We start from the raw sequence: 44,575 nt of genomic DNA on the forward strand, positions 1-44,575 counted from the left end.
CACGGTTTTGCGTCGCGCGTTCGGATTTGCTGACCGAATCGCTGCTGAACGGACTGGTAGTCACGCAACCGCTCCAGTTTTGTTTTCCGGTTTCACCAGCCGGATACGGCCAGTCAACAGGTTCTGCATCATGCCTTGCTTGATTTGCTGGTATTTGGCGAGTTTAGCTTCGAGCGCGGCGATTTCGGTGTCCATGTCGGAGAGGAGGATGGCGATGCGAGTTTGTTCTTTAGATTTCTCGGGGACCGCTATATCAATATTAGCAAGCGCAGTCGCACTAATGTGTACCACTGCGTCTCCCTGCCCCATACTCGCCTTTTGTTTGTTTATTGTATTTGTATTTAAGTAATATCCAAGAAATAGAGAATCTATTGAGATTGGACTTAGTATCACAATATCACCGCCAGCAAATGCAACGCTTTCATTTAGGAAAGCAACACATTTACCAATTTCCTCTTTTGTTTCCCCAGAGCCTGCAAATAGCAAGTCACCTTTCTTTAACTGTTTTGCTGTTTTAGCAATATCGTTACTAATAAATGAGTGGAATTTTTTTATATAGTCATTATGCCTTGTATATATTTCCCCATATCTAATGCACGGCAATGATCCGCTTTGTGCTTCATCTTTCCTTACACCAGAACCCTTGGTAAATACTCCAATGTCCCCCAACTTCTTCACCACCCACCCTGCTTTCAACTGCCCATTTTCATAAGGATTAAGCAAAGTTTGCATGGCACCTTGTTTGATCTGGCGTTTTTTGGCGATGAGGCGGGTGAGGGATTGAATCAGGGCATCGGCATCGCTGAGGACGTTGGCGATGGTGGTTTGTTCGGTTCTGGTTGGTGGTAGAGGTATTCTAGCCAATTTGAAGGAAGTATTGGTTATGTGAACTTGCGTACTTCCCACCATGATAGAGTTCATTAACTTCCGATAAGAAGAAGTATTCGAAAGCTGAATCAGATATCCGGCAACCACTTGCTTATTTACTTTAAAACCATAAACACCCTGAGCCAGAACATAAATTTCTGATGTTGGTATCTTTACCATCAAACCTATACTTGGGCCACTTGGAACAAGGTCTCGAAGTACAACAATTGTATAAGCAGAATCTATCTGATTATTCAAATGAGTGCCGGCAAAACTTGGGGAACAGAACTGTTTATCATTTTCTTTAATATCTAAAATACCTCCGCGAATAACTCCCCCTTTTGGCAACACACTTACACCTGAATCGGTAAAGTCAGAAGGCTTAAATGGAGCCCCTCCACGAAACCCTTCTACTAAATCTCCAATTGGGCAGATTACCCAATCCTCCGGAATCACCCCCACCTCAGTCTGCTGGTAACCCGGCTTCAGTTCCATGCAAACCCCATCTTGTGCAGGTGCGCATTGACGGCCTGTTCCAGCGCCGCCACCTGCTGGTTTTGCTGCGGCAGCGGCGTTTCATAACGCTCGGCAAGCTCCTTGATGCGTTGCGCCAAGCACTGGCTGATGCGATCCATCTCGGAATGAATGTCCTTGTCGATGGTGGCCATCCATTTATCGTCAACCACCAGTTGCTTGATCTGCTCTTCGGTGAGTGTCGGGTAGAACGCCAGTAATTCGGCATCCAGTTCGGCTTCAGCGGCATGGATGGTTTTTTTGGTCGCAGCTTCCTGTTCCAGCAGTTGCAGGTATTGCTTGAGGAGCTTTGCTTCCTCGCCGAATGCCGGATCGTTTTTGATTTCTTTCAACCGTGCATGGATGTTGCCTTTGTTGATCTTATCCAGCTCGGCAAATACTCCCTCTTCACCACCCTGTTCCTCTTCCATCTCGGTCTTCTGGTTTTGCAGCGTTTCCAGTTCGGCATTGAGCTGATCAATCGCCTGTTGCTGTTCGGCAAAGTAGCGGTGAATGACCAGCGCTTTGGGAATCAGGTCGCAAGCCCAGCCTTTATAGATGGTTTTGGTAACTTGACCGTCCTTGTTTTTCTTCTCTTCCACGATGCGGTAAGTGGTGGCTTGCCAGCCCCCGCCTGTTTCAACCGGGGCGGCAATCAGGTAACAATCATCCTGCATCACCTCGAACCAGTAATTCATCAGGTGCTGGTAAACATCGTATCGGTCGATCAGCGCACGGCCTTGGTAGGTGGCGAGCAAGGCTTCGCTGATTGGGTGGATGATTTCTTTGGGATGAAAACCGGCTTGCAGTGCCTTCAAGGTGGCGGTGGTGTTCTTTTCCCACTGACTGAATATCTGGTTCATGTCGCCTATGTAGCTGACAAACTCGGGGTGCTCGAAAATGGTTTGCTTGATAGCGTCTTTGCTCACTTTCAAGCTCAGATAATTCGGGCTGCGTTTGGCCTCGGTGAATAATGCCGCTTTCAGGTTGGGGCATACGTTCCAGTATTCATGCAGCGCGTCGATATCGGCTTGCGGAATATCGCCCAGCAAATGGGCTTCGATGTCTTGCAGGTCTTCGGGCTCAGAGCTGTCGATATAGCGCGGGATGTTGAGGTTGAATTCGTTTTTTTCGATTTCGCTGAAGGACACGATACGACTGTAGCCTTCGGTTTCGGTCTGTTTGTTGAAGACATCGACAATTTTGTGGATATCCATTTCCCGCAGGCGGTTTTTGTTGCCGTCTTTCATGAAACCCTTGCCTGCATCGATCATGAATATCCCTTTGCGGTTTTGCGCGTTTTCCTTGTCGATCACGATGATGCACGCGGGGATGCCGGTGCCGTAAAACAGGTTGGCAGGCAGACCGATAATGCCTTTGACCAAGCCGTTGCGGATGATATTCTCGCGAATAGCCGCCTCGACATTGCCACGGAACAGCACGCCATGCGGCAAAATGCACGCGCCTTTGCCGCGGCTTTTCAGCGAACGGATGATGTGCAGCAGATAGGCGTAATCGCCGTTTTTATCCGGTGGGATGCCAAATCCTGCAAAGCGTTGATGGGGATCGTTTTCGGTATCGACCCCGTTGCCCCAGCGCTTGTCGCTGAACGGCGGATTGGCGACCACGTAATCGAACGTCTTTAAACTGCCCTGCTCGCTGAGAAACAACGGATTGGCGAGCGTGTTGCCCTGCTTGATTTCCGCGCCGGGGTTGTTATGCAGAATCATGTTCATGCGCGCCAAACCGCTAGTGGCGGCATCTTTTTCCTGGCCGTACAGCGTTACTTTAGTTTTGGCGGCATCAGCCACTTTTAGCAGCAGTGAACCGGAGCCGCAGGTCGGATCGTAAACCGTGGTTGATGCCGTGGTTTCGGCTTGATCGATGCCTATGATGCGCGCCATGATGCGGCTTACTTCCGCTGGCGTGTAGAACTGCCCCTTGCTTTTGCCGCTCTCGGTGGCGAAATGGCGCATCAGGTATTCGTAGGCATCCCCGAGAATGTCATCGCCTTCCGCACGGTTCTTACTGAAATCGAGCGCCTTGTTCTCAAAAATGGCGATGAGGTTACTGAGCCTATCCACCATATCCTTGCCACTGCCGAGTTTTTCTGGATCGTTGAAATCTGGCATGCTGGATAATTTGTTGGCATTGGCAAGCGGCGCGATGATTTTCTTGTTGATGTCATCGCCAATAGTCGGCTTGCCTTTCAGCGCCACCATATCTTTGAAACTCGCCCCTGGCGGAATCTTTATCTGTGCAAACGGCTGACCGGCGTATTTATCGCTGACGTATTTGATGAACAGCATGACCAGCACGTAGTCTTTGTACTGACTGGCATCCATACCACCGCGCAGTTCATCACAACTCGACCAAAGGGAAGAATAAAGCTCAGATTTCTTGATTGCCATGTGTTTTTATTGCTTTAAGGTACAAAAAATTACAGCAATGTACTGCAATGTCCGAAATTATCCAAATGATAGGAAGTCTACAACGTAAGCTATCCTGCCATCCTCAGTCCTGAACAGCGTACTCCCTATTTGATCGGATCAGTCTCAAGGCTGGCCAGGCGATCTATCAGCCTGTTTTGCAGGCTCTCATCATAGTGACGAAAGAACGTAGCGATCTGAGCATGCATGTCGCGCTGGCAAGCTTGTTGCCGGGCTTGGCAAATCCTGCCTCCACGACGGCTTGTGCGATAATGACACCAATGGCGATAGCAGCAATATCCAGCGAGTTCGTGCACTCGATATCCGGTGCCAACTCACTATCTCTACTGAAGATGTTGATGGCAGCAGCATGACTCCCAGCTGCAGTTGACCCTCATCAACTAATGAGCTAATGGGTAGTCTCGCTATGAGCGTCTTTCGCCCACCCATGAGAACGGTATGAGTTTAAGGATCGGTTACCAGCAGTTATTCGTGGCCCTGTATGTAAGACTCACTCTCCTTTTTGCTTAGCATAGAGAAGGACCAACACTACCCTTACAAGCTATTGAGAAACTCTTTGATAGCCGCATTAACCGCTTCTGGTTCCTCGATAGTCGAAGAGTGTCCTGCTCTGGGAATCCTGATTAGGCGTGATCCGACTATTTGGGATTGGATGTGCTCGGCTTTAGCCGGCACAGTAGCCACATCTTCCTCACCGACGATGATCAGGGCGGGAATAGTGATTCCACCGATCTCGTCATAAACGCCCTGGCGATCCACCACACCCCTGACTGCGCGGGTAATACCGATACGATGATTGGCGATCAAACGCTTTTCCCACTCTTCTCTCTGCGCGGTGCGGTTGAGATCGGTAAGAAACGTCTGACCGAACATGATCCGCATGACCGGGGAGATGACCAACCTCAGACCCAACCAGCGGGCGACGAAGTTAAGTCGATTGTAGCGCGGTACGTTTTCCTCCGGTTCTGGGTCAGCCGATGTATCCAGCAGGATCAATGATCGGAGAAGCTCTGGTCGGCTAACTGCCAACCGCATCCCAATAAAGCCCCCCATCGAAAGCCCAGCAAAATGACAGGGAACGCAGCCCAATGCCTCAATCAATGCAGCGGTATCCCGATAGAGAGTGTCCATGTCATAGCCGTCGCGGGTAACTTCACTCTGTCCCTGACCACGAAAATCAAACGTGATGCAGCGGTAGCGATCCTTGAAAGCATTGATCTGTGCCTCAAACATTTGGCCACTCCACAGCAGGCCATGGGCAAACATGAGGGTCTCGGGCCCAGTCCCCTCATCTGTGTAATGCAATTTTGCTCCGTTAACTTGAATCTCAGGCATGAGGTATAGAAAAAATAAACGTTATTTATAATAGTAAAATATACGTAAAGTCGAATACTTAATCAAAATTGCAGTTGAGTGATCAAAAGCCAGCTGTCATTGCCTAAAGCAACATCAAAAATCCAAGAGTTATAGCCTTTTGTCTGAGAGTATCCAAAGGTAGATGTTTGCCACTATCGGACTGAGTAGATTACCTCGCGGTATTCCTTGGTTGCGTTTCTCTCACTACCTGTTTCGGTCTATCGACGCTCTCAGGTGCGGCCAATATGTAGTAGAAGAGAAACCTTTTTTGACTGCTTATCAATGTGTTTGATAGCATGCTGAATCTTTTAGTACATTTTTCTTGAAAAAAGAAAGCTATTTTTTCCTATACCTATGTTTCTTATTGATTTTATTCTCCACATTGACAAGCATCTTCAAGAACTCTCCTCAGAATACGGATTATGGATTTATGGAATTCTCTTCCTGATTATATTTTGCGAAACTGGGCTTGTCGTGCTTCCCCTCTTGCCCGGCGACTCTCTATTATTCGCTGCAGGTTCCCTCGCGTCGTTGCAAAACTCGCAACTCAATCCACATATCTTACTTGTTGGATTATGCATTGCAGGTATTTTGGGAGATACTGTGAATTACTGGATAGGTAAAAAAATCGGACCCAAAGTTTTTACCTCACAAGAATCCCGCTTCTTCAAGAGAGAGTATCTAGACAAGACCCACGCCTTTTACCTCAAATACGGAGGTAAAACAATTATCATTGCACGCTTTCTTCCCATCATTCGCACATTCGCTCCATTCGTTGCAGGTGTTGGAACTATGCCTTATCGTACCTTCATTGTTTATAACATAATCGGTGCCGTGCTGTGGGTCGGATTATTTATTTATGCCGGATTTTATTTTGGACAACTCCCATTTGTACAAAAAAACTTTAAGCTCGTCATTCTGGCAATTATCGTTCTATCGGTAACGCCACCTGTAATTGAATATCTCAAACATCGCTATAAAAGAAATAATCAAGTAGATTGAAGTTGATTGATTTACTCAGTTATTTGGATCAAAAAAACTGACAACATCAAGCCCAATCAAGCCTATTTGTGGATCTGACTGTAGAAAACCTTAACGCATTCAGTGATCTCTTTTTTTGTCTGATCACAACACATGAATCCGCAGCCAGAAACGGACGAGCAAACGTGATTCATGACTTTGCATGTTGAGCAGGAATTCGCAGCAATGCTGGCAGTATGACGAGAGTACAAATCAGGGTGAAAGTTAGTCCAACGGTAAGTAATGCACCCATGCTAGCGGTACCTTTGTGTGATGAGAACATAAGACTTGCAAAATCGACTAAGGCGGTTAAAGCGCTATAAAAAATAGCGCGTGCAGTACTGGTGTGAATCAGAATTTCACTTACCTGCTTTTTATCCAAGCTTCGGTACACCATATGCAGACTGCTATCAATACCAAGACCAAGCAATAGTGGCAAAGCAATAATATTGGCAAAATTGAACGGTATATTCAACAAGACGGTGAAGACACCAGTAAATACGCTGGACAGCAAAAGTGGAATCAGCACCAGTACAGTGTATTTTATGCTGCGCAATAGTATCAGAAGTGCTACTGTAACTCCTGCCAGCGCCAGTGAAAAAGCGTGAACAAATGCTTCCACCACCGCCTCTCCTGCTTCCAGGCTTACCACTGGCATACCGGTAGCTTGAGGTGCTATTTGTTGTACTGATCTTACGAACTGAGTCAATGCTTCATTATCACCGATATCTTCTGATGGATAAACTGCGATTCGGTATTCACCTGCCTGGCTACGCCAGCGGCCACTGAGTGATTCAGGTAGCTCTTGCTCGCTAAAGGGTACAGCTTCAATTGAAGTGCGTAAACGCTGAATCGCAGCAGGTAATGTGGAGAGCAGATCCTCATCTATTGAATACAGTAATTTCTCCTTATCGCTGAAATTTGCTCCTTCCAGACGGACAAACAACGCTTCAAGAGATGTCTTGAGAGTAAGCGCAGATTCTGATAAAGAGGATTCAGGATACTCCTTAATATAACGGTCTAGTGCTGCATTCAAAGCATCCAATGCTTCGAGTTGCTGTACCACCATTTGCTTATCTGTTGACGGCTCCGGCATCGATAGTATCACTGGTCCGATTATAAGCGCCATTTCCTCGATAGCTGAAAGCTTCACTTCCTGCTCCGTTGGTACAAAATCGAGCATTGTGACTATTTTGCTTACTCCAGGAAGCTCGGCTAAGCGTTCCGCTAGTTGCCGTGTTTCTTCTTGATCCTTGGTTAACACGATTGCATGCCAAGGCGAATGTTCGGGGGATGCCAGTAACTCTCGGAAAGTCTGCACCGCTTTTCCCTTTGGATCTTGCATATTAAGCAGATTGTAGTCAAACCTTACCTGAGGCAATAGTGCTATAGCAATAAGTAATAGCACAAAGATAGAGACATACGTCAATTTGCGCCACTTCAACGATAACTCAAGCATTTTACCCAGGGACCCCTTCACACCAGAATCAGGGATGGATCGCTCTGACAAATATCGTAGCAGAGCAGGACCCAGTATAAAGGTTACCAACAGACTGATCAGCATACCTGTACCGGAGATTATCCCCAACTCTGCTACTCCACTATAGCTGGTGGGTATAAATGCGTAAAAACCAATCGCGTTAGCAATAGTACATGCAGCCAGCGCACTTCCGGCTTCGCCACCAGCTTTATACATGGCATCTGTTGTTAGTAGACCGCTCTCGAGTACTTCGCGATACCGCAGCAGAAAGTGGATAGCAAAATCCGCACCAAGACCTATGTATAGCACTGCAAAAGCAATTGAGATAACATTCAGTTGACCAATAGCAGCAGTAGCAAAAGCAGCGGTGAGAAGCAGACCTAGCGTTAAACAAAGCAATACGGCCAGGGCTAACCTGATAGTGCGCATAGCAAAATAAAGCACTATTCCCACCAGTACAAAGGTAATTATTCCCGCAAATTCCATACCGCTGAGCGAACTCCTGAGCTCATCATCAGCTAACGCCACATCCCCAGTAATACGAAGCTGAATTGGACCATCATCCGTTAAGCCAATATCTTTCGCTGCAGCATACACCGCTGCTATAGCCTGCTCGCCTGGAAATAGTTGTGTGTAATCTGGTTTCGGTTTTACTATAATCATCTCTTGGTAACTACTCTTCTGCGGCTCACCGCGGAAAAGCGTCTGCCATGATAGCGCCCGTGGCTTACCAGCAAGCTGCGCATTCAGAGTTTCGCTCACCCCTTTGAACACCGGCTCCAACTCCAAATTACGGCCTTTGCTTAATTCTTCTACTGCTCCAGTGAGCACCGAGGTAAAAGTATGAAGTGTAGGATTTTCAGCAATGCGCGCAATTAATGGCTGTGCCGCTGCCAAGCGATCAGTAATGTGTTCGAGCTCAGAGACACTCTCGTAGAGCAGGCCATTGCGCTCAAAAAAAACATCAACGTTCGGAGGATAAATATCAGTAAAATTCTTGGTATCTTTTTTTAGGCGTGCTGCGAGATGATCAGCGGCAGAATAAGCCTGCTCAGGTGTGGGAGCATTCAGCACCAGTAGCAAGATATCCATCTCCTGGGGGAATGTTTTATTGTAGTGTATGCTATTAACACGAAACGGTAGATGCTCAGAGAGCATATCTGTGGTATCGGTATTCATACCGAGATTGCGCGAGATGTATACAACGCTAGCCACAGCTATCAAGAGTGCCGCGAGCAAAATCCAAGGAGCATAGCAATAGGAAATGCTAGCGCAGCGGGCAAAAGTACCGTAGAGCCGGCTGTGTGAAGTTTCCATTATTATTTCAATTTTCCCTCCGGAAACAAGCCGGAATAACCAACCGCTAATCTGTTAGTGTTTAATTGCATTAATTCAATCAATATTTTCTGGAATTTAATTGGATATAAAACAATAGCTTGCTCTTAGATAGAATTAACCTAATTTTTGCAGTTAAACACTGATTCTTTTTAGCACTAAGTTGGAAGAGAAGTTGACTCTATCCTTAAGAAGATTCAGTCAACGGGATCAAACAGATTGGCAATTTTTATATTCATTGTCTACAACTGTGTCTATATGGAGTACATTTGATTCTTGGTTATGCATTTAAGCTATTGATTTTATAGTGCTGTTGAGAGCAGCCGAACCCCCAGCCTACCGATTGAGAAACATAATTGTAAACTTAAGATTAATATAAATCAATCACTTACAATGCCAAAAATTCCGCGATTGAATTTTTATCTTCCTTTTTTAGCGTAGTAAACCACCAGAGGCGGCAAGGCGCGCAAAAGAAACAAGCGGCGTCAGCGTCTGAGGAGTAGAGTTGGAATGCCGCGCTGGAGAAGACCGACACATCATTGGTGCTAATCCGCCCGTTTTTTAGCGTGGTCATGGGCCACGTCGGCGACATTGGTGAGTCCGTGATAACGGACATCCCGTTTGAAAGAGTGAGTAAAACGACGTACCCGAGCCAGTGCGGCGTTCCGCTAGAGATGATGGAGGATGTTATGGCAAAGCGCAAGAAAAGTAAATTGGAGTTAACCCACCCGAAGGCGGCGGGGATTGATATTGGTTCTGCGAGCCATTTTGTGGCGGCACCGCCGGATCGGGATAACGAGCCGGTACGGGAATTCAAGAGTTTCACCGCAGACCTGAATGGTTTGGCGGACTGGTTGGAGGCCTGTGAAATCGACACTGTGGCAATGGAATCGACGGGGATATACTGGATTCCGCTGTATGAACTTCTGGAGTCGCGGGGGCTGACTGTGTACCTGGTGAATGCGTGGCACGTTAACCCGAATATTTCATAAACTGGCACGTGTCCTCACTTACCTTTTGATTAATAAGAAAGATTTTGCTCAGTCGAGTGTATGAATCACTACACTCCTCCTTCTCAAAACTTCCCTATTAATCTAAATCCTGCGTGATCATCACGCGAATTTATGAAATATTCGGGTTAAGAATTATTTTGAAGAGGAATCAATCGTGAAATCAAAGTATTCAGAAGCGTTTATTGGACAGGCGTTAATCAAAGTATATTCTCGAGGAGACCGGACAGTGCGATCGGTTGCGGAAGAGATGAACGTTAGTTTCCACACGGTAAAAAATTGGATGAAAAGGAAAGCTGTGGATAAGCTTGGTGTAACGTCGACAAAAGGAAAACGGCCCCAGGACTGGACTGCTGATGAACAACTGGTGGCATTGCATGAGGCCCATGGTTTGTCTGGAGAGGCCTTGTATGCGTGGTGTCGTGAGCAAGGTTTATTTGCTCATCATCTGACAAGCTGGAGAGCGGCCTTTTGTACCAACGAGAAGGCAGCGCCAGGCACTCGTGAAATTCGAACATTGAAAAACGAGAATGAGAAACTCAAGCGTGAATTAGTGCGCAAAGAGAAGGCATTGGCGGAAGCGGCAGCATTGCTGATGCTACAAAAAAGTTCCGTGCGTTCTGGGAGGACGAGGTCAAATGACTTCCCTTGTGAATTCAGACGTGGATTCAGGACTCAAAAAGACAGCATAAATTCATACGTTCAGGCGACATCTAGTTTGACAACGACCGCCGTACGGCTCTCGCCTTAGCCAACCGGTCCGCTCCATGGCGGGCAACATTGAGATCTCCCAGGTTCCGGTCAAAGAACTTCTCCACGTGCTCAGGGTCTCCGACTGCGCAAGATCGAACACGCACTCGCCAATTACGTTCGCATTCATATTGTCTTCTGCTTCGCTTAACAGCATCAACACCTCGATCCACCTTCTTTCGCAGCTCCATACCTGGCCCATGGTCACCCCTGTCAACACTTCACGTTTGCCTTCACAGGCAACCGTGCATGACTCGGGACCGAAGCGGTTGGCTAAACCTTACTCCGTACGGGACTTTCACCCGTTATTCTTTGCCAGCTTTGCCTGGCGTATTAAGCGTCCAACGCTACCATCTAAAGGCATTGATGCCATTTCGATATCCTCAAATATTTTCAGGAGGATAATCGATAGCATTACCGATGCAGCAGCAAAAACATGTAGAAACCTGGCAGGCAAGTGATGTGTCGCGGGCGGCTTATTGTCGTGAACATGGGCTGAATGCGAAGACATTTACGAACTGGTTGCGGATTTACCGTAACGAACAGCAATTGGATTCCGAAGTCCCCACTTTCTTTCTTGCCAAAAATCAAAGAGCTACTTGCTGATCACGGCTATGACGCCGGCTGATCCAGAACAGCGCTAATTGAGAAAGGAATAACGCCTATATTCCTCCTCATACAGAGCCGCAAGATTCTCATCAAATACGGTAGCATCCCTTATAAACAACGGTATAAGGTTGAAAACCTGCTCGCAAGAATTAAAAAAAGCACAAGAGGGAGTGTTATTGAGTTTGAAAGTTTGAACCGAATCTAATCCGACAGATACTCAGTCATCTCGGCAATTGTTTGATCAGGCCTGAGCCAGCACACTCCAATCTCACTTCATTCAGATAGATCCACTCCCGCAATAATTATTTCTGCAAGCGCTTTCACACTACCTCTCCTTAAATTGTGCCGCTTCTTCAGCGCCTTCAGTCACATTTCCAGCGGTATAAGAGTGAGCGCCTGTGCCTGCCAATTTTCCCTTATCAACGATGAGATACTCTTCCCGGATGGGTCGCCCTTCAAACCAGCATTCCAGAATTTCTCTTACTCCTGCAGCATAACGTGCTTGCGCAGCTAACGACGTCCCTGCCGTATGGGGGGTCATCCCATGGTGAGGCATCGTCCGCCAGGGGTGATCCTTCGGTGGTGGTTGCGGAAACCAGACATCACCAGCATAGCCTGCTAATTGTCCACTTTCTAGCGCCCGAACCACGGCATCTCGGTCACAAATCTTCCCACGAGCAGTGTTGATAAGATACGCGCCCCGCTTCATTTTGCCGATGAGGGCATCATTAAAAAGATGCTCCGTTTCAGGATGTAAGGGGCAATTGATCGTCACAACATCACAAAAAGGAACCATCGACTCCACATTTGGGTGAAACGTAAGTCCAAGTTCCTTCTCAACAGATTCAGAAAGCCGATATCGGTCGGTGTAATGAAGTTTCACATCAAATGCCTTAAGTCGCCTTAAGGTCGCAAGGCCAATACGACCAGCAGCAACTGTACCAACCGTCATTCCCTCAAGATCATACGATCGAGCAACGCAATCGGCGATATTCCATCCCTTCTCCACAACCCACTGATAGGAGGGAATATAGTTCCGAATAAGAGAAAGGATCATCATGACAATGTGTTCGGAGACACTAACGCTGTTACAGTAAGTCACTTCGGCGACCGTAATTCCCCGTTCCATGGCAGCCTTAAGATCCACATGATCGGATCCAATCCCAGCCGTAATCGCAAGTTTTAACTTAGGTGCCTTGGCTATCCGAGTCGCTGTAATATATGCCGGCCAAAATGGCTGCGAGATCACCACGTCTGCATAAGCTAGTTCCCGATCAAACACGGAATTTTCTCCGTCTTTGTCTGAGGTTACTACAAATTGATGTCCTTGATTCTCGAGAAATTTGCGAAGCCCCAATTCTCCAGAAACACATCCTAACAAGTCGCCTGGCTTGAAATCGATCTTATGGGGCGTTGGAAGAAGTTGGCCATCAGGATAATGCTCAAGCTTTGGAAGTCCATCCCGAGCATAGGACTTAGGATACCCATCTACTGGATCTTCATAGAGTACACACACAATTTTCGACATATTATATCCTCCAAATCTATAGGAAAAAATAAACGTCTTTCTCTCTTCTTAAGTGCAAGATACTTAATGTCTGATGAGCTGTCAATCATTTTGCTAACATCATTTTGGTAGCCGATGCTTCCGCTTTTTGATACTTTGAGAGAATGACAGGCAAGTGGAAATATCGAATAAAAGTTACTACTGCTGGCGCAAGGAGAATATGGCAGTCTGAGAATTGATCAGGTCAGGAAATACAAAGAACTACAGGTTGAGAATACACGGCTCATTGGCTATCGACCACCGCACCGCAAACCTATTCGCCCAATTTAGCGTGAAAGAATCCATGCTGAGGGCGAGCACAATTCCGGCCGGTAAAGGCCATATAACGATGCGTCGTAATCAGATGCGTCGTAATCAGATGCGTCGTAATCAGGTTCTAGCTTGTTTGATGAAGCCGAACTTTGTCAAGGCCCTGATCCAGCGCGGGGCATTGCATTGGACAGAAAGCGCTTCATAATCGGTGGTCGAATCCCGGTAGTGTTCGTGCCGTTTGAGCATGAAGAAGAGAGTGCGTAGTATTTTGTGGCCGATCGCCACGATCGCGCGCTTATAGCCGCGCCGGATGATGAGAGACTGGAACTTGGATTTGAATACCGACTTGGTTCGGCTGGCGGCATGAGCGAACTCGCAGAGTAGCCGGCGAACATAGGGGCTGCCCTTGCGGACACGCCCAGATTTGCGTTTTCCGGCGGATTCATGGTTGCCAGGACACATGCCGATCCGGGAAGCGAGTCGATTCGCTGTTTCGAAGGCATCCATAGTCGGTACCAATTTCGACTAGCAGCATAGCAGCGCCAATGAGGTCGATGCCAGGCAGGGTTTGCAACAGTGCCAAGGTGTTCCGTTCGTCCTTAAGTTCATCCAGAAGCTTGGTATCGAAGCGGGCGATGCGTGCTTCGATTTCCTCGATGTGTTGCATGAGTTCGTCGAGCACAAAATAGTGGCTTACCGTCAATTCCTCCTGCAGGGCGTCAAAGATTTCCTCTCGGCTGGCCTTGAGTCGCCGACTGGCGAGCTTGAGTACTTCATGCGCGGGTTGACCGGCAATGATGGCCTTGACACAGGGGGAGCGCGCGCCGATTGCCCATGCAGATCACTCACTACCACACCGAGACGTATCCCGCTGTCGGTCAGTACCTTGTGCAAGCGATTTTTTCAGATGCCAGTTGCCCTCTACCAGTTTCTACCGCTGCCGGGCGATCAGGCGCAATTCACGCCACTTCGCTGGTGGCACGAACGACCCGCACAAAAGCCCCGCACGCGCCAGCGTCGCCAACCAATGCGCATCCCCCACATCTGTTTTGCGTCCCGGAACGTTCTTGATGTGCCGGGCATTGACCACCTTGGCACGAATACCCATCGCTTCCAGTGCAGCGTACGGACTCTTCCAATAAATGCCGGCGCTCTCCATAACTACTTCATCTGGGCACAACGCCGCCTCCCATTCGGCCAGCGCCTGACGATCCCTAGCGGGCGCAGTCTGCCATCCGCCTTGGGAATAAAGACTCGTCGCGACGCTTGCGCACGATAGGTACCTGCGTGTATCTTCCGATGCAGTCCGTGCACACGCGCGTAGAGCCTTTCCGCATAACCCCCCCTCCACGTGACGCCATCCACCCCAGCCGCCGCATTTCGCTTGAGGTCGTGAAAACTTTCGACCAGTAGCGATGGCGTGATGTGGTGCAAGAGCGTTATGAATTTCATCCGCCGATCCTTCCCAGCGGCTTGTCGTATGCGTTCGAGTCCCGTCAATGCGGATCCCCGGTTCTGTGTCCGGCCCGCAGGAGCCTCTCCCGCATTCCCCTTGGCTACGCCTCTTCCCTCCTCCACCTCCGCAGGTTTCCCGTTGTTCGGCGGTTTCCTCGGTAGTATAGACGTATCCGATTTCTCGGCAACGTGGATGACAGGATTGCGGTCTCTGACCTTTCCTGTCCCGCCCGATTGCGTCACCGCCCCGGGCATCGCCGAGATCTCCCAGCTTCTGTGCAGATCGCTTCCCGACATGCGCAGGGTCTCCGACCACGCGGGATCAGAACATGACTTGCGATTTGACGCCATGCCCCATGTGGCCTTCCGAGATAGTTAACTCCGTCGGCATCCCGATTTCTTGATTTCGTGGCTCAATGGCTAGCCTGCCGGTTTCCCCTGTCAACGCTTCGCCACACACCTCGCGATGTGCAGCGCATGACTCGAGGCCAGAGTGATTCGCCATTTCTTCTCCGTATTGAACTTTCATCAACTACGATCTGCCAGCTTGTGCTGGCGCACTAACCACGCAATGCGCTCCGCAGCAAGCAAATAAAACAGCTCCCGTGTTTCGCGACTGCGGCCATAAAGATTCTCACCACGCACAAAGGGGTGCGGCCCGACAAAAGGATTATCCCCTTTAGAATTCATCGTCTTCCTCTCGCCGAGGTATCGGGGGCACTCGCGGTTGAAGCTGTCGCAGAAACTCATCACTGCCGCCCCAGAAGATACTGATATTTTCCCTGCCGTAGTAGTCCTTGAGGTATTTGCGCGCTTCTCCACGTCGATCAGCATGTTACCCTCCGGGTCAATCTGCACCGCAGCATGCGCGAAACGTTCGCGCCGGGCACCGCCTTCCTGGTTCATGATCAGGCGGCATGCCTCCTTTTTATCGAAAGATATGCCTAATCAACCTATCGCAGATAGGCATTAATTTTCAATAGCTATTTGTGCAAATTGCGCAAATTGGCAGCGGAACATGATTTCTAGGTTAGAAAGCTCAATGATTCAACCGAGCTTCAGTCACAGATTTTTTACCATTCGAAATGATTTTCTATTAGCTTTGATTCCCCTCTCCACTTATAAGCAACCAGTTTACCCCCCTTGGCAATACTATAATCGAGACAGGCACAGTTATCAGACAATGGTTTTGGGTTAGGCTCACTGAGCCAATAATGGCCGATAAAGACGGGTTTATTAATGAGTGGATAGTGGTGCTCGCTGCCTAACATCAAATCAGCAAGCTTGTGGCCATTTGTTAGCTCTTCTCCTAGATGAAGCCGGTCTTTTGCTTCATATTGATCTGCTGTCCACCATTTAATTCTAGCAGAATCACGAACATGTCCATCCTTGTCCTTGAATGTAACACCTTGGGGCAAGTTTATTTCAGGACCTTTCAGTAACGTTTCAATCGCTTGATATGGTGCTGTACCCCTTTCGCTGCATATTGTATAAGCATCATCTTTCAAGCATTGATTTTCATTAAGAAAAGAGGATATATCACATAAGGCTTTCTCATTCCACGCGGCATGAATGACCCGGATAGCGCCAGCATCAATATAAACGGACAGCGTTTTGAACCAATCAATAATCTGCATGCGTTCATCTACATCAGGGTATGCAACTAGAAATGCTTCATGCTGCTTTTTGTTCTTAGCGCTATGTGCGCGCAGCGGCTTGCCATCTTGGTCGAGGGTGGCATAACAAATTGCATTAAATTCATGATTTCCCATGACGCTGAGTGCATGACCCTGCTCAATCATGGGTTTCACCAGTTGAATGACTTCTCTTTGCTGCGGACCTCGGTCAATAAAATCTCCCAAGAAAATGACTTTATGCTGGTCATGCTGATAAACGCCCTCATGAAATATATAACCCAGCTTTTGTAGTAAGACTTCCAATGCTTCTGCATGACCGTGGATATCGCCGATGATGTCGTAAAATTGTGCGATCATTTTTACCCTTTACAACAGTGAATGATCAAAATACTTTTCTTCAATTTAACCTCCAGAATGGCAAGCCTATCAGGATGAAAGGTGTAAAAATCAATAAAAATGATCAGCATCGAATTTGTAAAAGATTGGCTCACCCGTTTTGCTCAGGTATTCGCTTATCTCGATACTCATATCATCAAAATTAACGTCAATGATATAAGCGCATATCAATTGCTTCAAAGCACGCTCACAAAGCTGTTCAGCCAGTAGATGACCTAATTCTCTTAAACCACGTTCATTGAGTTCTGCAGGTCTGTTCATATCATTGCTCCCTCAAACCGTGCAAGAAGATATTCTGGAGCGGCTAAATCGCTTTGGGCTATATGAGCGTGATGACCTATGGCGGCCAGTATCTTTTGATCTTGTAGTAGATGATAACTGGGTTTATCTACTTTATTTTGGACTACAAATTTATCCATGCCACATTCTCCAAGAATAGAAAAATGCTTTTTGGACTTAGGTAGAATTTCTTGGGGAAAGAACTTAGATAAGAACTGTCAAAATAATTTTGATAATCTAATATTATTAATCAATACCTTATCTTAACTCAGTTGGCGGAGAGAGAGGGATTCGAACCCTCGATAAGCTTTTTGAGCCTATACTCCCTTAGCAGGGGAGCGCCTTCGACCACTCGGCCATCTCTCCTTGGAAAGCCGCAAGAATAGCGGGTTAAAAATTCCAGGTCAAATTTTTATAGCTTATTACGAACTTTATAGCTCTTGATCCAGATCAAAAATCTTATGTAATACCCTGACAGCAAGTTCCATATATTTCTCGTCCACAACCACCGATATCTTAATTTCTGAAGTTGTAATCATCTGGATATTGATTCCCTCCTCAGCTAGCACACGGAACATCTTACTAGCAATACCAGCATGCGAACGCATTCCTACACCAACCACTGAAACTTTAGCAATTTTATCACCGCCAATAACATTACGCGCACCGATATGAGGTAAGATTTTGTCCTTCAATATGTTCATCGTATTGGTAAATTCACTACGATTTACAGTAAAGGAAAAATCGGTAGTCCCATCATGACTTACATTCTGAATAATCATATCTACGTCAATATTGGCATCAGCAACAGGACCAAGAATTTGGTAAGCAATGCCCGGATGATCGGGTACACCGAGTATGGTTATTTTTGCTTCATCACGACTAAACGCAATGCCTGAAATAACAGCCTGTTCCATATTATTATTTTCCTCAAAAGTGATTAGCGTACCCTCTCCTTCTTCTTCAAAACTGGAGAGCACTCTGAGCTTGACTCTATATTTACCAGCAAATTCAACAGAACGTATTTGCAATACCTTGGAGCCGAGACTGGCCATTTCGAGCATTTCTTCAAAAGTAATCGTTTTTAATCGCCTTGCTTCGGGCACGATACGAGGATCCGTCGTATAAATACCATTCACATCAGTGTAAATCTGACATTCATCAGCCTTAAGCGCTGCCGCAAGCGCCACGCCAGTCGTATCCGATCCCCCACGTCCTAGCGTAGTAATATTATTAGTCTCATCAATACCTTGAAAACCTGCAACTACTACAACATATCCAGCCTTAAGATCAGCACGAATTCTATCCTCATCGATTTTTAGAATTCGTGCTTTGGTATGCGCACTATCAGTTAGTATTCTAACCTGTGCACCCGTATAACTCTTGGCTTTAATATTAAATTCCATCAATGCCATTGCTAATAATGCTACAGTAACTTGCTCACCAGTAGAAACCATTACATCTAGTTCGCGAGGATCAGGATTAGATTGAATTTCTTTCGCTAATGCGATAAGACGATTAGTTTCTCCGCTCATTGCAGAGACAACTATCACTAATTCATGACCCTTAGCGCAGAATTTTGCAATGCGTCGGGCTACATTTTTGATACGCTCGGTACTACCAACCGATGTCCCACCATATTTTTGAACGAAAAGAGCCACTGAATTAACCGATCTTACTTGAAATGGAAACAATCAAAACAAAACGATCCCAGATTCTACACATTTCTTGGAAAGAACACTATCTTCTTATCATAAACTTAAATAAAAAACTCTTGCGAGATCGTTACGTTGACTTGTAATATCCCTAAAAAAGCTCTTCAGAGTTTTGATATATATTTGTGACAAAAAACAACATGACCGATCAGAAATACGTAATTAGACAGCAAGATAAAAATGCTGCAGTAAGCTTCATTGATGATCAGATAGCAACCAATTCATTTTGGCTAGCTTTGGATAATACACAACGCATTATCGCTGAGCTTGAGTATCAGGATGCCAGATATGATTCAATAACTCTTAATGAATGGTGTAAAAAATGGTTAAATGAAATTCAGTGGGCACAGCTAAAAAATGCTATTTGTATTGCTAGAGACCAGATTGAAAACCAAAAATACAGACCGCAACTTAAAACTATCAGTTTAACTTACAGAGCATGGCAAATTCTATCTGAATTGGCAAAGCATGATGAAGTGACGCTTTCTGAAGTTATCATCAACAGACTGGGAGAAGATTGGTTAAATTCATATGATCCCATTGAAATACGTGACTATGGTAGCAAATCAAATCAATCCTGATACAAAATTCACAAATGCCTGCTTTAGCTTATTTTGGATAAAATTTAATTCAATACTGGATAATCTCAATGAATTCATTGAATTCTATTGCAAGCGATCTTTTCACTCAACAAACGACCATCAGCACTTGCACGGCATGACCAACAAGCTCTAATTATTCAACAATCTATGTTACCACCTATTACAATTGCTGCATTTAATCATGTATTAAATGGAGAATCATGGGCATGTAAGCGTTTACAATCTTACGCAGGTAAATCTGCGTATCTTTCCATTTTTCCGCTGATTGATTTGAATATAGTTATACAAACCGATGGAAAATTAGCGATAACCCATTCTACTAACACCACTACAGATACCAGCCTCATTATCGCACCAGCTCTATTGCCACGCCTAATCTCACACGATGAGAATGCTTTTCATGAAATCAAGATTATGGGGGATACTGTATTTGCCAATGAATTATTATTCATTGTTAAAAATCTGCATTGGGATATTGAACAAGATTTAAGCTCCATTTTTGGAGATATGCTTGCTCATCGCGTGATTAAAGTTGGACAAAATTTGATTCATTGGCAATCTGAAAGCTTGCTTAATCTATCTCAAGCGATGATCGAGTACCTTACGGAAGAGAAATCTGTCTTATCCAGCCGTGCCCTCATCGATAGCTTTACCACCGACGTAAACTCACTACAAGATCACGTAATACATCTAGAAAAACGAATTTACCGTTTAATCAGTCTGTTACCTTTCAAAGCGAAGGATAATATTTCTTTACAAACAGGGAATAATGAAACAAGTTAGAATAGAGTGAATAATAATCACCGTTTCTGCTTTTCCACTCATTCATGTTCCCTGTCAGTCTAAAGAATAAATGCGCATTTTCCGCCTACTAAAAATTATTCTGGTCGCATTCCGTTTTGGTTTGGATGATATTTTATTAAGCCATCCTCGTTTGCGACTATTGCGGCCACTAACCATGTTAGTGCCATTTCGGTCACGGCTCAAGTTGCCACGTGCTGTGCGATTACGTCTGGCGCTGGAAAAATTGGGACCCATTTTTATCAAATTTGGCCAGATGCTTTCTACTCGCCGTGATTTGCTGGCGCGGGATTTTGCTGATGAGTTGGCAAAACTCCAGGATCAAGTCCCTCCTTTTCCATCAGACTTGGCTGTTGCCACGTTGGAAAAGGTTTATGAAAAACCCCTTAATGAAGTATTTTTTAAATTCGATAATCAACCAGTAGCCAGTGCATCAGTCGCTCAAGTTCATTTCGCAATTTTGCATGATGGCACAGAAGTTGCCGTAAAAATTCTACGCCCCGATATCGCTCCTGTCATTGCGCACGATGTAGCGTTAATGGAAACCAGTGCATGGTTACTCGAATCAGTTTGGCCAGACGGTAAACGTTTAAAATTGCGCGAAGTGGTATCGGAATTTGCACGTCATTTGGGGGATGAACTCGATTTGATTCGCGAGGCTTCCAATTGCAGCCAATTACGGCGCAATTTCCTAGATTCGCCCTTATTATTCGTCCCGGAAGTTTATTGGGATTATTGTCTTCGTGAAGTCATGGTTATGGAACGCGTGAAAGGCATACCCATTAGTCATGTTGCCAAACTTCGTGAACAAGGCATTGACATTCCTCAACTTGCTCGTGTTGGAGTAGAAATTTTTTTTACACAAGTATTCCGGGATGGCTATTTTCACGCTGACATGCATCCTGGTAATATTTTTGTAGGATCAGATGGACGCTACATTGCAATAGATTTTGGCATTATGGGAACGCTCAGCGATGAGGATAAAAACTATCTAGCGCAAAACTTTCTGGGCTTCTTCCGTCGTGACTACAGGCGTATAGCGCAAGCGCATGTCGAAGCAGGATGGGCGCCGAGAAACACGCGCGTTGATGATTTTGAAGCTGGCATTCGCGCCGTTTGTGAGCCAATTTTTGATAGACCACTGAAAGAAATTTACTTTGGGCGAGTTTTATTACAATTATTTCAGGTCTCACGGCAATTCAATGTAGAAATTCAACCTCAATTAGTATTATTACAAAAAACTTTACTGAATATTGAAGGACTCGGGCGTGATCTCGACCCAGATCTCGATTTGTGGAAAACAGCCAAACCATTCCTGGAAAATTGGATGTCGGAGCAAATCAGCTGGCGTGGCTTGGTAAGTCACATCCAAAAAGAAGCCCCCAACTGGGCGACGATACTACCCGAATTCCCACGCTTGATTCACTATCATCTAAACCAAGAACGCGCTCAAGTACTGGAAGACAGACTCGCTGAACTTGTTGCGCAAGAAAAAAAGCAAAGCCGCATGCTTGCCCTGCTAGCAGCACTTCTGGCTGCTCTACTGTTCGCTCAAGTTTATTTTTAGAGTGGAAAAATTAAAAACCATGCACTGAATAAACTCATTAAAACCTGAATCTGCAAGAATGCGGTATTTTTGAATAATCAGATTATGGCACCACTTGAAATTCTTAATGTAACCCGGTGCTTTGGTAATTATACTGCGATCGATATATATGTCTGGCAAGACACCCGATGAAATTAAACCAAGAGTCAAGAAAACACTGAATGATGCCCCCCTCTCCAATTTTTCCGATCCCTTCCCTCATGAGCTATCCAGCGAGATAGAAATAGCGTGTTGCACTTGCAAGAAGATTGATCAATCGTCCACAATTTACTATTGGATGAACCGTTAGGTACTCTGGATGCAAGATTACGCGAAGAAATGCAGATAGAACTTATAAACCTTCAAAAAGAAGTAGGTGGATCCCTTGTATTTGTTATCCATACTCAGAATGAGGCGCTCGCATTATCACACCGAATTACCGTAATGAACCAAGACCACGTAGAGCAAGTCGATAAACTCTCAGTCATTCATAACTATCCTGCTAAGCATAGCAATTTAATACTGTGGTTCATGGCTAGTCTAGTTTATGCCTACCGAGGCACGATATTTGATCCAGAAAATAAATACTCGGCACCCTATACCTATACAGTTACCCCGCTGGGTTTTAATCAAGAAAAATTGATCAGCTTGATCTGCCTACTGATACATGGGCAATTACTTTTGAGCTTGCATAACTGGAAAATCAAGGAACGGATAATCAACGACGTAAACGAGGAAAATTGGAACCAAACAAAAGAGCTGATAATGAAGCAATATTTCCTGGTCAGACACACCAAGTCAGACTCGAAATGCTTTAGGATCTGAATCACAAGCAGAGACGACTATTCAGTCGGTTATGGACAGAAATCAAATTGAGGTAACCCAATGACTTATTATCAGAAACATGTTTTTTTCTGCGTCAATCAACGCAAAGCCGGCGAAGCCTGCTGCAATGACCACAACGGTCAGGCAATGCGTGATTATGCGAAAGACCGTATCAAAGCACTTAACCTCAATGGCAAGGGAAAAATACGCATTAACAACGCGGGCTGCCTTGATCGTTGTAACGAAGGCCCCGTCATTGTGATCTATCCAGAGGAAATCTGGTACACCTATGTTGATGAGGAAGATATTGACGAGATTATTGATGAGCATTTGGTCAACGGACGCATCGTTGAACGTCTGAGAATTTAAGCTTTGCTTCTTCAACTTTCACTGGATTTATAGATTTGAAAGCACCGGCCGAACATAAGTTATTTGTTAAGGGTCCAACTGGCAAGCTTGAAACGATTGTTTTAGTTCCAGCTTCCAAACCACGTGGAATTGCCATCATTGCTCATCCACATCCGCTTTACCAAGGGAACATGGATAATAAGGTTGTTTATATCCTCTCCAAAGCATTGCTTGAATCTGGCTATCTCACAGTAAAATTTAACTTTAGGGGAGTAGGTGCGAGTGAAGGAAGTCATGCAGAAGGCATTGGAGAAATTGATGATGTGCTAGCCGTCACTCAATCTACCCGTCATCAATATGACATTGAATCCGATCACTTACCATTGTTACTCGCTGGCTTTTCCTTCGGCGGTGCCATACAAGCCTATGTTGCCCAGCAGCTTAACCCAGAAAAATTAGTGCTCATTGCACCTTCTGTTGCTCGCATGAAAGCCCCTCCGGTAGTCGATCATGCAGATAGTGTTTTCATCGTGCACGGCAGCCTGGATGATATTGTTTCCCTCCAGTCTGTTCTTGACTGGGCCGCACCGCAAACAATTCCAGTTACCGTCATTCCAGGTGCTGAGCATTTCTTTCATGGAAAACTCGCTATCCTTAAACAAGTGATACTCAATGCCTGCAAAACTTGATTCAACCGCCACGATTCCTCAGAGCATGAGGCCTGATGCTTCTTTTAGCAAAAAATCTTTGAATGTCTTCGCAACATTAGAAAAACGCTTATTTTTCCGATGCACGATATGCCAGTGACGCATGATCGGAAATCCTTGCACATCCAGAATGTTAAGTCGGTTTGTTTCCAGTTCCAATTCGATGGTATGGAGTGACATGATACCCAACCCCATGCCCGCCTGAACAGCCTGCTTGATAGCTTCGGTAGTATCCGCCTCCATTCCTCTATTGATTTTGATCTGCTGCTCAGCAAAAAATCGCTCCATGGCGCTACGTGTTCCTGATCCCGGTTCGCGCACCAGGAAAACTTCCTGTTCAAGCCGTTTTACAGGAATTTGCCGCATATTACATAAAGGATGATTAGGTGGCGCAATGATGACCAGTGGATTTTCCATAAATGATTCAGACACAATATCTAGCCCATCAGGTGGCTGCCCCATAATCGCCAAATCAGTCAAATTATCCGCCAATTGTTTAAGTACAATTTCTCGATTGGAGACATGCAAGCTGACGGTCACATCTTGATAGCGCTGACAAAATTTAGCCAGTAAGTGAGGGGCAAAATAATTGGCCGTACTGACCACTGAAATATTCAATTTGCCCCGCTCCAATCCTTTCAACTCATCCAGGGCAAGCTCCATATCGGCCAATTGTTGTGCAATGGCACGACTATACTGATAAAGCTCCTGCCCCGCTTCGGTTAGGTATATCCGCTTACCCATTTGTTCAAATAAAGGGAGCGCCACAGTATCTTCAAGCTGCTTGATTTGGATCGAAACAGCAGGTTGTGTCAGAAAAAGCTCCTCGGCAGCCCGAGAAAAACTGAGGTGACGTGCAACCGATTCAAACACTTTCAATTGACGCAGAGTTATATGCAACATAGACTAAACTGAGATGATTAAGAATATTATTTGATATATAAGTAAAATCTTATCATAACCATCAGAATTATTAATTTGTTCTTATGATTAACTCTGTATATAGTGTTTACTGAATTTCAAATAGTCCTTTTTTAATCATGTTTCACCCTGCTTGAGAAAGTATGAGCAGGATCCTCAACAACAGGAGATTGTAAAATGGCCGTTAAAACATATAATGCCGGCGTTAAAGAATACCGGCAAACCTACTGGGAACCAAATTACACTGTCCAGGATACCGACATCCTGGCATGTTTCAAGATTACCCCCCAACCAGGTGTTGATCGTGAAGAAGCTGCCGCGGCAGTAGCAGCTGAATCCTCCACAGGAACCTGGACAACAGTTTGGACTGATCTACTGACCGACCTGGATTACTATAAAGGTCGCGCCTACCGGATTGAGGATGTGCCTGGTGATGATACTTGCTTCTATGCATTTATCGCTTACCCGATTGACCTGTTCGAAGAAGGTTCTGTGGTCAATGTATTCACTTCCTTAGTTGGTAATGTGTTTGGTTTCAAGGCTATCCGCGGTTTACGCTTGGAAGACGTGCGTTTCCCGATCGCCTACGTAAAAACTTGTGGTGGCCCACCTCATGGTATTCAAGTAGAACGTGACATGCTTAATAAATATGGTCGCGCTCTGCTAGGCTGCACCATCAAACCCAAATTAGGGTTGTCTGCCAAGAATTATGGCCGTGCTGTTTATGAATGTCTGCGTGGTGGTCTGGATCTCACCAAAGATGACGAGAACATTAATAGCCAGCCTTTCATGCGTTGGCGCCAACGTTTCGACTTTGTGATGGAAGCCATTCATAAAGCTGAACGTGAAACCGGTGAGCGTAAAGGGCACTACCTGAACGTGACTGCACCGACTCCAGAAGAAATGTATAAACGTGCCGAATACGCCAAGGAAATTGGTGCGCCGATCATCATGCATGACTATATTACGGGTGGTTTCTGTGCTAACACAGGCTTGGCTAACTGGTGCCGGGACAATGGCATTCTGCTGCATATTCATCGTGCCATGCATGCCGTAATTGATCGTAATCCACATCATGGTATTCACTTCCGAGTACTCGCCAAAATTTTACGTCTGTCGGGTGGTGATCACTTACACTCTGGTACTGTGGTTGGTAAACTGGAAGGTGATCGCGGAGCCACACTCGGGTGGATTGATCTAATGCGCGAAAGCTATATTAAAGAAGATCGTAGCCGCGGCATTATGTTTGATCAAGATTGGGGGTCGATGCCTGGCGTATTCCCAGTTGCATCAGGGGGGATTCATGTCTGGCACATGCCAGCACTGGTTGCAATTTTTGGTGATGATGCCTGCTTGCAATTTGGCGGCGGAACATTAGGCCATCCATGGGGTAATGCAGCAGGCGCTGCAGCAAACCGTGTTGCGTTGGAAGCCTGCGTAGAAGCGCGCAATCAGGGCGTACAAATCGAGAAAGAAGGCAAAGCCATTCTGACCGATGCTGCTAAAAATAGCCCTGAACTCAAAATTGCTATGGACACATGGAAAGAGATCAAATTTGAGTTTGATACTGTGGATAAGCTGGACGTAGCACATAAGTAATATTCCTATCTCTCTGAATCACAAAGATTCAGAGAAATTTTTACCGATTATCAGGAGTTAAGATTAAGTATGTCTGAAATGATTGATTACAAAAGCCGTCTGAGTGATCCAACCAGTCGGAAATTTGAAACTTTTTCCTACTTACCCGAAATGAGTAAGGAGCAAATCAAGAAACAGGTTGCGTATATCGTTAGCAAAGGTTGGAATCCTGCTGTCGAACATACAGAACCAGAGTATCTGATGAGCAATTACTGGTATATGTGGAAACTGCCAATGTTCGGTGAAACAGATGTAGATCGAATTCTCAAGGAAGCTGAAGCGTGCCATAAAGCGAACCCGAACAATCATGTTCGCCTAGTTGGCTATGATAATTTTGCACAAAGCCAGGGTACGTCAATGGTCATTTATCGCGGTAAAACTGTTTAATCACACGGCACGGGATATCCGTTCATTCTACCCCCGTTGCTATAAAGTAACGGGGGTTTTGTTTTGCGCTGAATTATCAAAAATATGACCTACGCCTTACGTATTTACACTGGAGAACGAAATGAGCGATGCTATCAAGCAATACTTAATCACGAATAAACCTTATTACCATCCTGTTGCTGATGAAGTAGCGCTGTATGAAGCAGCCTACTCGGCCAGAATTCCTATGATGCTGAAAGGACCAACCGGTTGCGGTAAAACCCGTTTTGTCGAGTTCATGGCATGGAAGCTCGAAAAACCACTTATTACAGTTGCCTGTAACGAAGATATGACTGCTTCTGATCTGGTGGGAAGATTCCTGCTGGATGCACAAGGCACACGCTGGCAAGATGGGCCATTGACAACTGCTGCCCGTCTTGGTGCGATCTGTTATCTAGATGAAGTAGTAGAGGCAAGACAAGACACCACTGTCGTGATTCATCCTTTGACTGACAGTCGTCGAATATTGCCGCTGGAGAAAAAGGGCGAACTGATCCATGCACATCCTGATTTCCAACTTGTTATTTCCTACAACCCTGGTTATCAGAGCCTGATGAAAGACTTGAAGCAATCCACTAAACAGCGCTTTGGTGCATTAGATTTCAATTACCCAGACCATGATACCGAAGCCGAGATTGTGTCACACGAAAGCGGTATTGATAAAACGATAACCGACAAGCTCGTTTCGATCGCGGAACGTGCGCGAAACTTAAAAGGTCATGGATTGGATGAAGGGATTTCTACTCGCATGTTGATCTATGCGGGTAACTTGATTGCCAAAGGGGTTGATGTTCATGCCGCCTGTCGAGTGGCCCTTGTTCGCCCTATCACGGATGATCCCGATATGCGTGATGCCCTTGATGCAGCAGTAGCCACTTTTTTCTAAGCGTAGAAATTTATTTCCTTCTGACTCATTCTTACAAGACACAGTATGAGCGTTAATCTGACTGACTACAAAGAGTTACTGGAATCATTGCAACCCGAATCCATGTCATTGCTTGAAAATACTTGGTATGATGCGACCCGAGTTTTCTCACCTCGGGGATTGGATAATTACCTGAAAGGCGCATCTGCCCTGCAGGGACTGGGACGTGGTCGCACTTTGGTTGATACCTGGATTGATGAAGCGCCACAAATCGCCAAAGAAGTAGGTGAAGATATCATCAGTGATCTAGTAACCACTGCTTTGATGCTTGCCTCGAAAACCTCTGGAGCCGTCATTGAATTGATCCTTGCCACAGCAACTACCGCTGCCAAGCGATTCGGTGACGCAGATTTATTTCGTAGCTATCTCCAGTTCCTCAACACGCTCATCGCCCAGGCGCCTCGCGGTATCCGCCCGATGCTGGACAAACTCGATGTTTTACTGAGTCAACTGACGCTCGGCGGCTTACGTAGATGGGCCTTATGGGGAGCTCATGCTCACCGCACTAACTATGAAGAACAGATCAAGTATTTCGGCTTAAACTCTAAGGAATCGCTGGCAGTTCTCCAGAAGGAAAGAAAAGGCACTCTGTTTGTCGATATCCAGCGTCGTATCAACATTTACTTACGCGCATTATGGGCACGTGATTTTTTCATGCGACCCACCTCAGGAGACTATGAAACTCGTGAAGGTTATCGACCCTATATTGAAGATTATGTTATTCATCTACCCGATGCCTATGATGCTCATGGCGATATTGCAGCAAGCGAAATTTACCGTGCTGCGGCTGCCCACGCAGCCGCACACTTGGTAGAAACGAGATACCCCATTTCTGCAGAAGCCTTAAATCCATTGCAAATTGCAGTTATCTCGGTCATTGAGGATGCAAGAGTGGAAGCACTCTCCATTCGACGTTTCCCAGGTTTGCGCCAAATTTGGTCGGTTTTGCACGATGCGACGCCAGACATGACCGTTACGATCGGCGATTATCTCAACCGCCTGGCACGTGCACTGCTTGATCAGACTTATGAGGATAACGATGGCTGGATTGTTGAAGGCCGATCTTTATTTGCACAAGCCCAAGACCGTCTGGAAGATAATCAAATTTCGTGGGAGATTGGCGTACAGCTCGCTCACAAGATCATGGACAAGAAAATCGCGTTCAACCCTCGAACTGACATTCTGACAGCGCCTTATCTGGATGATAATCGCTATTTCTGGGAATTTGCGGAATTCGATTTCGAACGCTCACTGACTGCTGGCTATGATGAGATCAAACAAATACGTAAGTACGTCAGCGTCATGGAGCTGGCCAATGAAGTAGAAGTTGAAACGGCTGGTGATGATGCCCAAGAAATCTGGGTAATGGGAACAGAATTCTTCCCTTACGAAGATAGTGGCACTTCCTATAATGAGCTAGAAGGTAAAGAGCCTATCTCCCTTCCTTATCATTACTCAGAGTGGGATTATCAAATTCAGCTCGAACGCCCTACATGGGTTACCGTTCAGGAGAAACGCGCTAAATCAGGTGATATCCAGGTGATCGATAGCATAGCCGGGCAGTATCGACGTGAAATTTCACGCATGAAATTTTTGCTTGATGCCATGCAACCCCAAGGCGTACAACGTATCCGCAAACTGGAAGATGGTGATGAAATCGATATCAATGCGGCAATCCAGTCTACGATTGATATTCGTATGGGCTTGCAACCTGATCCACGCATCATGATGCGCTCTGTCCGCAAAATACGGGATATATCGGTGCTGGTGTTGCTCGATTTGTCTGAATCCACCAACGATAAGGTAACCGGTCAGGAGTTTTCAGTACTTGATTTAACTCGCCAAGCAACCGTATTGCTGGCCGATGCCATCAATAAAATCGGAGATCCCTTTGCGATTCATGGGTTTTGTTCGGACGGCCGGCATGATGTTGAGTATTATCGCTACAAGGATTTCAATCAGCCGTACAATGAAATTCCCAAAGCCAAGCTAGCTGGCATGACGGGACAACTGTCGACACGCATGGGCGCTGCGATTCGACATGCCAGTCATTATTTGAAATTACAACGATCCAGCAAGAAGCTGTTATTGGTTATTACAGATGGAGAGCCGGCTGATATTGATGTTCGTGACCCACAGTATCTTCGTTATGATACCAAAAAGGCGGTGGAAGAAGCTGACCGATCAGGAATAATCACTTATTGCATGAGCCTGGACCCACACGCAGATCAATATGTTTCACGTATTTTTGGTACACGTAATTATATGGTAGTAGATCATGTAGAAAGACTACCTGAGAAATTGCCGCTACTTTATGCAGGACTAACCCGTTAAGATTTGTTTATTGATTACTTTACACACTTTTTATTAGTACAATGAAGGAACAACTATACGTAGGAATCAATGAGGATAAGGATGGCGGGTTAACGCATCTTGGACGCATCGTCATCGATGCCTGGCTTTTTGACATTCTGCCAGAATCAGAAACGTGTACAGGCTGGAATCATTCGCAAATGCAGAACCTGTATGAAAAAGTCTACGAAGCGTGGGAGCCTTATGCTCACTTACCTAGCCGCCTACCCTCTGATTTACAGCAAAGACACACAAGGCTTTACGCACAAGTTATCGATACTGCAAAAAGTAAGGGATGGAGTGCAGAATTAGATGAGGATGACTGAGCGCTTGTGAAAGCAACATTTTCACAAGCACTGGATGTGTGTTTGTATTGAACTTCTTGTTATTGATCATAGACTGCAGGAAATTTGATTACTTGAGCAGGTGTCTTCGGCATCTGCTTGCTGGCGAGTAATCGCAGTGCGCTTGGAAACTCCCTCTGAAGCCGTAACATGATATCTATTTGATTCTCTCTATAATAAACCGCTTCATACGCGACCGGTTGGCTGAGCTCGGTACGAGCTTGGGGTTGAAAATTTTGCCATGCAATGTCAACCCAGCATTTACGTTCACTATCGATAAAAACGAATTCCTTCCTATCCAAGATAGCCAGTAACTGCATGGACCGGATGGGAACAAATAGATACCCAGTAGCACAGCGTGCAAGCAACTGGAACGCCAAGTTATATGTATTAGCAGGAAGGTTGCGAGATTCCCGCTTGATCTCAGGATCGCGATAACAGGTAATATCCATTTACAAATTCTCCTTCTATATAATTTCTTAAGTTATAAAGAACCATTAACAGATGCGCGCCACACGCTTGAATAAACCGCCCTCCAACCGTAATGATTGGAAAACAATCCGCTCGCTCTTGCCTTATTTATGGGAATTCAAAGGTAGAGTCATTGCTGCCTTAATGTTACTGCTCTTGGCTAAACTTGCCAATGTCAGTGTGCCCTTAGTGCTCAAAGAAATTATTGATACGCTTGATCAGCCGAAAGCTCTGGCGGTATTGCCGGTATTTCTTTTGATCGCTTATGGTGTGTTACGGTTCTGCAGCACTGTATTTGGTGAGCTGCGCGACGCAGTATTTGCCAAAGTCACACAACGCGCAATCCGGCGCGTGGCCATCCAGGTTTTTGGTCATTTGCACTCATTATCACTACGATTTCATCTGGCAAGACAAACTGGCGGAGTATCACGGGATATCGAGCGCGGTTCGCGTGGGATATCATTCTTACTGAACTTCATGCTGTTCAATATTCTGCCAACCCTGCTGGAAATCGGATTGGTCATGCTGATTCTGATTAGCCGATACGATATCTGGTTTTTTGTCATTACCTTGATCACGCTGCTTGCCTATATTGCCCTGACGCTCATCGTCACTGAGTGGCGCATGATTTTCCGCCGCACCATGAACGACATGGACTCAAAGGCCAATACGCGCGCGATAGACAGTTTATTAAATTATGAAACAGTTAAATATTTTGGTAACGAAGCATGGGAAACACGGCGATATGATGAACATCTGCAACAGTGGGAAAAAGCGGCCGTTCGCAATCAAACCTCCCTGGCTACGCTTAACATTGGCCAAAGCGCCATCATTGCTATCGGCGTCACCTTGCTGATGCTACTGGCAGCAGACAAGGTCGTCACAGGAGAAATGTCATTGGGCGATCTAGTACTGGTTAACGCTTTCCTGTTACAACTCTATATGCCTTTACATTTCCTGGGCTTTGTTTATCGTGAAATCAAACATTCATTGGCAGACATGGAAAAATTGTTTAGTTTACTCGATGAAAATCAGGAAATAAGAGATCAATCAGCTGCCATTAAACTCATGGCAGATAGTGCTACCGTTACATTCGAAAATGTAAACTTTAACTACGAAACTAATCGCCAAATCTTGTTTAGCGTCAGTTTCAGTATTCCTGCTGGAAACACCATTGCAGTGGTGGGACATAGCGGTTCAGGAAAATCGACGCTAGCACGCTTACTTTTCCGCTTTTACGATGTCACTGACGGCAAGATACTCATCAATGATCATGATATCCGCGAGGTAACGCAAGAAAGCCTCAGAGCGTTGATTGGTATTGTGCCTCAGGATACCGTATTGTTTAACGAAAGCATCTATTACAACATTGCCTATGGGCGGCCTAATGCTACGCATGAAGAGATCCTTGCCGCGGCCAAGTCAGCGCATATTCATGACTTTATTGAAAGCCTGCCTGACAAATACCAAGCACAGGTGGGAGAGCGAGGCCTTAAACTCTCTGGTGGCGAGAAACAGCGTATCGCCATTGCACGTGCAATTCTTAAAAAACCAACAATCCTTATTTTTGACGAAGCTACATCTGCTCTAGACTCAAAAACAGAGAAAAATATACAAAGAGAATTGAAACAATTAGCCAAGGATCGTACTACGCTTGTCATTGCGCATCGTCTTTCCACCATCATCGATGCTGATCAGATCTTAGTAATGGACAAAGGCCGCATCGTAGAACAAGGAAACCACCAACAACTTCTTGCTCTAAATGGTATTTATGCGCATATGTGGGAGCTTCAACAACAGGAAGAACAGACTCAAACTGTCATTGATTTTCAGTAAGATGTGATTCCAGAAATCACAGCGATCACTTGATTGAAAAGCTAAACAAATGATGAGTTGCCACGGGACACATTATGCAATACCCCGTGGGCGAATACAATGTTACTTCATATCGATATCGCAGGAGGAGGTCGGTATCAAGGTATCAAGGTATCAACAATCACCTTAGCCTTGCTGCATCTAGATCCCCGCACGCCCCCCCTGCTCGTTCAATTACGATTCCCAGAAATCTAATACTAGGGAACTTGCAAAGCTAACCTTGCCAACCATGCCTCTGAAGCTACTTGATTGATATTAAGTATGCTATTAGGGAAAAAACCAAATAATAAGATCAATAAAGCTGGTGCACATAATAAAACTAATTCGCGCGGCCGCAGATCTTGTACCTGGTTTACCGTGGTATGAATAATTGGACCAAAGAATGCATTGCGAGTAAAAGAAAGCATATAAGCAGCCCCAAGAATCGCACCGGCCAACGCTGCTGTCCCAAAAAAACCATGGGAAGTCAAAGCACCCACGATCAACAGCAATTCTGCTGGAAAGCCACTGGTTCCAGGTACGCCAAAACTTGCCAGGGCAAATAAAAAATAAAAACAAGTTAATTTTGGCATCACCTTGGCCACTCCGCCCAGATGAATCGTATCAGTGCTACCCAGTCGATGCTGGATAAACCCGGCAATCAGCATCAGCGAACTTGCAACCAATGTAAAATTAAGCAACTGGAAGATTGCCCCCTGAACTCCTTGCATATTCAGGGAAGCAATCCCCACGACCACTAGGCCAACATGGCTGACGCTCGCATAAGCCAGCAAGCGACGCAAGTTTGTCTGTTGTAACGCAATCAGTGCGCCATAAATAAGTGTAGCTGCACCAAAGACGCTCAATATCCAGCTAAATTCAACGGCAGCCGCAGGCGCTAGTGGCATAGCGAAGCGGAGGATACCATAAACACCTAGTTTTAACCCTGTCAGGATCGCTACGATATGAGTCGGACCTTCCATCGCAGCGGTAGGCAACCAGGTATGAAGTGGAACAAGCGGCGCCTTGAAAGCAAAACCAAATAACAATAACAGGAAAACAAGTGTCTGTTTATCAGCCGGGAGCGTTGTCTGTAGCAATACCGGCAAACTAAAAGTCAAATCTTGGGGAATACTTCCTCCCATTTGCGTCGCATGATCCACCGCCAGGATGATAATAGCAAGCAATAATGGTCCGCCTCCAGCTATCATAAACAAGGTATATTTTATTGCTGCACCGCGTCGTTGGGAACCAATCCCCCATAAACCGATTAAAAAGAATAGTGGAGGTAAGGTTAGCTCCCAGAATAAAAAGAACAGCATCATATCCAGCGCACTAAATACCCCTACCGTTACTCCCTGGAGCGCCAGCAAAAGGGAAAAATGGAAGCGTGGATTGTGATTGATTGAATTCCACGAAGCAAGAATTGCAATCATTGTCAGCAATGCTGACAATGGCAGAAATAACACCGAAATACCATCGACACCAACCAGGTACTCAACATTCAAGAAGGGTATCCAGTCAAATTTTTCAACTAGCTGGAAATCGCCTATAGAAGAATCGAATAATTGGACTACAAAAAGCGTTAATAGTAATTCCAGGCCAGCGAATGTTAATGCTGATACTTTGGCAGCGGCCGCAGTGCGCGACATTCCAGTTACGATCGCGCCCAGTAACGGCAAAAGAATAATGAAACTTAACAGTGGAAAATTAACTTCACTCATGCTTATTATCCTTGTTATGGTTTGGGACTATCATTAACTCTGCGTGTTTATTGTTATATTTGACAGGATGTAGCTTACTTATAGCGCTAACATTCTGGTCGATCATCTGCAACCAAGGTGTCGTATAAAAACCAATGCCAACAAGCAATGAGCAAACTACAACTGCAATGACTCTTTCATTTCCGGGAGAAGGACCGGCTGAACCAGGGAGAGCAGAATAAGTATAAGGTGGCTGCAATCGTTTAGGTGTAGCGATAAAAATCTGCTGAAAGGCGCGCAGCAACAGCGCCGCGGTGAGCACATTACCAATCAGTATCGCAATTGAGAGAATCCAGCCATGATTCTTGATCGTGCCATCTATCAATAAATGGACACCATCAAAACCTGGAGTACCAGGCATCCCCATAGTGCTTAGCGCGCTAATAACGAATAAGAATGCTAAAGCCGCACTCGTTTCAAACATTCCCCCAAGTCGTGGAATATAGGCGGTATGTGTTCTCTTGTAAATCATACCAATACTGAGTGCGATGCCTGCTGCTGCCAGGCCGAAACCTGTAGAAAGCAAAATACTCGATTCCAATCCATAAAGATTAAAATCGAAAACACCTATAATCAACATTCCCGTATGACCTATAACCGAGAAAGCAAGCAAGCGGCGTATATTGATTTGCATTAGCGCCAGTACTACCCCATAAAAGATGCCAATCAGCCCAAGCATTAATACGAACCAGCTCCACTGCTGGGCCACATCCGGAAGAATGGGTAAAATGAAACGGATAACTGCATAAATACCCAATTTCAAACCCACTATAAAAATTGTCGCGCTGGCCACAGATCCATGTTCTGCTAAAACTGGCAGCCACCCATGAAATGGAAATAATGGCATGCGAATGGCAAAACCAAAAAACAAAAGGAAGAAAATCAAAGTGCTGTATTCCAGGACATTTTTATTTTCAATTAATGCCAGCCATTCAAAAGTTAATGTGTCTCCTGATCCCATTACACCGAAGGCAAGCAGCATGAACCCCATAAAAGTCATGAGTAAACCACTTCCCCAATGCTGGAGTAGCAACCCTACAACCCAGCGTCTTTTTTGCCCTGATCCGGCGCGTATCGTTATCAACACGATGGGAATCAGCTCCAGAAGGCACCAAAACCAGAATTGCATGGCGTTCATTGCCACAAATGCCCCTATCAGAATACCCTCATAACCTAGTATGCAGGCAACCTGAATTTTGTCTCTGGACCGTCGCGTAGTTAATAAATAAACGAGCGCTAAAAAAGACAAAATAGCGGTAAGTAGCACAAATAAAATATTGGCGCCATCAAGACCTACACTATAGGTAAAATTAATATTCTCCACATGTTCGAATAATTGAATACCCTTGTGACCTGAATCAAAAATAGAAACCATATAGACGCTAAGCAATGCAGTGGCTACTGCACTAGCTAAACCAAGGCGCAATGCAATCACTGAAGATGGTGAAAGCAATACAGCGATCACCGTGGCAAGTGGAACTATCGTCAGTGTCGTCAACAACGGAAATGTCGTTACTTCTGACCAAAAAATAATGTTTGCGGTATTCATCATTCCCTCATCGTGTAGCAGCAATCAGCAAAACAACGAATACAAACAAGACTAGATAACGCGGCTTCAACATCAACTCCTCAAAAGTATTTGCGGCTTGCCCTAACTTACGACCTAAATCAACGATGTTTATACCTATAGCCTGTATTACCAAGCGCTCTTCAAACCATCCAAAGATATTACCTATCCATTCCATCAACTTTCCAGCTACTCCATTGCCACGCCCAAACTGATTATGGCCATGATCGTGGCGCTCAGCTGCCCTTACTTTCTGCTCCAACTGGGTCAGCGTTGATATTGAACGAGAAAACACGACTGGATCGCCCATAGCACGATCAACAACATAGCTATCAAGATAATCAAGATCTTGCCCGATTCCCCGTATGGGTCTTGCAAGGACTCGATCGGCTATCGGGTCCAGCCAGAAACGTTGAATTGACGCAATATATAACCAGTATGAATTTTTTAGATTATGGCTAACTGGTTTGATTGGGTTTCCGATGACATTGTGCATGAATGATGGTGCAGTTAATACCTGATAACAACGTACGATGGCATGAGCACAAAGATGCCACGCTGCCAAGTCCCATAACCCTAGACCACATTCCAGAAACATCAAACCCAACTGTCCAGAGATGGCGAAACTCAATGAACTTTTGACATCAGTCTGGGTTAACCCAACAATAAAGCTATAAACCGCAGTGACAAACCCCGCAACCGCTAGCAAAACCATGATAAAAGGGGCCCGCTCGAAAAGGGGCTGCAGCATAATGACCAAAAACACACCGGCATGTATCATCACCGAGCCATAGAAAATAGCGCTTGAGGGGGTGGGTCCTTCCATTGCCCGTGCGAGCCATGGTGAGAACGGTAATTGTGCCGATTTAACAAATGCAGCGATCGCAAAACACAACGCAATCACAGTCACCGTAGGCATTGTTAAGTGTTCAATCATGATATTCAATTCTCCCCAATTGATTGTTCCGGCATAGAAATAGCTCAAACCTATTCCTAAAACAAAACCGGCATCACCAATACGGTTAGTGATGTAAACACGCGTCGCATTCACAGTTGGAATCTGTCGATCATAAGCATAACCAATCAACAGATAAGAACATAACCCAGCGATTTCCCACCCTACAAAGGTTCCGACTGCGCTTCCTGCTGAGACCAATAACAACATCGCTGCTGAGAACAAGCTCAGAATAAAAAAGTAGCGATGAAATCCTGTTTCCCGATGCATATAGTTGACTGAGAAACGTGTCACAATGAACAACAGCATTGCAAACAGCGCCATTATGACGCTATTAAAACCAGTAGTAATAAAGACTGCTTGAATTCTTAAGTTATCGCTATCCAACCATTGCCCTATCGTGTAGGTAGCTGCATTCTTACCAAATAAATCTGCTCCTAGTAATATCAAGGCGAGAATCGATGACAAAGTGATCGCTCCAGTTGCAACATTGGATGTCATCGCTTCGCTGGCCTCGCCCTCGATCTGACCTAGTAAATTACCTATACCAATAAAGAATGCTGCCAACAAAGGAAACAAAGGAACTAGGACAATCAAAAACTCCATTGTTCTATACCTCCTGAAATTCGGGTTGTTTAATCAATGCAGGTGGAACGGGTAAAGAGTGATCTCTATAGCATGCCGGTGATTTTTCAAAGACAGGTAACCGCACGCCATCACGCGGGTGCCATTGAACAAACCCTTTTCCACTCTCAAAAAAGAATATTTCCCCTGTATCAGGATCTTTTGTAGCCACCAATATCCAGCCACCACCCACCAACTCACGGATGGCTTCCTGGCGACCATAGATCTGCTCAACAATCTCTTTCTTAGCCTCAATCAAATTGAGCAAACGCATTGGCTCATGAATCTCAATCATTTGCCTTGGCAAGCCCGTGCGCAAATCACTGCTCGTTCCTTCCATCACGGCAAAAGCACCTACTACATTATGGGGAACCTTGGTACTGCACCCAAAACGCTCATTGTCGACAGTAGAAAAATAATATTCAAGATTAATCCCTGCTCCCACCGGACCCACTGCCAGTAAAATCCCCTCCAGAATTTTTCCTTCAGGGTCTTGGGTCGGATCATAAGAAACAAGGAATACACGGCGGTCAAAAAAAGCACCTTGCGTGACTGAACGCCGTCCAATAACTGCTGAGGCATTAGTTGCATGACCTAGCTCAGGGCGCGCTTGTGAAAAGTCCCGGGCGCGCTCTTCTATATGGGCCAGCGCCTGCTCTAAGGTTGGATTGCGTGGGGCAGAGGCAAGCCTACGGCAGCGCTCATGAGCGGACATATGCCTTGCGTGCCATAAATCCTGCTGCAATTTTTCTAAGGCAGTTAACCGCTCTGCTGGTACATCTTCAAGGTCATACCAGATGATTTCTTCATTGCAGGTATTATGCTCAGTACCGATAAACCACGTATCTTGTGGAATATCAATACCCCGTTCAGCAACCAATCTACGAATTTCAGGACGATTTGCCATTGCGGCGAATAGTCGTGCATTGGGTCCGCCATGCCTGCCACTACACGCACCGCAGTCATAAGCTGCAAGATGCGGGTTATTCTGACTGATAGAACCATGTCCCACCAAGATGACAAGCTCTGCAAATCCATAAGTTAAACCACTATTGCGCAGAAAAGCAGCTACCCGATCAGCCTGTTCGTTATCGGTAAAACCTAGCTTAGGCTTTGCCGGCGTTGCAGTTGTTACAGTATCGGTGGAGGTATGCTCCAATTTCGTTTTAACATCAGGTAAAGTAGCTTTTTTTATTCTTGTGATTAAATCGTATTGAGTTTTTGGGGAAACTGTTTTCATCAATAAACCAGCTAACATAACTGGTGCAATTGCATCAATAACGAGCTTCGATTGTAAAAGGTTACGACGCAGTCCCTGATGTAACCAGCCGGTTATCCAATTAGCTAATTTTCGACCTCGATTATGATTTACCAGCGCCTGCTCGTTGTCTGGCCTAGGTATCTCCTGTACTTCATGAGCAGGTGTTATCACTACTGGGCACAATGGCGTCACCTTAGTATCGCCCATTCCTTTATAGTTCATTGGAACACCAAAAAAACCAGCTGCTCCCAATGTTTCTATTGCAGGATTGTATTCCTCCAAATGGCGACGGAAGCTTTCTTCTCGTTCATCAATACAAAATATGAGCTGCGAAGCTGGGCGTGTATTACGCTTTGCCCAGCGCCCACGCTCATGATTAACATGAACCGCATGAAAAAAATCTTCACGATAATGACGCTCATAGGCATAAAGCCAGACTTTGCAACGCTCAGTGGCATCAAATTCATCAAGAAGCGACAGCATACCAAGCAGGTTATCCTTCTGCATGCTTTGTATCTGCTTAGCATTCAATCCCAAGTGCTGACATAAACGAAACAGGCGCCAGCCACTATCAAAAGCCTTATGATCAACATCGCTTTTTGACATTGGACTGTACTGCCAAGTCCACATCAAATCAGCAAGCTGCTGCCACTCCGTTTGCTCGTGACGCTCAGATACAACACGTGACAGAAGTGTCTTAACCTGATGCGTTAAATACTCAGGAAGTTCACCCAAGTAAAATAGCCTGCGCACCATGAATTCAGATAGATTCTTATTGAAATAATATTTTATGGATCCTAATTTTGCTTCTATGCTCCAGGTATCACTGCAAGCCTGTTTTAGCCAAAGCCTATCCAAAGTTAGTCTAATAGCTAGATAATCAATCAATTTTGGTGCTGCATCATTTGGCGTTTGATAATTCGGATGATGCTGCCGCCAGTTAATAAGGCCAGACCAGCCAGGTAGTTCAAGAGTAAGACAACGCAAATACCCTTCCCATTTGTTCTGAGGAATTTCTAAATAAGATAGCTGCTGAATGATGCAATCGATAGCATCCTCTGGCATAGCAGCTATGATCTGCTGCCAGTCAGGCAATTCATGCAGGAAAGGATTGAGATCGTACATAGATGCAGCTCTCCATGCACCATACAAACCCAATTTACTGCGCTCAGGTAATTGCCAAGCAGCCATTCCTTCATCTAAAGCAGAAGCACATATTCGTATCAGTTGAGATCGGACAGAATACAGTATATCGATACCGCTCAGCGCCATGACGAAACCTCGCAAAGTGATACTCTCGCCAATTTGTGACAGCATTTCATTAAGCTTGGCAGTAGCTTCCAGTCTCACTTTTTGATGTATTGATGTTTCATTGCCTCCCATATGGCCATAAGAAATTTTTTCAAGCCAGCTCTTTGCCTGCTCTACCGATAAATCAAGCATATTCTCTGGATGTAAATCAATTTGTTCCAACCCTAATTGACTTAAAATGCTCTCCCATAGCTGCTTGACAACCAGTCCTTGATCTTTCTCTGATCCAATTAAACGTCGGCGGGTTAGTTCAGCCACGTCCGACTGCACAACATTTAAAGCACCCATCTCTTCTATTTGCCAATTTAATTGATTGACAGTAATGGCCCGCAAATCATGTAATAAGGCAATTCGGTAGATATCCTTCCGACAGACTGTTAAGTCATCTGATTGATAAACAATCTCTTCAGCGCGCAATTTTGGATCAAGCGCAAGTACTGCAGATATATCCTGATCGTTTATACGCCCTTGCCAATAGAAATTCCGGCTTTGCTCTTCAGGAAGATACCCTTTAATACCTGTCGCTTTCTCTGACTCAGCAAGTGCCTCTTCAAATGGCAAGTGCTGATAGCCATGCAATGTATTGTGATGAACAAAATCAAGAATTGGAGCCTGCCCAGGAAGGACGTGATCCAGATGATTGAGAATTACAGTAATTTGTTCGCGCTTATCATTAAATTCAGGTTTTGCTTGCATGAGTAGTCCTATTTAATACGCTGGCTGATAATATCGTTCATCAAATTCATGGTGGATGCTGACAGATCTATCAGCGGTGATGGCCACAGGCCAAATAACACAATTCCTATTACAAGTACGCTAGACGCCAGTAACTCGGGCATCCTCAAATCTTCTATCTCACGCATATGAGATTTGACGGGGCCAGTAAACAGCATACCAATAGTGCGCATAGCGTAAGCCGAGCTAATAATAATGCTCAGACCTAGAAAGATCATTAAATTACCCCATTGCTGAAACCCCCCTACGTAAGTATGCAGCTCTGCAATAAAACCCACTGATCCTGGCAAACTCATTGCAGCAAAGAAAGTTATCGTCATGAATAAAGCAAAACGTGGCATGACCTGGACCAATGAGCTGTAATCCATAATGTTGCGAGTATGGGTTCGCTCATAAAGTAATCCCACTAGCAGAAACATTGCTCCAGCTACCAATCCATGAGCAGTCATCTGCATAACTGCGCCAGTCAATCCAGCTTCATCCAACGTTGCAATACCTAACAGAACAACTCCCATATGGCTGACTGATGAATAGGCCACCATTGCTTTCAGGTCAGTTTGTCGCCATGCTAATAATCCGCCATAAATCATCCCGATTAATGCTAGCGCAACGAGTATTACTTGTAGAGCCTCCGTAGCCTCCGGCAGCATGACTATAACTCTGATGAGCCCATAAGCCCCCATTTTCAGCAAGATGCCAGACATTAAAATACTGATAGGGCTTGGCGCTTCAACATGGGCAAGTGGCAACCAACCATGAAGAGGAAAGATGGGCATTTTCACCCCGAAGCCAATCAGAAAACCGATCATCACCAAGATCTGTTCATTTCTGGGCATACTTTGAGCAGCCACACTCATGGAAGACATGAGTGTGCCCCCGTGCTCCGGCATATATTGACTTATTGCAAGCAGACTAATAAGCATAAAAATTGAGCCACCCATCGTATAAAGCACAAAATTTAGGCTAGCCATATGCCGGCGAACACCGCCCCATCGACCAATAAGCAGAAACAATGGCGCCAAGGTCAATTCCCAGAAAATATAATAGAGAGACCAATCCTGAGCCATGAAAACGCCAAGCATGCCTAGCTCCAGCATCAGGATACTTATGTAATAGCTCTTGACGTTAGATGTGATACTAAGAGAAGCAAGCAAAGCCACGCTCGTCAACAATGTTGCCATCACCACCATCGGTAATGACAAACCATCAATACCTAATGCAAATGAGGTTCCAAGTTTTGGATTCAGCATGAATTGCTCGGCTAGCTGTAATGCTCCATCGTCTTGATTATAGATAACGATTAGCCAACAACTCAGGAAGAATGCAAGTGCGGCAAACAAATTTGCTATAGAGCGGAGCTGGTTAGTTTTGTGACGAGATATCAATGCCAACACAACCATTCCGACAGCGGGCGTGAAAAGTAATATGCTAAGTATTCCCATCCTGATAACTCTGTTTTAAATAATTTGATTTAGTAAAAATTACTAGTAACTACCTGATAGTTAATTGAGCTGTCGTTTTTTCGCTAACCAGCTAGCAAAGACAAATGAAGAGCATGGAGAATTCATTCTGGAGGTTGATTACCTTTTTTCCGAATCATCCAACATGAATGAAGTGTTCAAATCTAGGGTTGAGCTGCCCCCTGTAACAAGGAAGACTACATTCCATTTTTAGGCAACATGAGTATTTATTTCTGCGTTATTATCCTGATCACTCTATATCAAACCCACCACAGAAAAAAATTGACTGATATCTCAAAATATCACCATCAGCTTCCTGTTTAATTTGTAACAAATCACTCACTAGCAGTTAATGCATGTGCATAACTATATAAACTAACAATATCCTTTCGCTTTTCTTAGTATCTTTCTGACAGCTTCACTTCGATCAACAGCAATCATTACTTTCTAAACACCAATCCTCTTCTTTCAGATCATAACAATCTCATGAACGACTTAAACAATAATCCTGGTAAGACTGATAGTAATTCGTTAGAGAATCCGTAAACAAATAAACGGAACAACTATAGAACGCTGCTGACACAGCTACAGTTATTCACTCACTTGCTCAAAGCTCGCAAAACGCAGAGACAACATAAAACTTCCGCGACTAACCACTGACATGATCATTATCAGCAGTCAAATCGTTATTACTAAGGAAAGCCTCAAATAAAATATAAATTATTGAATTACAATCAATAGGTTATATAAATATTAAATAACTAACAATGTAATAATCTAGCGCGATGTCATCAGTATCATTTTTGTACTTCTGAATATAAAAATAATTTGTTTTATATTTTTATAAAAATAATTTAGCACAATGTTTGTGAATTATTAGTGAAGATATTGTAAAAATTATGTGAATTTAGTGAATAATTTGTGAAAAAAAAGTAATAATAATGTGAATTTCGTGAAAATTTTGTGAAAATTTGATATAAAATTTTCCATATAATTATAATTAAATTATTATTTTGAAATTTGAATATGTCGTTGCTACTTCTATTATTCTTTATTTATATTTATCCCATACATGGACGCCCACTTTTTTCCAAGCTTTCATTCAATGATTCTGAGAAAGTAAAGATTGCTGCCATACATCCGGACTCTCGGTATGAGACGAATTGCCTCTGTCCCTGATGGAATTCGCTGAGCAGCTCCTTATCACTTCAGCGTGCTTGATGCACTGTGCGATTTTCAGGTTTAGCCACTCACGGTCTGGCCAGTCTCGCCATCATGTCATGATTGCCTGTGCAATCGGTGGTAGCCTTTCTCCTTAAACTCGTTTTTATCGCAACATTACCAATACGCTTCTATTCAACCATCACGATCAGTGAGCTGCGGTAGTCGCTGCAGTAGTATGATCGGAGTGAAATGTCGCTTTTTTGGTGAGCAATGCCCAGATGATGCGAGCGTTCTTATTTGCCAGAGCAACAGCAGTAACGTTCTTATTGCGCCGTGTTATCAGCTTGCGCAGCCAGCTTTCTGGCTCGGCCTTCTTCTCGGCAAAACGGATGACTGCTCGTGCTCCGTGGATCAGCAGGGTGCGAAGATACGTATCGCCGCGTTTGTTGATACCGAGCAATAACTGCTTGCCACCGCTTGAATGCTGTTTGGGCACCAATCCTAGGGTCTGTTGACGTTTTGAGGTAAGTATTTCATAAATCGAAGTAAACTCGTAATATTGAGAGATTTTTACACCCCCCCACAAAACGAGTTTGCGATGCCCCGACTGATGCTCACTGATAAATTCTGGCCGAAGCTGGAGAAGATTCTGCTTCAAGAAGCGATTTATAACAAGCGCAATCTGCGCATGACGGTGGAGGGTGTGCTATACCGAATGCGGGTTGGTTGTCCGTGGCGGGACTTACCCGAGGTTTTTGGATGCTGGAATTCCATCTATAAGAGATTCAATGCTTGGTCATCCACTAACAAGTGGAGCAGAGTTTTCAAGGCGCTGATTATTGATCCGGATTGGGAGTGGGAATTTATTGATGGCAGCTACGTTAAAGCGCATCAGCATCAGACCACCTGATCCCGACGATTTTAAGATGACCCCAATTTAAAGATCAGACGAAGTCCAGATCGAGGAAAGAAGGTTTCAGTAGCATTGAGCTCCTCGCAAAGCTTAGCGATGACCTCATCAGTATGTGCGCGTGCGCTGTGGTGCAAACGGATGGTTAGAAGCTGTCTGGCAAAACATTAGACGCATTTTGCAAGTGTTATTTTCATCATGGCGATTCGAATCATATTTTCGGCAGTGCCTGGCAGGATCTCGAAGTCCTTTGATAAACGGCGAAAGTTACCCAGCCAGGAGAACGTGCGTTCGACTACCCACCGCTTCGGTAAAACAGCCCATTTACCTTCGAT

At 45.0% G+C, this 44,575-nt stretch carries 37 protein-coding genes, 1 tRNA gene and 4 pseudogenes (1 of these 42 only partly in view); 18 read left to right on the forward strand and 24 right to left on the reverse strand.

The genetic code is table 11. The features are described 5' to 3' along the window. The 3 genes in view from BLP80_RS02210 to BLP80_RS02220 are tightly spaced (each overlapping or abutting the next) and all read right to left on the reverse strand, a layout consistent with a single transcriptional unit that may run on beyond the window. Window positions 1–64, reverse strand: the 5' end (the start) of a protein-coding gene (locus BLP80_RS02210) for a type I restriction endonuclease subunit R (protein ID WP_090539709.1). Its footprint begins 3,029 nt before the window's first position; the window shows 64 of its 3,093 coding nt (coding positions 1–64); the start codon lies at window positions 62–64; its stop codon lies beyond the left edge, outside the window. Then, the gene (locus BLP80_RS02215) at window positions 61–1,362 is read right to left on the reverse strand and encodes a restriction endonuclease subunit S (protein ID WP_090539711.1); all 1,302 of its coding nucleotides are present in this window, start codon (window positions 1,360–1,362) and stop codon (window positions 61–63) included. Before BLP80_RS02215 ends, BLP80_RS02210 begins: the two co-directional genes overlap by 4 nt. Beyond that, window positions 1,353–3,791 (reverse strand): type I restriction-modification system subunit M, encoded by a 2,439-nt coding sequence (locus BLP80_RS02220; protein WP_090539713.1) that lies wholly within the window; start codon window positions 3,789–3,791, stop codon window positions 1,353–1,355. The genes BLP80_RS02215 and BLP80_RS02220 overlap by 10 nt, the downstream gene beginning before the upstream one ends. Before the next feature lie 194 nt (window positions 3,792–3,985). Between BLP80_RS02220 and BLP80_RS15060 the strand changes: the two genes are divergently transcribed. Then, window positions 3,986–4,183, forward strand: coding sequence for a hypothetical protein (locus BLP80_RS15060; protein WP_143002207.1), 198 nt, complete (start codon window positions 3,986–3,988; stop codon window positions 4,181–4,183). Window positions 4,184–4,364: 181 nt separating this feature from the next. Here the strand turns inward: BLP80_RS15060 and BLP80_RS02230 are convergent, their stop codons facing one another. Further along, window positions 4,365–5,135, reverse strand: a complete 771-nt coding sequence (locus BLP80_RS02230; RefSeq protein ID WP_218120346.1) for an alpha/beta fold hydrolase — start codon at window positions 5,133–5,135, stop codon at window positions 4,365–4,367. Between the two features lie 405 nt (window positions 5,136–5,540). Between BLP80_RS02230 and BLP80_RS02235 the strand changes: the two genes are divergently transcribed. Next, window positions 5,541–6,188 carry a DedA family protein gene (locus BLP80_RS02235; RefSeq protein ID WP_090539717.1) on the forward strand — a complete coding sequence of 216 codons (648 nt, stop codon included), beginning with the start codon at window positions 5,541–5,543 and terminating at the stop codon, window positions 6,186–6,188. 169 nt (window positions 6,189–6,357) lie between these two features. Here the strand turns inward: BLP80_RS02235 and BLP80_RS02240 are convergent, their stop codons facing one another. Continuing rightward, entirely contained in the window at window positions 6,358–9,003 is a 2,646-nt protein-coding gene (locus BLP80_RS02240) for an MMPL family transporter (protein ID WP_090539718.1), read from the reverse strand. A gap of 707 nt (window positions 9,004–9,710) precedes the next feature. On the opposite strand from BLP80_RS02240, the pseudogene BLP80_RS02245 reads away from it, so the two are divergent. Both BLP80_RS02245 and BLP80_RS02250 read left to right on the forward strand, forming a co-directional pair. After that, a pseudogene (locus BLP80_RS02245) lies at window positions 9,711–9,986 on the forward strand (transposase); the annotation flags it as partial. A gap of 202 nt (window positions 9,987–10,188) precedes the next feature. After that, complete coding sequence (locus tag BLP80_RS02250; RefSeq protein ID WP_218120347.1) at window positions 10,189–10,782, forward strand: transposase; 594 nt, start codon at window positions 10,189–10,191, stop codon at window positions 10,780–10,782. Window positions 10,783–11,079: 297 nt separating this feature from the next. Here BLP80_RS02250 and BLP80_RS15065 read toward each other — a convergent pair whose 3' ends face one another. From BLP80_RS15065 to BLP80_RS02295, 10 genes and pseudogenes are all read right to left on the reverse strand, one after another. After that, window positions 11,080–11,292, reverse strand: a complete 213-nt coding sequence (locus BLP80_RS15065; RefSeq protein WP_143002209.1) for a hypothetical protein — start codon at window positions 11,290–11,292, stop codon at window positions 11,080–11,082. 423 nt (window positions 11,293–11,715) lie between these two features. Beyond that, window positions 11,716–12,918 (reverse strand): NAD-dependent formate dehydrogenase, encoded by a 1,203-nt coding sequence (locus BLP80_RS02260; protein WP_090539724.1) that lies wholly within the window; start codon window positions 12,916–12,918, stop codon window positions 11,716–11,718. A 408-nt stretch (window positions 12,919–13,326) separates the two neighbouring features. Further along, a pseudogene (locus BLP80_RS02265) lies at window positions 13,327–14,425 on the reverse strand (IS110 family transposase); the annotation flags it as partial. Window positions 14,426–14,986: 561 nt separating this feature from the next. Beyond that, window positions 14,987–15,193 carry a hypothetical protein gene (locus BLP80_RS15530; protein WP_176754236.1) on the reverse strand — a complete coding sequence of 69 codons (207 nt, stop codon included), beginning with the start codon at window positions 15,191–15,193 and terminating at the stop codon, window positions 14,987–14,989. Beyond that, a complete protein-coding gene (locus tag BLP80_RS15535) occupies window positions 15,193–15,354 on the reverse strand; it encodes a hypothetical protein (RefSeq protein WP_176754237.1) in 162 nt (53 codons plus the stop codon). The genes BLP80_RS15530 and BLP80_RS15535 overlap by 1 nt, the downstream gene beginning before the upstream one ends. A 383-nt stretch (window positions 15,355–15,737) precedes the next feature. Beyond that, entirely contained in the window at window positions 15,738–16,658 is a 921-nt protein-coding gene (locus BLP80_RS02280; RefSeq protein ID WP_090539738.1) for a metallophosphoesterase, read from the reverse strand. Between the two features lie 90 nt (window positions 16,659–16,748). Further along, a complete protein-coding gene (locus BLP80_RS02285) occupies window positions 16,749–16,958 on the reverse strand; it encodes a hypothetical protein (RefSeq protein ID WP_090539740.1) in 210 nt (69 codons plus the stop codon). Continuing rightward, entirely contained in the window at window positions 16,955–17,116 is a 162-nt protein-coding gene (locus tag BLP80_RS15540) for a hypothetical protein (protein ID WP_176754238.1), read from the reverse strand. Before BLP80_RS15540 ends, BLP80_RS02285 begins: the two co-directional genes overlap by 4 nt. A gap of 133 nt (window positions 17,117–17,249) precedes the next feature. Then, window positions 17,250–17,342 (reverse strand) — tRNA-Ser (locus tag BLP80_RS02290). Window positions 17,343–17,407: 65 nt separating this feature from the next. Continuing rightward, the gene (locus BLP80_RS02295) at window positions 17,408–18,637 is read right to left on the reverse strand and encodes an aspartate kinase (protein WP_090539794.1); all 1,230 of its coding nucleotides are present in this window, start codon (window positions 18,635–18,637) and stop codon (window positions 17,408–17,410) included. A 179-nt stretch (window positions 18,638–18,816) separates the two neighbouring features. Here BLP80_RS02295 and BLP80_RS02300 point away from each other — a divergent pair, with 179 nt between their 5' ends. The 6 genes from BLP80_RS02300 to BLP80_RS02330 all read left to right on the forward strand — a co-directional run bounded on the left by BLP80_RS02300 (window position 18,817) and on the right by BLP80_RS02330 (window position 23,541). Next, window positions 18,817–19,272, forward strand: a complete 456-nt coding sequence (locus tag BLP80_RS02300) for a hypothetical protein (protein ID WP_256324918.1) — start codon at window positions 18,817–18,819, stop codon at window positions 19,270–19,272. A gap of 87 nt (window positions 19,273–19,359) precedes the next feature. Further along, window positions 19,360–20,076, forward strand: a complete 717-nt coding sequence (locus BLP80_RS02310; RefSeq protein ID WP_256324919.1) for a ubiquinone biosynthesis accessory factor UbiJ — start codon at window positions 19,360–19,362, stop codon at window positions 20,074–20,076. A 70-nt stretch (window positions 20,077–20,146) separates the two neighbouring features. Continuing rightward, complete coding sequence (gene ubiB, locus BLP80_RS02315) at window positions 20,147–21,661, forward strand: ubiquinone biosynthesis regulatory protein kinase UbiB (RefSeq protein ID WP_090539748.1); 1,515 nt, start codon at window positions 20,147–20,149, stop codon at window positions 21,659–21,661. A 462-nt stretch (window positions 21,662–22,123) separates the two neighbouring features. Beyond that, window positions 22,124–22,504: a hypothetical protein gene (locus tag BLP80_RS15545; protein WP_176754239.1), complete on the forward strand. Its 381-nt coding sequence runs from the start codon at window positions 22,124–22,126 to the stop codon at window positions 22,502–22,504. Between the two features lie 60 nt (window positions 22,505–22,564). Continuing rightward, window positions 22,565–22,873 carry a (2Fe-2S) ferredoxin domain-containing protein gene (locus BLP80_RS02325; RefSeq protein ID WP_090539751.1) on the forward strand — a complete coding sequence of 103 codons (309 nt, stop codon included), beginning with the start codon at window positions 22,565–22,567 and terminating at the stop codon, window positions 22,871–22,873. Window positions 22,874–22,908: 35 nt separating this feature from the next. Next, on the forward strand, window positions 22,909–23,541 hold the full coding sequence (locus tag BLP80_RS02330) for an alpha/beta hydrolase (RefSeq protein ID WP_090539752.1): 633 nt from the start codon (window positions 22,909–22,911) through the stop codon (window positions 23,539–23,541). 18 nt (window positions 23,542–23,559) lie between these two features. Here the strand turns inward: BLP80_RS02330 and BLP80_RS02335 are convergent, their stop codons facing one another. Beyond that, complete coding sequence (locus tag BLP80_RS02335; protein WP_090539754.1) at window positions 23,560–24,462, reverse strand: LysR family transcriptional regulator; 903 nt, start codon at window positions 24,460–24,462, stop codon at window positions 23,560–23,562. 195 nt (window positions 24,463–24,657) lie between these two features. Here BLP80_RS02335 and BLP80_RS02340 point away from each other — a divergent pair, with 195 nt between their 5' ends. From BLP80_RS02340 to BLP80_RS02360, 5 genes are all read left to right on the forward strand, one after another. Next, window positions 24,658–26,079 carry a form I ribulose bisphosphate carboxylase large subunit gene (locus tag BLP80_RS02340; protein WP_090539756.1) on the forward strand — a complete coding sequence of 474 codons (1,422 nt, stop codon included), beginning with the start codon at window positions 24,658–24,660 and terminating at the stop codon, window positions 26,077–26,079. A 69-nt stretch (window positions 26,080–26,148) separates the two neighbouring features. Beyond that, a complete protein-coding gene (locus BLP80_RS02345) occupies window positions 26,149–26,505 on the forward strand; it encodes a ribulose bisphosphate carboxylase small subunit (RefSeq protein ID WP_090539758.1) in 357 nt (118 codons plus the stop codon). A gap of 121 nt (window positions 26,506–26,626) precedes the next feature. Beyond that, window positions 26,627–27,430, forward strand: a complete 804-nt coding sequence (locus BLP80_RS02350) for a CbbQ/NirQ/NorQ/GpvN family protein (protein WP_090539760.1) — start codon at window positions 26,627–26,629, stop codon at window positions 27,428–27,430. Between the two features lie 45 nt (window positions 27,431–27,475). Then, window positions 27,476–29,803 carry a nitric oxide reductase activation protein NorD gene (locus BLP80_RS02355; protein ID WP_090539762.1) on the forward strand — a complete coding sequence of 776 codons (2,328 nt, stop codon included), beginning with the start codon at window positions 27,476–27,478 and terminating at the stop codon, window positions 29,801–29,803. Window positions 29,804–29,844: 41 nt separating this feature from the next. Continuing rightward, window positions 29,845–30,147 (forward strand): hypothetical protein, encoded by a 303-nt coding sequence (locus BLP80_RS02360; RefSeq protein WP_090539764.1) that lies wholly within the window; start codon window positions 29,845–29,847, stop codon window positions 30,145–30,147. Window positions 30,148–30,206: 59 nt separating this feature from the next. Here BLP80_RS02360 and BLP80_RS02365 read toward each other — a convergent pair whose 3' ends face one another. Next, on the reverse strand, window positions 30,207–30,617 hold the full coding sequence (locus BLP80_RS02365) for a hypothetical protein (RefSeq protein ID WP_090539765.1): 411 nt from the start codon (window positions 30,615–30,617) through the stop codon (window positions 30,207–30,209). Between the two features lie 52 nt (window positions 30,618–30,669). Between BLP80_RS02365 and BLP80_RS02370 the strand changes: the two genes are divergently transcribed. Both BLP80_RS02370 and BLP80_RS16075 read left to right on the forward strand, forming a co-directional pair. Further along, window positions 30,670–32,472, forward strand: coding sequence for an ABCB family ABC transporter ATP-binding protein/permease (locus tag BLP80_RS02370; protein ID WP_090539767.1), 1,803 nt, complete (start codon window positions 30,670–30,672; stop codon window positions 32,470–32,472). Window positions 32,473–32,571: 99 nt separating this feature from the next. Further along, the gene (locus BLP80_RS16075; protein WP_256324920.1) at window positions 32,572–32,706 is read left to right on the forward strand and encodes a hypothetical protein; all 135 of its coding nucleotides are present in this window, start codon (window positions 32,572–32,574) and stop codon (window positions 32,704–32,706) included. 2 nt (window positions 32,707–32,708) lie between these two features. Here the strand turns inward: BLP80_RS16075 and BLP80_RS02375 are convergent, their stop codons facing one another. The 6 genes and pseudogenes from BLP80_RS02375 to BLP80_RS02400 all read right to left on the reverse strand — a co-directional run. Next, window positions 32,709–34,214 (reverse strand): complex I subunit 4 family protein, encoded by a 1,506-nt coding sequence (locus BLP80_RS02375; protein ID WP_090539769.1) that lies wholly within the window; start codon window positions 34,212–34,214, stop codon window positions 32,709–32,711. Continuing rightward, the gene (locus BLP80_RS02380) at window positions 34,207–35,802 is read right to left on the reverse strand and encodes a complex I subunit 4 family protein (protein WP_090539771.1); all 1,596 of its coding nucleotides are present in this window, start codon (window positions 35,800–35,802) and stop codon (window positions 34,207–34,209) included. Before BLP80_RS02380 ends, BLP80_RS02375 begins: the two co-directional genes overlap by 8 nt. A gap of 7 nt (window positions 35,803–35,809) precedes the next feature. Next, window positions 35,810–37,381: a proton-conducting transporter transmembrane domain-containing protein gene (locus BLP80_RS02385; RefSeq protein ID WP_090539773.1), complete on the reverse strand. Its 1,572-nt coding sequence runs from the start codon at window positions 37,379–37,381 to the stop codon at window positions 35,810–35,812. 4 nt (window positions 37,382–37,385) lie between these two features. Next, entirely contained in the window at window positions 37,386–40,667 is a 3,282-nt protein-coding gene (locus tag BLP80_RS02390; protein ID WP_090539775.1) for a DUF2309 domain-containing protein, read from the reverse strand. A gap of 8 nt (window positions 40,668–40,675) precedes the next feature. Next, window positions 40,676–42,148, reverse strand: a complete 1,473-nt coding sequence (locus tag BLP80_RS02395) for a complex I subunit 4 family protein (RefSeq protein WP_090539776.1) — start codon at window positions 42,146–42,148, stop codon at window positions 40,676–40,678. Window positions 42,149–43,535: 1,387 nt separating this feature from the next. Continuing rightward, window positions 43,536–43,835: pseudogene (locus BLP80_RS02400) on the reverse strand (transposase); the annotation flags it as partial. A 93-nt stretch (window positions 43,836–43,928) separates the two neighbouring features. Between BLP80_RS02400 and BLP80_RS02405 the strand changes: the two are divergent. Then, a pseudogene (locus BLP80_RS02405) lies at window positions 43,929–44,228 on the forward strand (transposase); the annotation flags it as partial. 179 nt (window positions 44,229–44,407) lie between these two features. Here the strand turns inward: BLP80_RS02405 and BLP80_RS02410 are convergent. After that, window positions 44,408–44,575 (reverse strand): transposase (locus BLP80_RS02410; RefSeq protein ID WP_143002210.1); only part of this gene is annotated, 168 nt, incomplete at its 5' end.

This window comes from Nitrosomonas sp. Nm132 (assembly GCF_900100485.1).
Classification (GTDB): domain Bacteria; phylum Pseudomonadota; class Gammaproteobacteria; order Burkholderiales; family Nitrosomonadaceae; genus Nitrosomonas.

Bases quoted from the DNA above. Each gene is read 5' to 3' on its own strand.
- BLP80_RS02215 (WP_090539711.1), bottom strand. From the start codon at position 1,362: ATGGAACTGAAGCCGGGTTACCAGCAGACTGAGGTGGGGGTGATTCCG.
- BLP80_RS02220 (WP_090539713.1), bottom strand. From the start codon at position 3,791: ATGGCAATCAAGAAATCTGAGCTTTATTCTTCCCTTTGGTCGAGTTGT.
- BLP80_RS02235 (WP_090539717.1), top strand. From the start codon at position 5,541: ATGTTTCTTATTGATTTTATTCTCCACATTGACAAGCATCTTCAAGAA.
- BLP80_RS02240 (WP_090539718.1), bottom strand. From the start codon at position 9,003: ATGGAAACTTCACACAGCCGGCTCTACGGTACTTTTGCCCGCTGCGCT.
- BLP80_RS15065 (WP_143002209.1), bottom strand. From the start codon at position 11,292: ATGTCTTCGCATTCAGCCCATGTTCACGACAATAAGCCGCCCGCGACA.
- BLP80_RS02260 (WP_090539724.1), bottom strand. From the start codon at position 12,918: ATGTCGAAAATTGTGTGTGTACTCTATGAAGATCCAGTAGATGGGTAT.
- BLP80_RS15530 (WP_176754236.1), bottom strand. From the start codon at position 15,193: ATGAAAGTTCAATACGGAGAAGAAATGGCGAATCACTCTGGCCTCGAG.
- BLP80_RS15535 (WP_176754237.1), bottom strand. From the start codon at position 15,354: ATGAATTCTAAAGGGGATAATCCTTTTGTCGGGCCGCACCCCTTTGTG.
- BLP80_RS02280 (WP_090539738.1), bottom strand. From the start codon at position 16,658: ATGATCGCACAATTTTACGACATCATCGGCGATATCCACGGTCATGCA.
- BLP80_RS02285 (WP_090539740.1), bottom strand. From the start codon at position 16,958: ATGAACAGACCTGCAGAACTCAATGAACGTGGTTTAAGAGAATTAGGT.
- BLP80_RS15540 (WP_176754238.1), bottom strand. From the start codon at position 17,116: ATGGATAAATTTGTAGTCCAAAATAAAGTAGATAAACCCAGTTATCAT.
- ubiB (WP_090539748.1), top strand. From the start codon at position 20,147: ATGCGCATTTTCCGCCTACTAAAAATTATTCTGGTCGCATTCCGTTTT.
- BLP80_RS15545 (WP_176754239.1), top strand. From the start codon at position 22,124: ATGAACCAAGACCACGTAGAGCAAGTCGATAAACTCTCAGTCATTCAT.
- BLP80_RS02325 (WP_090539751.1), top strand. From the start codon at position 22,565: ATGACTTATTATCAGAAACATGTTTTTTTCTGCGTCAATCAACGCAAA.
- BLP80_RS02335 (WP_090539754.1), bottom strand. From the start codon at position 24,462: ATGTTGCATATAACTCTGCGTCAATTGAAAGTGTTTGAATCGGTTGCA.
- BLP80_RS02340 (WP_090539756.1), top strand. From the start codon at position 24,658: ATGGCCGTTAAAACATATAATGCCGGCGTTAAAGAATACCGGCAAACC.
- BLP80_RS02345 (WP_090539758.1), top strand. From the start codon at position 26,149: ATGTCTGAAATGATTGATTACAAAAGCCGTCTGAGTGATCCAACCAGT.
- BLP80_RS02350 (WP_090539760.1), top strand. From the start codon at position 26,627: ATGAGCGATGCTATCAAGCAATACTTAATCACGAATAAACCTTATTAC.
- BLP80_RS02355 (WP_090539762.1), top strand. From the start codon at position 27,476: ATGAGCGTTAATCTGACTGACTACAAAGAGTTACTGGAATCATTGCAA.
- BLP80_RS02360 (WP_090539764.1), top strand. From the start codon at position 29,845: ATGAAGGAACAACTATACGTAGGAATCAATGAGGATAAGGATGGCGGG.
- BLP80_RS02365 (WP_090539765.1), bottom strand. From the start codon at position 30,617: ATGGATATTACCTGTTATCGCGATCCTGAGATCAAGCGGGAATCTCGC.
- BLP80_RS02370 (WP_090539767.1), top strand. From the start codon at position 30,670: ATGCGCGCCACACGCTTGAATAAACCGCCCTCCAACCGTAATGATTGG.
- BLP80_RS16075 (WP_256324920.1), top strand. From the start codon at position 32,572: ATGTTACTTCATATCGATATCGCAGGAGGAGGTCGGTATCAAGGTATC.
- BLP80_RS02375 (WP_090539769.1), bottom strand. From the start codon at position 34,214: ATGAGTGAAGTTAATTTTCCACTGTTAAGTTTCATTATTCTTTTGCCG.
- BLP80_RS02380 (WP_090539771.1), bottom strand. From the start codon at position 35,802: ATGAATACCGCAAACATTATTTTTTGGTCAGAAGTAACGACATTTCCG.
- BLP80_RS02385 (WP_090539773.1), bottom strand. From the start codon at position 37,381: ATGGAGTTTTTGATTGTCCTAGTTCCTTTGTTTCCTTTGTTGGCAGCA.
- BLP80_RS02390 (WP_090539775.1), bottom strand. From the start codon at position 40,667: ATGCAAGCAAAACCTGAATTTAATGATAAGCGCGAACAAATTACTGTA.
- BLP80_RS02395 (WP_090539776.1), bottom strand. From the start codon at position 42,148: ATGGGAATACTTAGCATATTACTTTTCACGCCCGCTGTCGGAATGGTT.